The sequence below is a fragment of the Cypionkella aquatica genome (assembly GCF_030161095.1).
Taxonomy (GTDB): domain Bacteria; phylum Pseudomonadota; class Alphaproteobacteria; order Rhodobacterales; family Rhodobacteraceae; genus Cypionkella; species Cypionkella aquatica.
Genome location: NZ_BSPP01000015.1, coordinates 1 through 57376 on the forward strand (window position 1 = coordinate 1; position 57376 = coordinate 57376).

Here is a 57376-nt window from a genome sequence, read left to right on the forward strand (position 1 = left end):
GCCGCATTTGAAAGTCTTTCCAAACTCTCGGCGACAAGCCCCGCTGTGATCGCCTCAGGTTTCTGCACTGAGCATGAACGGCCGTTTCTAGGAGAGTAACTGAGCAACCCTAGCATACGTTGATTAGCAGTTTTTGGCCGGTAGAGCGTAGCGCGGCAATCTTTGGGACCCTGCGGTGCGCCCAGTTCGAGGCGACTTTCTGGCCAGATCACTAGCCCGCCCACCAACACAACCAAAGCGAGCTAGGATCTGTCAGAAATGCGGGCTCCTTGTTAGTCTCACATCGCTGCCGCCGTCATTCCCGCAAAACGACAATTTGTTCCCACATAACAACAATCGTTTTTCAGATAACGGCAATGACACGTCTCAGCCGATCAGTTGTCTACGCAGTGGTCGCCATGTCCAGGCGCACATTGGCAATCTTGGCCCGCGCTACCGCAATTACATCCGGATTTTGGCATCCCGATCCCAGATAAGCGCAATCGCTCGGCGGTTGCTATAGGCCTGCTTTGCCCCAGATCGCTCCATTCGGCAAGCGCGATCTGCCGATAACCTGCTGTAATCACGACACTTTGTCAAAACAAGAATTGGCGCGACCTCTTTCGAGACTGGCTCTATCGAAACTACATGCACCGCCACATATAAATCATCGATTTTGTTTGATATTATAGCGCACCTTTTCGCCCGGCCCTTCGGGAATTGTGGCAGGTGGACAGACCAGATTCTCCCCTTCTGAATCCGCCCATTTGGAGCGCCCGTTTCTGCCCCGCCCACTTGGCGGTATGGTTTCCGACCCGCGCGCATGGCCCCAGCGTTGACTTAATGTCGAAAGGAAGCTGACGTAAAAAACCGGGCGGCGCATATTTCAGGAGTACGCAGGCGCGCACGCTAGAAATCAAACGTCATGCGGTGGTTGGCGTGATCATGACCGAAACACCCATGATGACATCGGTTTGGCATCCCTCAGCAACCGGAAGTCCTTTCCTTGGGCACAACTCGGCGAGGCTGTCTGCGCCACGAACGCCAGACAGCACGATACGGATGCTCTCCTCGGAAGACTGCAGCTTGCGCAAGTCCCATGTCTTACGGACTCGCCCGGTGAGCCTGCCCGACCAACGGGAGATTGCCGAGATCAGGCCGCGCGACGTCGTGACAGCACGTTGGCCATAGTCTGGCCCATCGACGAGGGGTTGGGGGCGACGGTTATACCGGCTGCCGAAAGGATTTCGACCTTCTCTTGTGCGCTTTCCCCGAACGCGCTGACGATGGCCCCGGCGTGACCCATCTTGCGACCCTTGGGTGCCGACAGCCCGGCGATGTAGGCGACGACTGGCTTGCGCATATGGTCGCGCACAAAGGCTGCCGCATCGGCTTCTTGCGGGCCGCCGATTTCGCCGATCATCATCACGGCATCGGTTTCGGGGTCGGCCTCGAACAGTTCAAGAATATCGCGGAAGCTAGACCCGTTGATCGGATCGCCGCCGATCCCAACCGAAGTGGATACGCCGATGTCCAAGGACTTCATCTGCGCGGCCGCCTCATAGCCCAGCGTGCCTGATCGGCCCACGATGCCAATACGCCCCGGCATGTAAATATGCGGCGGCATGATCCCCATGAAGCCGCGGCCGGGTGAGATAATCCCAGCGCAATTCGGCCCGATCAACCGCATCTTGCGGCTTTCGGGATAGCGCCGCAGAAAGCGTTTGACCCGCATCATATCCTGGCTGGGGATGCCGTCGGTCACGCAGACGGCGGTTTTGATCCCGGCATCCGCCGCCTCCATGATGGCATCTGCCGCGAAGGGCGGTGGCACAAAGATAAGGGTGGCCTCGGCGCCCAACGCCTCAACAGCCTCACGCACGGTATTGAAAAGTGGGCGGTCCAGAATGGTTTCGCCGCCCTTACCCGGGGTGACGCCGCCCACGACGTTGGTTCCATGCCGGATCATGTCGGCGGCGTGAAAGCTGCCGATCCGGCCAGACATGCCCTGCACGATGACGCGGGTTTGTTCGGTGATAAGAATGGCCATAGTGTCCTCCTTCAGGCGGCTTTGTGCGTGGCAGGTTTGGGGCGGGACGCAACCGCAGCGGCGGCAGCCTCGGCAAGCGTATCGGCAGAGATCAGCGGCAGCCCGGAGCTGTCGATGATGGCCTTGCCTTCCTCGACATTGGTGCCCGCAAGTCGCACGACGACAGGAATGGTCAGTCCGACCTCTTTGTAGGCCTGCACCACACCTTGGGCCACCCAATCGCAGCGGTTGATGCCGGCAAAGATGTTCACAAGGATGACAGAAACATTGCCATCGGCCAGCACCGTCCTGAAAGCGCGCACCACACGCTCGGGCGAGGCACCGCCGCCAATGTCCAGAAAGTTTGCAGGCTCGCCCCCGGCCAGCTTGATCATATCCATCGTGGCCATCGCGAGGCCCGCTCCGTTGATGATGCAACCGATATCGCCGTCAAGTCCGACATAGGACAAGCCGTGGTCGCCTGCCGTGCTTTCGCGCGGGTCTTCTTGGCTGCGGTCTCGCAGTTCTGCAATCTGTGACTGACGAAACAGCGCGTTGGTGTCAAAGCTCATCTTGGCATCCAGCGCCACGAGGTCGCCAGAGTGGGTGATCACCAGCGGATTGATTTCGACCATGACCGCATCGAGATCGCGGTAGGCGCGGTAGCAGGCCCGCAAAGTCGTGACCATCTGCGCCACTTGTCCCCCTTGCAGACCCAGTTGAAACGCCAGCTCGCGGGCTTGAAATTCGGACAATCCCACGGCTGGATCGATGGTCATGCGGCGCAAGCTGTTGGGGTCGCTGTCGGCGAGATCCTCAATCTCCATCCCGCCGTGGGCCGAGGCCACGATCATGATGCGCTCAGATTTGCGGTCGAGCACGAAGCCAAGGTAAAGTTCCTGCGCGATGTCCGAAGCGCCCTCTACCCACACACGGTAGACGCCTTTGCCGTTGGCGTCGGTCTGCTTGGTCACCAGTTGCTTGCCGAACAGCGTGGCGGCAAAGGCATGGACCTCGTCCGGGGTCTTGCACAGTTTAACGCCACCTGCAGCACCGCGGCCGCCAGAGTGGATTTGCGCCTTGACCACCCAAGCGCTGCCGCCCAATTCCCGCGCGCGGTAGCCTGCCTGCTCGGGGCTGTAAGCCAGTCCGCCGCGGGGCACGGGCACGCCGAAACGGGCAAGGATTTCTTTGGCCTGATATTCGTGAATGTCCATCTTTTCCCCTCTGCGTCCTGAATTGGGTGTCAATTCAGACGCTTCAACTGTTGAGTTTTCGCAGAAGTTTTCCGGCTACCTGGCCGCGATTGCATCCGCCAAAACCAATACATTCATGGCCATCCGCTCGGATGCCGCGTCGATCATCCGGCCATCCAGCTGAGCTGCCCCTTTGCCCATGGCTTCGGCCTTGCGCAGTTCTTCGATGATGCGGCGCGCCCGGGTCACTTCGGGTTCGGGCGGCGAGAAGACCTCGTTCGCCAGCGTGATCTGCGACGGATGGATCGCCCATTTCCCCTCGCATCCCAAAGCCGCAGCCCGGCGGGCGCCTTCCTTGTAGCCTTCGGGGTCGCTGAAATCACCAAAGGGCCCGTCGATCGCCCGCAAGCCATAGGCCCGGCATGCGACTACCATCCGGCTGATCGAGGCATGCCATTGGTCACCCGGATAATGCGGATTAAGCCCGCCGATGTTCGTCGTCCGTGCCCGCATCGAGGCCGCGAAGTCTGCCACGCCAAAGTGCAACGCCTCTAGCCTGCCACCGAACTGCGCGATGGCCTCGACATTGGCCATGCCAAGCGCGGTTTCGATCAGGGCCTCCAGCCCGACGCGGGTGCTGTAACCTTTGGCCTGTTCGATCTGGTTGACCATGGCCTCGACCATGTAAAGGTCGCCGGTGACGCCGACTTTGGGCACAAGCAGGGTGTCGACCCGATCACCGGCCTGCTCCATAACGTCCACCACGTCGCGGTACATGTAATGGGTATCCAGCCCGTTGATGCGCACCGAAACCGTCTTGCCCTTGGCCCGCCAGTCGATGTCATTCAGCGCCTGAATGGCGTTCTTGCGCGCTTGCTCTTTTTCCGAAGGGGCAATGGCATCCTCCAGATCCAGAAACACATAATCTGCCAGACCGTCTGCTGCTTTGTCGATCATGGTGGGATTAGAGGCCGGAACCGCAAGTTCCGACCGTTGCAGACGCGGCTTGCGCATGGGGTGAAGAGTGTGGCTCATTTTAGGCTCCTGCTATTGCGGTCTATTCTGCGGCGATTTGTGCGGGTTCAGGTGCGGGGAGGGCGTAGACCTCTTGCGCCGCTGCGACCCCTGACCCAAACCGGATCGAGGCTCCCGCTGCCGCCAGTGACAATTCGGCCAAAGCGATTGCAGTCAGGCACATGCCTTCGTTGCTGTCGCCGATATGGCCGATGCGAAACACCTTGCCCGCCAGCGGGCCAAGGCCTGAGCCGAACGCGGCATTGTAGCGATCATAACCGATGCGGATCACGTCGCGCGCGTCGACGCCTGCTGGCGTGCGAATGGCAGTCACTGTGTCGGAGTAAAGCGTCGGGCTTTCTGCGCAGACCTCCAGTCCCCAAGCCTGAACCGCCGCACGCACGCCTGCGGCCAGACGGCGGTGGCGGGCGATGATGGTGTCAAAGCCCTCGTCCTGCATGCGATCAAGTGCGGCGCGCAGGCCGTGCAGCAGCTGGATCGGCGGGGTATATGGAAAATAGCCAGTCTCATTGCCGCTGACCTGATCGGCGAAGTCAAAGTAGGCCCGCCGCATGGTTGCGGCTTGGCTGGCCTTCATCGCTTTTGCACTGACCCCCAGAATACCCAGACCGGGCGGCATCATCAGCCCCTTCTGGCTGCCGGTCACCGCGAGATCTACGCCCCAATCGTCCATCTCGAACGGCAGACATCCGATGGACGAGACGCCGTCGACAAACAAAAGCGCGTCATGAAGCGACTCTTCCATCACCCGCCGCACCGCCGCAATGTCCGAAGTCACTCCGGTTGCCGTCTCATTATGGGTGACGAAAACCGCCTTGATCTCTCCATTGGTGTCCGCACCCAGCTTGCGGGCGAATTCGCTGATCGGCGCGCCCGCGCCCCATGGCAGATCGATCAGGTCCACATTCAGGCCAAGCCGCAGCGCCATCTGCGCCCACAGGACAGAAAAATGGCCATGTCGCGCCATCAGCACCCGGTCCCCCGGCGACAGTGCGTTGGTGATCGCGGCCTCCCACGCCCCGGTGCCAGAGCCGGGGAACAACAGCACTTGTCCTGTTGTGGTGCGAAACAGGCGCTTGAGATCGGCAAAAATCCCGAGGTTCAAGCCCCCGAAATCATGGGCCCGGTGATCCTGCATTGGCACGTTCATGGCCTGCCGCACGGTTTCTGGCACATTGGTCGGGCCGGGAATGAACAGGTGATTGATGCCGGTGCGCATGGTGTCCTCCTTGGGTCAGAGGCAGCCTTCGCACTGCATCAAACTTGTGCAAAATGAAAACACGTTTCGCTGTGAGTGCGAGAGTTTACAGAATTGAAACGATGTAATATTGTAAATTCAGCAAAATTACCTTGTGTGGGATGATATGAAAAAGACCTTCATCGGCCCCCACCTGCGTCGCCTTCGGTTGGAACGCAAAGAAACCCAAGGTGCGATGGCCAAGGCGCTTGGAATTAGCGCGTCTTATGTCAACCTTCTGGAAAACAACGAAAGATCTGTATCGGTGCAGGTTCTGCTGCGCCTGTTCGAGGCTTATGGAGTCGAGTGGCGCGACATTGCCAACGAGGATGGCACCGCCCAGCTCTCGGATTTGCGCGCGGTTATTCAGGATCCGCTGTTTACACAGACCCGCCCTGATTTGCCGCAATTGCGGGCAGCATTGGTCCATGCGCCGGGGCTGGTTTACAGTTTCATGACACTTTATCGCAGCTATCAGGTCGTGTCGGATCAGCTTTTGGCCCTGACCGAAAGCGGCGCGCCGCAAACCTCGGCTTCTCCCGAAGCGGCGGTGCATGATGTGTTTCGCCGCAACCGCAACCACTTTCGTGAGCTGGAAGAGGCCGCCGAAGCGTTTTGGCCCAGTCCTCTGATCGAAAGGGACGAGATTTATGTGATGCTCAAGCAAAGGCTGCGCGACAATCTTGGGGTCACGGTCAGGCTGTGCCGGGTCGAGGATCTGCCGGGCGCTCTGCGCCAATACGATGAGACCCGCCGCGAAATCCTGCTCTCTGAGGCGCTGGATCAACCCAACCGCACGTTTCAGCTGGTACATATGGTGGGGCTTTTGGAACAGCGCGACCTTTTGGACAGCCTGATTCAGCGCAGTGGCATCCATGAGGCGCGGGGAATCGCCCGTCTGAGGGTGGAACTGGCCAACTATTTCGCCGCAGCCGTCCTGATGCCCTATGCAGAGTTTCTGGCCGAGGCCCGCGCCTCGAAATATGACTTTGACCACATTGCCACCCGCTTTGACGTCAGCTTCGAGCAGGCCTGTCACCGCGCCACCACGTTGCAACGCGAGGGCGCACAGGGGGTGCGGTTTTTCTTCTTGCGCATAGACAAGGGCGGCAATGTCACCAAACGCTTCAACGCCACAGATTTTCATCTGGCCGAATATGGCGGTGCTTGCCCGCGGCTGGAAGTGCATACCTCGTTCCGCACCCCCAACCGCATCGTGCCGCAATTTGTCGAGATGCCTGATCGCAGTCAGTTCTTCGTATTTTCCCGCACCGTGGATCGCCCGACATGGGCGCGTCACGCCCAAGACAATCGTCTGGCTGTCGCGATGGGCTGCGCTGTCCAATATGCGCCGGAAATTGGCTATGCTGAAAGCTTCTCGATGTCTGAGGCCCGGATGACTCAGATCGGCATCAACTGCCGCATTTGTCCGCGTTCAAACTGCGACCAGCGGGCCCATCAAGCGGTAATCCTCACCCAACCAGTCGATGCCCTGCGCCGCGGGGTCACACGGTACGACGTCTGAGAGATGTGTTGTTTGCACAGTCCAACTCGGTCGACGCACGCTGGCCGCAATCTGTCCCCCACGCCTGCTAGGCCGTTGTCGTAACCCTAAAAGCATGCGATTCCATTGCGGCCAACCGGATCATTCCTGCGCAAAGAAACCGCGTCGCAGACCGGGTTACAACTGCGCTTCGGCCTGTGCGCAGTCATCCGAACGCGGCTGGAGCGAAGGCCCATCCAACGTCCCGTCGCCTTTGGCTGGCCGCCTTTAGCCAGCAACGCTAAGCACAACCTTGCCCACCTGACAGTGCCTGAACCTGCAGCGCAACATGGTCGCCAATCTCTCGAACAATCATCGCGCCGTGAGAACGTGCATCTGCCTCAACGGCAGCAGGCCCTGTCTGGCCGGACTGACTGCGGCGATTGGGGGCAGGGTGCTCGGTCATCAAAACTGCCCACTGCGCAAGCGCCCGACGAGAGTAGTGCGTCAAAAGGGGCAAGGCTTGGCATCGGCCGCGTCTTATCCGTCCGAAGTCTGAAAATGGCCGCGTGAACGTCGATGACACGGCGCGATTTTGAGGATGGTGAAGGGCTTTCAAGATATCAGGGGCAGGCGCGTCGCTTTCGCGCCTGAAAGCCAAAGCAGCTTGGTCACAGTGCGGTTGCTTCGCGCATGCTAAGCCCGCCATATCTTTCGCAGCGACGCCTGCAAACTTAAGAAGAAGGCACAGCCTTGGCGCGCAAGCGTTGGCGGAACTTTTTTGGGCGCTCGCCAAATCTGTCGGAAAACGCTTCATAAAAGCGCGAGATCGACCCGAAGCCGGATTCATACACAATTTCGGTGATGGATTTGTCTGTCGAGATCAACAGCGACTGCGCCGTATCCAACCTGTGCCGGGTGATGGCTTGCGTGATGCTGTGCCCAACCGACCGTTTGAACAGTGACATCGCATAGTTCGGATGCAGGCCGCTGCTGGCTGCCACCGCTTCAGCCCGCACGTCGCCCGGAGCATGTTCCGCCACATAGCGCAGCATACGCTCGACATGTTCAATCCGCTCTGCGCCATGTGGGGCAGGGCTGGCGATCGCCGAACCTGCCTCGCGCAGATCACGCCAGCCATCGCGTTCGATCCGCATCACTCGCGCCGTCAATTCATTGCGGACAATCTCAGACAGGCCGGCATCGCCCGACAGCAATTCGTCGCGCCACCGCAGAAAGATATCGCGGTCCCAAGCGGTCAGATGCATCGCCTCGATCAAAGCCCCACGAAACACCGCATCGCGAAACCGGATCAGCGAGCCAAACCCCAGAAACACGGACATCGGCACATATAGGCAGACAAACCACGTCGGATCGGCACGGGAAATCACCTGATGCGGCACCATCCCCCAAAACAGGCACAGCCGGCCGGCATCCACCGTCAACTCTCGCCCGTCAAACCAATAGGTCATCTCACCTTCCAGAACGAAATTCAGCTCGATCTGGCTGTGCATATGCGGCCCTGCCATGCACTGAACATCCTGCGTCGGGCTCGCGCAAAACCGATGATCGCCAAACACCACAAGCGGATGGAGCGGGTCATACTCGGGCTGCGCGGGCGTGGACTCAAAACGCGTATTCGCCGTCGTTTCGGATTTCATTTGCACAGACACCTTAGAATACCGGAAATATTAGGCCGCATGTCGGTAGAGTTTACTGCATTTCATGCCAAATTCAACCGCAACCAGATGCTCTTTAAGAGGAGAGACTTCTGGGGCAAAACCGATTTCCGGTTTCAGGGAGGAAACCATGACACTCACAAAAGCCCTCACCGGGCTGGCGCTTAGCGCTTTTCTAATGGGCTCAGCTGCATTTGCAGGCGAGATCACCATCAACTCGGATCACTCGGACCCGACGCCGAAAAAGGCGATGGAAGAGTTGATTGCAGATTTTCAGGTGAAACATCCTGACATTACCGTCAAATGGAACAACTTCGATCACGAAGGCTACAAGGCCGCGATCCGCAACTTTCTGACCGCCGATCCGCCGGATGTGGCCGCTTGGTATGCGGGCAACCGGATGGAGCCATTTGTCAAAGCCGGCCTGTTCGAGGACGTAAGCGACGTTTGGGCGGCCAATGGTCTGGATGATCAGTTGAAATCGGCCGCCTCGTCTATGACCATTGATGGTAAAAAGTGGGGTGTGCCTTACACTTACTATCAGTGGGGCATCTACTACCGCAAAGACCTGTTTGAACAGAACGGCATCACGCCGCCGAAAAACTGGGCCGAACTGCTGGCCGCCTGTGAAAAGCTGAATGCCGCAGGAATCGTGCCTTTCGCCATTGGAACCAAAGCCTTGTGGCCGACTGCTGGTTGGTTTGACTACCTCGATCTGCGAGTCAACGGCTATGAATTCCACATGGAGCTGACGTCTGGCAAAGTGCCCTACACCGATCCGCGGGTCAAAGCCGTGTTCGAGAAATGGGCAGAACTGGTCAAGCCGGGCTATTTCATCGCCAACCATGCGGCGATTGATTGGCAAGATGCCATCCCGCAAATCGTGCAGGGCAAGGCTGCGATGTATCTGATGGGCAACTTTGCGGTGGCCACGATGAAAGACGGCGGGCTGAGCGAAGACCAGATCGGCTTTATGCAGTTCCCGGAAATTACCGCAGGTATTCCGATGTCGGAAGATGCGCCGACCGACACGTTCCACATCCCTGCCGGGGCGAAGAACAAGGAAGACGCGAAGACGTTCCTTGCCTATCTCGCCTCGCCCGAAGCGCAAGCCAAGATGAACACGACGCTGGGCCAGTTGCCGGTCAACAATCAAGCGGCAAAACCCACCGACACCTTCCTTGAAGCAGGCTTCACCATGCTGTCGAACGCGCATGCTTTGGCGCAGTTCTATGACCGCGACGCGCCTGCCGAAATGGCCAAGGCCGGGATGGAGGGCTTTCAGGAATTCATGGTCAAGCCCGACGATCTGGACCGCATCCTTGAACGGCTCGAGAAAACCCGCGCCAAGGTCTACAAATAAGTCGGACTCCTCCCCCGACTACGGGGTCGCCTTCTGGCGGCCCCGACCCGCTTCATTAACGAGGTCGCTATGCAGCACGATCCCCAGCCTGCCGGGTTCTGGAAACGGAACCAGATGAAGATTGCACCCTACGTCTTTTTTGCTCCGGGTGCGCTGATGTTCTCGATTTATGTGTTGATCCCGATTGTGCAATCCATCTGGATCAGCTTTCAGGATTGGGATGGCCTCGGGCCAAAAACCTGGATCGGTCTGGCCAACTATGTCGAGCTTTTGGACGACGATACTTTCTATGTCGCGCTGAAAAACAACCTGCTGTGGCTGGGACTGTATCTGCTGGCGATCCCGATGGGGCTGGCAGCCGCGTTGTTTCTGAACCAGAACGTCTGGGGTATCCGGCTTTACAAGTCGATGTTCTTCTTTCCTTTCGTGATCAGCCAAGTCGTTGTCGGCCTGATGTTCACATGGTTCTACGCCCCCGATTTCGGCCTGTTCTCGCAGATGATCAAATGGTTGACCGGCAGCGAAGTGGCGATTCTCGCGGATGAACGCTATGTCACTTATGGCATCATCGTAGCAGGGCTATGGCCGCAGACCGCCTATTGCATGATCCTGTATCTGACCGGGTTGAACAACCTGAACTCGGAACAGATCGAGGCCGCGCGGATGGACAATGCCCGTGGCTGGCGTCTGCTGCGCCATGTGATCTTGCCGCAACTGGCGCCCGCGACCTTCATCGCCATGGTCGTGACCGTGATCGGGGCGTTGCGCAGTTTCGATCTGGTGTCGATCATGACGGCGGGCGGGCCTTATGGCTCCAGTCAGGTGCTGTCGTATTTCATGTATGAACAGGCCCTGTCCGAATACGGCTATCGCATGGGATACGGGGCGGCCATCGCGGTGGTGCTGTTCCTGATCATGATGGTGTTTATCACGCTGTTCATCGTGCGGATGATCGCACAGGAAAGGAACCGCTGATGTTTCCGACCCCGATTCAAAAAGCCTCGGGCCCCACCAGACTTGCCTATCAGATTGCCTTGCCCATCGCTTTGGTGATCTGGCTGTTTCCGCTGATCGGTGTGGCGGTAACGTCGCTGCGCCCGGCATCCGATCTGGCGGCTGGCAATTACTTTGGTGTGCCCTCGTCCATCGCGTTTGAAAACTATGCTTCGGTGTTCCGCGACAGCCCGATCGGCTGGTATATCCTGAACTCGTTCAAGGTGACGATCCCGACGGTGATCGGCGCGGTGGGCCTGTCTTGCCTGACCGGCTTTGCGCTGGCGGTCTACGGCTTTCGCGCCAATCTTTGGGTGTTCTTTGCCTTTGTTGCGGGCAACTTCATCCCGTTCCAGATCCTGATGGTGCCAGTGCGCGATCTGACGCTGAAGGCCGGGCTCTATGACAGCACACTCGGCCTCGTGCTGTTTCACGTCGCCTTCCAGACCGGGTTCTGCACTCTGTTCATGCGCAATTTCATCAAGGGTATGCCGTTTGCCTTGATCGAAAGCGCGCGGGTGGAAGGGGTCAGCGAATGGCAGATATTCCGCCATATCGTGCTGCCCCTGATGCGCCCCGCCATCGCAGCCCTGTCAGTGCTGGTATTCACCTTCGTGTGGAACGATTACTTCTGGGCCACGGTTCTGGTGCAGGGCCAACACGCCATGCCCGTCACCGCAGGGCTTTACGCACTTAACGGGCAATGGGTGGCCGCGTGGCACCTGGTCTCTGCCGGGTCCATCGTCGCAGCCCTGCCCCCCGTGTTGATGTTTTTCCTAATGCAGCGGCACTTCATTGCCGGACTGACCCTTGGCGCGACCAAGGGCTGATGAAAAGGAGCCTGTCATGGCCGAAGTAAGCCTAAGCAACGTCAAAAAAGACTTTGGTGCAATCAGCATCATCAAGGGCATCGACCTTGAGATCAAAGACGGCGAGTTCTGCGTGTTTGTCGGCCCCTCGGGCTGCGGCAAATCCACCTTGCTGCGGATGATCGCTGGGCTAGAGGACATCTCGCAGGGCGCGTTGCGCATCGGTGGCCGCGACATGACGAAAATCGGCCCGTCAGATCGCGGTGTGGCGATGGTGTTCCAAAGTTATGCCCTTTATCCGCACATGACGGTGGGCGAGAACATCGGCTTTGGGCTGCGCATGACCGGCCATGAAAAGGCCGAGATTGCAAAGCGCACCGCCGCCGCCGCCAAGATGCTGCAACTGGAACCCCTGCTGGAACGCAAACCCGGCCAGCTTTCGGGCGGGCAACGCCAGCGGGTGGCGATTGGCCGCGCGATCGTGCGTAACCCCGAAGTGTTCCTGTTCGACGAGCCGCTCTCGAACCTTGATGCATCGCTGCGGGTGCAGATGCGCGGCGAAATCTCGCGTCTGCATCAGGACTTGGGTGCCACGATGATCTATGTGACGCATGATCAGGTCGAAGCGATGACGATGGCCGACAAGATCGTCGTGCTATCGGCGGGGCGCATTGAACAGGTCGGCAGCCCGCTGGAACTGTATCACCGCCCGAAAAACCTGTTCGTCGCGGGCTTTATCGGCAGCCCCAAGATGAATTTCATCCCGGTTGACGCCCGCCCCCACAACGGCGGCATCGAAGTGACACTACCGGGCGGAGCCACCCTGCAACTGGCTGGAACGCTGGCGGCTGCGGGCAAGATGACCTTGGGCCTGCGCCCCGAACATGCCAGCGCTACGGGGGCAGGTGACGCGGTTCTGCCTGCAAAGGTGCAACTGGCAGAACATCTGGGGTCCGAAACCCTGTTCTTTGTCAGTCTGGCGGATGGCACCGAAATCGCCGTCAAGGCAGACGGTCTGGCAGCCGAGCGTCCCGGTGATACGATGCAGATCGGCTTTCCGGCGCGCGCCTGCCACTTGTTTGATGCAGACGGCAATGCCGTATTGAACGGGGACTTGACGCGCTGATGCTTGGAGTTTGCTACTACCCCGAACAATGGGACGAAGCCCGCTGGACCACCGATGCGCGCCGGATGCGCGAGCTTGGCATATCCTTCGTCCGCATCGGCGAATTTGCATGGTCTCGCATCGAACCTGCGCGCGATCAGTTCAACTTTGGCTGGCTCGACCGCGCCATGGATGTGCTGCACGCCGCAGGGCTGAAGATCGTGCTTGGCACGCCCACCGCCACGCCGCCGAAATGGCTGGTTGATGAATGTCCCGACATTCTGCCCTACGACGAACAAGGCCGCGTGCGCGGCTTTGGCTCGCGCCGGCATTACACCATGTCGTCGCAAGCTTGGTGGCGCGAAAGCGCCCGCATCGTCACCGCGATTGCGCAGCGTTACGGCGATCATCCCGGCTTGGTTGGCTGGCAAACCGACAACGAATACGGCTGCCACGACACAACACTGTCTTGGGGCCCGGAAGATTTGCGGGCGTTCCAAGACTGGCTGCGCCGCCGCTATCAATCCTGCGATCAGTTGAACGAGGCTTGGGGCGCGGTGTTCTGGTCGATGGAGGTCGCCGATTTCGCGGAAGTCACCCTGCCGAACCTGACCGTGACCGAGGCCAACCCGGCGCATCGGATGGATTTCTGGCGCTTCCATTCCGATCAGGTCGCGGCTTATGACTTGATGCAATGCGACATCATCCGCGCCCATTCACCGGGCCGCTGGATCACCCATAACTTCATGGGCTTTGTGTCAGATTTTGATCATTTCGCCGTGGCCGATCACCTTGATCTGGCATCATGGGATAGCTACCCGATTGGCTTTGTCGAAAAATTCCCGTTCTCGGAAGCCGAGCGCAACCGCTGGGCCGAAACCTCGCACCCCGACATCGCCCCGTGGCATCACGATCTTTACCGAGGTGTCGGACGTGGCCGGTTCTGGGTGATGGAGCAGCAGCCCGGCCCGGTGAACTGGGCGGCATGGAACCCGGTGCCCAAACCCGGCATGGTGCGGCTGTGGACATGGGAAGCCATGGCCCACGGGGCCGAAGTCGTCAGCTATTTCCGCTGGCGTCAGGCCCCCTTTGCGCAGGAACAATATCACGCCGGCTTGAACCTGCCGGGGGCGGACGCGCTGTCGCCCGGCGGCCTTGAAGCGGGCCGCGTTGCGCAAGAAATAGCACAACTCGGGCAACTTCCTGCTGTGCAGCAGGCTCCGGTGGCCATTGTGTTCGACTATGCCAGCTATTGGGCCACCATGGTGCAGCCACAGGGCTGCGACTTCCGCTACGAAGAACTTGCTTTCCGCTGGTATGAGGCCTTGCGCCGTCGCGGCCTTGATGTCGATGTGGTCCGCCCCGGTGCGCCCTTGGGCGGATACGCGGCGGTGATCGTGCCCACCATGATCCACGTCACCGATGCCGCACAGGCGGCACTGGAGTCCGCAAAGGGCGTGGTGCTGATTGGCCCGCGGGCAGGCTCGCGCACCCGCAGCTTTGCCATCCCGCACGATCTGCCCCCCGGCCCGCTGCACGACCTGACGCAAAACCGCGTGATCGAAGTCGCATCGCTACGCCCCGGTCTGACCCAAACCGTCAGCGGCGGGGTTGAAGGCCACGCCACCCGCTGGCGCGACCACGCGACAACAACAGCGCAGGTGCTGGCCCGCTTTGAAGACGGCGGCCCTGCGCTGACCCAACACGGCCAAGCCCTGCATCTGCTGTGCTGGCCGGATGAGGCACTACTCGGGTCGGTGATGGATCTGGTCTGCCACACCGCGGGCCTGCACACCATGCCGCTGCCCGAACACATCCGCCTGCGCCGCCGGGGCGATCTGTGGTTCTTCACCAACTATGGCCCCGAGGCATGGAGCCTGCCAGAAAGCTTTGAATGTGTGCTGGGCAACCATCAGATGCCCGCGCAAAGCGTCACCGTCGCTAAGTCCCTATCGGAAAAGGTTTAAGCCATGCCGCAGTGGCGTCTGGATACCCCGCAGCAAACGCTTGTTCTGGCGACCGAAGGCATCATGCCTCAGGTGGTCTATTGGGGTGCGCCACTGCCCGCATCCGAAGATCTGGAGGCGCTTGCGCTGTCTCAAGTGTCTGATTTGACAGGCGGGATGCTCGACCGTCTGCCCGATCTGTCGCTTTGCCCGCTGCCGGGGTCCGATTGGCAGGGCCAACCCGGCATGGCGCTTAGCGAGGCAGACGGCCACCAGATCACCCCACGCTTTCGGTTCGACCATGCCGAGATTGCCCCAGATGCTCTGACCCTGCACAGCACCGCAGACGGACTGCGCCTAAGCCACAGCTTCCGCGCCCACCCCACGGGCGTGATCGCAATGACCACCGCGCTGCAAGCAGATCGCCCGGTCCGCCTGCACTGGCTGGCAGCGCCTGTGCTGCCAATCCCAGCCTTGGGCACCGAAATGATCGACGTTGCGGGCAAATGGCTCGGCGAGTTTCAACTGCAGCGCCAGCCATGGTCTGTCGGCGCCCGCCTGCGCGAGGCCCGCACTGGGCGCTCGGGCCAAGAACATCCGCCCTATGCGCTGTTCCCAGAACCCGGCTGCACCAATACCGCAGGCAAGGTGCGGGCGCTGCATTATGCATGGTCAGGCGGGCACCGCATGGTCGCGGAAGAGATGCCCGACGGCCGGCGTCAGGTGCAGTTTGGCCAAGCATGGGGCGCAGAACTGGAAACCTCGACACAGTTTCAATCGGCTGAACTGCTGGCGGCGGTGTCAGACAGCGGCCTGAATGGCATCGGTCAGACCTTTCAGCGCGACATCCGCGACCGCGTGGTGACATGGCCCGACCCCGCCCGCCCGCGCCCGGTGCATTACAACTGCTGGGAGGCTGTGTATTTCGACCACGACCTTGCCACCCTATCCGACATCGCCACCCGTGCAGCCGCCTTGGGGGCCGAGCGTTTCGTGCTCGACGATGGCTGGTTCAAACTACGCGACAACGACACTTCCAGCCTTGGCGACTGGACGGTGGACCTGCGCAAATGGCCGCAGGGCCTGCATCCGCTGATCGCCCACATCCACGCGCTGAACATGACCTTCGGCCTTTGGGTCGAACCCGAGATGATCAACCCCAACAGCGACCTCTACCGCGCCCATCCCGATTGGGTGCTGGGGCATGCCGATCAAACCACCGGGCGCAACCAACTGGTGCTAAACCTTGGCTTACAAGCGGTGCAGGACCATCTGTTTGAAGTGCTTTCGGCATTGTTGCGGGCCTATCCAATCGATTATCTGAAATGGGATCACAACCGCCTGCTGCCAGTGGTGGACGCCGAGCAGACCCGTGGCATCTATGCCCTGATGGCCCGCCTGCGCGCTGCACATCCGCTGGTCGAGTTGGAAAGCTGCGCCTCGGGCGGCGGTCGGATCGACGCAGGCATACTCGCGCAGACCCAGCGCGTCTGGCTGTCCGATTGCCTTGATCCGATCGAACGGCTGCGCATCCAGCATGACGCCGCCCTGTTCTTGCCGTCCTGTGTTGTCGGCAGCCATGTCGGTGCGCGCAAATCCCACACCACCGGGCGCGCGCATCCCATGTCGCTGCGCGCTTGGGTCGCGGCCACCCGGCACTTTGGTTTTGAGATGGACCTTCGCGCGCTCGACACTGCCGAGGCGCAGACACTGGGCCACGTGACTGCGTGGTGGAAAGCCAACCGCGATTGGCTCATGCGGGCAGCAACGCTGCGGCTGGACAGCGCTGATCCTGCCGTGCTTGCCGAGATGCAAGTTTCCGAGGATGGCGGGCGATTTGTGCTGGCCTCAGCCCAGATCGAGATGAGCCGACAGATTCTGCCCAAAGCCCTGCGTCTGACCGGGCTTGACCCCGCAGCGCACTATGAAATCCGCCTGATGAACGCCGATGATGCGCCACCGCAATCGCGGGCCAAATGTGCTTTGGCCACCGGCCCGCTGCGCCTAAGCGGAGCCGCACTGATGGCACAGGGTATCTTGTTGCCAGTTGCATGGCCTGCCTCTATCTGGATGGTCGAGGGAATAAAAATATGAGCAAACAATGCTGAAGCTGGCGCGCTCCAATCAGATTTTGGTGCGGCAAAGCCCATAGTGTCGGTCGCCGCAATAATCCCAGCCGCGTGGTGCGGACGTTGATCCGGCACGCGATGGCAGGCAGCATATCCCACAGCAATATGTCTGTCAGCGACCCTTGGCTGAGCAAGCGTAAAACTATTTGCGCTCTGAAAAAATATATATCGCTGGTTAGGTATGCTAAGCAAAGTTTCCCAGCTAGGGACGCAACATGCCTTTGAAAATGTCAGGCAAATCGGTGAGAAAGCTTTGATTCAGAGCCCTTAATAATCACTGCACTAAAGATAGTCGTTGCTGGTCAGCTACGCGGCGGCCTTCCATTTTAACGGCGTCAAATAAACAATGTGATCTGCGACGCTGACCATCAATTCGCCATCCTGAATATTGACCTGCAACTGCATCGTGCGGTTCGCCAGCTTGGTCAGTTCGGTTGTATCCTTTTCGGAAAACCCTATAACTTGCAAATTTGCGAACCGAAGGCTTCCGTCTTTGATCTTGTCCCACCAAATCTCGGCAGTTTTACCACCGTATGGGTAGACAACGACTTTATCAGCCTTACTGCAGGATTGTCGCATAACTTTCTCGCTCGGCAAGCCGAGTGCGACCCAAACTTCCAACTCGCCACTCAGGCTCTTTTGCCAGATGTCGGGCTCGTCATTGGTTGAAATTCCTTTAGTCATTTCCAGATTTTTATGGGCGTTCAGCGCAAAAGCGACAATACGCAGCATCAACCGTTCATCCGTTTCCGAAGGATGCTTGGCTATGGTCAGTTTATGCGTTTCATAATAGTGGCGATCCATGTCTGAGACGGAAAGCTCAACTTTGTAAACGGTGGCATTTTGCGCCATGTTTTTTCCCAAATCTGCGAAGATTGTGATGCTTACCGGGTCTTGCGGCGATGTGAAAGCATATTCGATGCAAGAGGCTCGGCCGCCTACCCACGAAGATCCCAATGAGCGCCGCAAAAGCTTGCCGATGGCACCGCCGGGCCGGTCCGAATGGCCTAATTGGCCTTAAGTAAAGCTCGAACCGCACCTACATCCATTTTTTCACGGCCTTCGGTGCCCGGCGCGACCTCCAAATACCGAAGCCCCGCAAACTCGCACGACAAAGCAAGGCAGCGCTCCAATGCATGCGCCAAAGTTCCATCCAATTGACCTTGCTCTGGCGGAAAATCATCTGCATCTAGCGCCAGTTTGAACAGCGGTGCCAAAGCCGATGGTCGAGCCCAAAACATGCTTCCAGCTGGAAATTGCAACGGTAGATCGGCAATATTGCTGGCCATACCAATTCGCCGCAAAATCTCGCGCCCAATATTGTGATTGTTGCGCCAGTGTATGTTGTTGGCAATCTGTTGGAATGGACGGGGGCCGATCATACCCAGACCTTTAATATTCTTAAACATTGCAATGATGCTGTTAACCGTTCCCTCATCAGGTGCAAGGCATTCGGTGATATCATCAAACCAAGATTGTGCAAGTGGACGAATATGGTCAGATTTCTTTCCATGCAAATGAAGCACAAGCTCATGGTGCTGATGTTCGGGAATCCAACCAAAAAGCTTCGGATAAATATCTCTGCCCCGATTCTTGAAGACACGAATGTCAGTTTGAAAGTTTTCAAATTTTTCTTTGATCAATTCTCGCTTAATATCACAATCAGTTGAAATGTAGATATGCATAGGTGCATTGATGCGCAATAGAATATCTTTGATGGCGTCGATACCATCTAGGTAGAACAAATGAATGAAAACACCAACTGGATTGGTGGGTTTGGGGGCACTTAGTCTCGACTGGAAAGAAATCGCTTCTACTTTGGCCGAATTGCCTTGACCTTCTGAGTCCAACCTTCGCACGTTCATTTCCTTGAGCACGAAATTAGTGTTTATCTGTGATTGGTAAAAAATATTATTGGCAAGTTCTTCGTACTGACGTTCGGGCGTGTCACTTGATATGCGACTTAGCAACTTATCAAGAGGTTCGCTCGAAGCATCTGGGCTAAAACGTATGATGGCGTCGTTTATTTGCGGCAAAACTATTTCCGTAGCGACAGGTTTATTTTTGCTTAGCGAATCTTGCAAACTGGTGAGGGAGAACGTCATATTGTCTATCGGGGATTTATCCCAAGTCGAGTAAATGTCGCGTGCGATGCTACAAAGCGGATTGGCAGAGTCTTGGCTAGGGTCAATCTCGTCGATCTTGATAAATCTAAATCGTCCCAGTATCCCAACATCGGCGCACACCATTGCTAATGTGGATAAGCGCCGGATATGCACGGCAAGATCAATGCTCATCTTTTCGGCATCTAGTTTGTTATGCCGATTTACGGGCGCCAGCAGAAATGAAATTGATCGCTCGGGCATTGCGTCAGTAGCAACCATGAGATGCTTCGGGGCAACAAGCACAGTATCATTGGGAATAGGTGATCCGGGCGTCCATATTGTGTTTTTATCTACATTCTTAGACAGAAGGTCAAACAAGTCAGGGTCATCGCAGGTATTAATAGACCACTTTGTCGCAGGCATAGTCAGCGGATGGGCGCGCAATTTGTCAAACGGTGCTTGGAAAACGATACCATTCGTCGCAAGATCGGCTACCTTTCCGATGATTTTGCGTGCAGCTGCATCAAAGGAATATTCGTTCTGCAAGATACTCCTTAAAATCTCAAGCTCTTCGCCAACGATTGGCGGAGCCAAGCTCAGCGCCTCCAATGCATCTTTGTGTAATATGCCAGTGGACGAAGTTGTAACGTAGGGTTGCAGTTCAGCAGGGATTTCAACGTCATCACTTAGCACCCTGGCACCACAAGCCAGCGCATCAAAAATGCGGTTGTTTGCAAAGCCCAGCGCCCGCATTGATTGACGATGATGATTTACAACCACCCGAGAAGATTGATATTTTTTGACAAGCTCATCGGTTTTGATCCAAGGCTTGGTTGGTTGTGTCGGGTGGTTCAGAAGGCTCCAGCCGCGCCCAACAATTTCGATATCTACGCCCAGATACAGCAACATTTCAACATTGCTGCGCCGAAAGTCCTGCCGCATGTTGCCAGCAAAGAAAAATGATCTGTGTCGGTTCCCTGATACTTCAGGAGGCTTAAAAACACCAAGATCCGTGCACTGCGACAAAAAACTGACGTTGTTCAGGCCCAACCCTTCGAGGCAACGCACAAACCGTCTCGAACTGCTGAAGATATGTTGATAGCTGCGGGCCAATGGCAAAGTCAGCAGCTGCGGATTGGAAATAACCCAAAGTATATTTGGCACGCCGGGGATGGGAGGGCGATAATATTGTCCGCAAATGTGAAGGGCAATATCTCCATTCTGCAGGGCACTGACTGTTTCACCCAGCAAGATCGTTTGGCTTTTGATGCGGCACCGTGATAGCGCCCTTTGCAGCCCGAGAATGAACTGAAACTCACCCGTCTTCTTGAATTTCACCCGAGATACAGGGACGAATATATAAACAACCCCGGAAATTGTATCTATCTTGGTTTCCGCGTGATTACTCGACATATACTACTCAAAATTTGGCCACTATATTGCAGATGCTTTGGAAACAGCATCTATATTTTGGGCAGATCTTGCGTCCATTCTCCAAGCCAGCAGATCGGACTTTGCTGGCGGCTGCCCCGGTATAGTCAACAGTCGCGGGTTCAAGTTGTCAAGCGACAGGCTGCGATGCTGTCTGACGGCAAACGCCCGATTGAAGGCCCATCATATTTCAAAACATTGCCGCCAAGGCTCAGCAGCGCTTGATGCTTCTTGGTCAAGCCGCAGTGCCAAGGCCCCAAAATGGCACCAAAAGCCGTTCAGCGGCACTGCATTCCCCGATGTCAGAAATTGCGATAGGGTGGTTTCATGGCAAAGGGTCAAAGGTGCTGCTTAGTGGCTGTTTAACCCGGTTTACGGCGGCAGCAAGATGCGGTTCAGTGATGGCAGTGGTCGAACATTAGCCGGTGCGGGGGAATTTATGAATGGCTGAACCAGATCTCCGTCGGATCATCACGATTGGCGCGCCGATGTCGCCCGATCCTGTCCGCTTGGCCGAACTGATGGCAGAGGCCATCGCCGCGAACTGGTTCAGCAATGGCGGCGCGCTGCATATGCAACTCGAGCAAGCACTGACCCGCCGAGAGGCTGCGTCTGATGCGGCATCGCTGACCTCATCGGGCACGATGGCACTGATGCTGGCGCTTGGGCTGGGCAATCTGCCGCTTGGCTCCGAGGTGATCACGACGCCGCTTAGCTTTGCTGCGACGGCGCAAGCCATCGCGTGGAGCGGATTGCGCCCGGTCTTCGCCGATGTCGACGCCGAAATGCTGACGCTATGTCCGCGCGCTGTTCAGGCGGCGATCACGCCGCGCACCTCGGCGATTTTGCCGGTGCATTTTCTGGGTGTCCCCTGCGACGTTGCAGCCATGGCGGAAATTGCCAAGCAGCATGGGCTGTGGCTGGTGTATGATGCGGCGCATGCGTTTGATGTCAGCTTTGGGGGCCAGCCGCTTGGGCATTACGGCGATGCAGCGGCCTTTTCGCTGCACGCGACCAAGATTTTGCACACGGGCGAGGGCGGCTATGTGGTGACACGGCGCGGTCAGGCGCAAGCCTTTCGCCGGATGCGCAACTTTGGGCTTGAGGCGGGCAAGCCCGTTGGTATGGGCCTCAACGGCAAACTTTCAGAGCTGCAAGCGGCCTTGGGCCTGACGTTGCTGCCAGATCTTGCAAGCGAATTGCAGGCTCGGGCCGCATTGCGCCGCAGCTACGACGCGGCGCTTGGCGGGATACCGGGGCTGCGGCTGCATGCAACGCGCGCGGAGGCGAGCGACAGTCTTGGCTATTATGCGCTGCGCCTAGCACCGGATTTGCGCGCGCGGTTACATGTGGCACTGGCCGAAAGCCGGATCATCGCGCGCGATCACTTTCCCATTTTGTGCGGGCAGGGCACCCCTTGGCCCGATGCAAGCATCGTGACCGCAGAGGGCGGCCCGGCGTTAGCGCCCAGCCTTGGGGCGCAAGTGCTGTGCCTTCCCATGCATGGCCGGGTTACGGCATCGGACGTCAAACGCATCGCAGTTGTGGTCCGGTCTGTGATGCAATGAAAGAGGCAGGCATGATCCAAGCCACCACACAGTTCGATGAAATCACCGTCTTTGGCGCGCGTGGCCATAGTTTGGTGATCTTGCAAGCGATGGAAGAGCACTGGCAAGGCCGGGTGAAAATTCACGCTTTGATCGACGATATCGAACACGGGTTCCGTCACCCGGCCTTGGATATTCCTGTGATATCCTCTGGTGAGCGCCGTGCGATGTTTGGGGATGTTCCGGTGCTCGTGACGCCGGGAAGCGGCAATCTGCGCGCAAGAATGGCGGCCCAGCTTGCGTCCGAGGGGGCCATGTTGGCCACCGCCACTTGCTTTGGGATGGGCCATGTTGATCCGGGTGCTGAATATGGCGCGGGAAGTCTCTGTGTGCCGCATCTGCGCATCAGCCCCAATGTGCGGATCGGTGCGATGGCGCAAATCTTGGGTGCAGTGCTGGGTCATGATGTCGAGATTGGCGCAAATACCTCTGTCGGCTTTGGGGCGACGGTGTTGGGGCATGTCAAGATTGGCGCCAATGTGGTAATCGCACCGGGTGCCATCCTGATGAATGGCACCCGCGCGCGGCCTTTGTCTATTGGCGATGGCGCGGTGATCGGGATTGGTGCCGCCGTGATGCGCGATGTCGCCCCGGGCGCGCGGATGGTGGGCAATCCTGCCATACCGCTGCGAGACTGGGTCAGGTTGCAGCGGTTGTTAAAGACGCGGTGAGCAGCTTATCCAGCGTATCGACATAGCGCGCAAAGTCGGTTTTCTGCCGGATCAGACGGCGCAGCCTGCGGCGCGAAGCTGCGGTAACACCTGCAGCCATATCCAACGCCAAAGCTGCAAAGTTTGCCTGTTGCGCCACGGGCAGAAACTGCCCGATGCCTTCGGTCAAACCGATCAGCCCGATATCGGCGGCATAGCCGACAAAGGGCGTGCCGACGGCTGCCGCATGGATCACGGTCGTTGGCCCCGGATCTTGCCGAGAGGTCAACAGATAAACATCGGCTCCCCGATACCAGGCAAGGCTGTCATCGACAAAGCCCGGCAGGGTCAAGTTCAAGCCACGCACTTTTGCAGCATCGGCCAGACTTTGCGCCCAAGCATCAAGCGCACCAAGCCAGACAAATCTGGCCCTTGGCGATTGGCCTGCGATAGCTTCAGCGGCCTCGATGAACCGATCAAATCCCTTGCGCCGATCAGCATAGCCGGCTCCGATGAACACCGGCCCATGCCCCCGAGATTTGCGCCGCTGCACAAATGCCGCAAGCGGCGTCGGCGGCAACACGATGCCCGGCGTCACTACGTTCAACGCTCCGAACTCCGGCTCCAATGCTTTGGCCATCAAGGGCATCGAAGCCACCAGCCGCGCACCCGCATCTCGCGCAGCCCGCAGAGGCTGTAAAAAGCTCTGTTCGCGCAGATAATCAGGCATCTCATGGATCAAAAGCAGACACTCAAGCCCAAATTTGGCCAGTGGCACGGCCATGCCCGCAGCTGCGCCCGTATTGATCAAGGCGCGCGTGCCTTTCGGCAAGCCTTCGGCCAAGCCAGTGGTGTCCCACCCCTCGGATTGCACAAAGACCGGTCCCAACTCTTGGAACCGCGCAGTCAGCGGGCCGGCATTGCCCAGCAGAAATATCGGCGCATAGGACCGAGCGCGCAGGGCGCGCGCCAGATCAAGCGTCAAGATCGGCACTCCGGCAGCCTGCGCGTCATGGCAGACCAGCAAGATCGGCCGCATCCCGGTTGTCCGCAATGCAGTGATCGCTTGCCGCATCGCCAAGGCGGACTGAGCCCGATTGCGGGGCAGGGGGCGGGGCAAATGCCCTAAGGCCTTGCCCGCGGTCACATAGTGGCGCAGCGCGCCGTTTTGTCCCGGTCGCAGATAACACCGCTGATAAAAATCGGTATCAAATCCAGCAGAGGGCCTCCGCCCCTCGTCATCGCCAAGTGCTATGAAATGCAGGGCTGCGCGCCCGCCCAGATCCGCAAGATCAGGGTAGGTCGCGCGATAAAAGGCAGGGTCGATCAACGGATGTGGCTGGCGGTCTTCGCCCTTCTCGCTGCGGCGCAGGAAATCTTCGACCGCAGTTTGCGCCCCGCGACGGCTCCACTTCGGATAGCGGTTTTTATACCAAACCGTCGAAAAACAGGCGTTTGGATCTAGCCCAAGCGCGTCGCCCTGTGTCTGAAAATGTAGGACCGCTTGGGCATCATCAAAATCCAGCCCGCTCTGCAGGCGATAATAGCTGCTATCAAATATGCTGTCCAAATTCACCTGATGCCGCCCGCCACTCACCGTCGATGTCCAACGCGACCGATTTGCCACGATAAAGCTGCCCGACAGAAATGCCGCACTGACACGCGCTTTTATGTCGCTTTGTCAGATGCAGCATAGGGCAGATCGCAAAGCATCTCTAGCTTTGCCGCCGATACCTTTGCTCTTTTCTGTCATGAGCGCCTTCTGAAGCCATCATGTTGCGACGATATTGCGTGCGCTGATGCTGCATTGCGCAATTTAGGCAGAGGCGCCCGCATGAAGGTGAATCACAGCCAGTCTTGCCGCTGCGCAAGCGACGCCCGCCTAACTTGACTATATACGCGGCGCAGATAGGAAAAACGGTTTCAGCACACCTCTGATCGACCGATCCGGTCTGCGCCATTTCACCAAAAGATCAAAAACGTCGCATTATGAAGGGTTTGCGTCATCCACAAAAGGCACTATAGGGCGCTCTAGCACCGAATGGGTTTATCCCACATCCAAGTAAGGGAATGGCGAATTTGTCCGATGTTGTAAAGATGCGCGCCGAACTGGCCGCCAGCTATGACCTTGCCCCATCGCTTGCCGCCGCCGAAGCCACCAAGCACATCCATGCCAAGATGGACCGCGTGGTGCCATTGGCCGATTGGGCAACCTTCGCGCCCTATGTCATCGCCATCAACCGCCTGAAAGCCGAACGCAACGCGGTGATCTTAGGCCACAACTACATGACGCCCGAGATTTACCACGGCGTTGCCGATTTCGTCGGCGACAGCCTGCAACTGGCAATCAAGGCGACCGAGGTTGAGGCCGATGTGATCGTGCAATGCGGCGTGCATTTCATGGCGGAAACTTCAAAGATCATGAACCCGTCCAAAACCGTGCTGATGCCGGATATGGATGCGGGCTGCTCCCTGGCAGAATCGATCACGGCGCAGGGCGTGGCCGAGATGCGCGCGCTCTATCCCGGCGCGCCCGTGGTATCTTACGTCAACACCACTGCCGAGGTGAAAGCGGTGTCAGATGTGTGCTGCACCTCTGCCAATGCGCTGCAGATCGTCAACGCCATGCCCGGCGACACCGTGATCATGACGCCCGACCAATATCTGGCCCGCAACGTCGCCGCGCTGACCCATAAACGCGTGGTGTGGTGGGAAGGCTCGTGCATCGTGCATGAACTGTACACAGCTGCCGATTTGCGCGCCTACCGCGAACATGACCCCGACGTGAAAATCATCGCCCACCCCGAATGCACCCCCGAAGTGGTGGCCGAGGCTGATTTTACCGGCTCGACCAAGGGCATCATTGATTGGGTGCACAAACACAAACCCGCCAAGGCGATGCTGGTCACTGAATGTTCGATGGCCGCAAACATCGCCGATGAATTGCCCGAGGTCGAATTCGCCAAGCCCTGCAACATGTGCCCTTATATGAAGATGATCACGCTGGAGAAAATCCTCTATGCCCTGCACACGATGACCGGCCAAGTAGAGGTTGACCCCGAAGTATCCGCCCGCGCCCGTATCGCGGTGCAGCGGATGATCGACATCAGCCGGGCCGCGGCCTAAGCCATGACAGCGCAACCGCCGCACAGCGTTGATACCGAACGGGTGATCATTGTCGGCGCGGGTCTGGGCGCGCTTTATGCCGCACTGAACCTTGCGCCGCATCCGGTGCTGATGATCTCTCCCGACGCGCTGGGGCAGGGGGCGAGTTCGGCTTGGGCGCAGGGCGGTATCGCCGCCGCGATGGCCGAAGCCGACAGCCCCGAAGCTCATGCCGCCGATACCATCCGCGCTGGGGCAGGCACGGTTGACGCCGATGTGGCCGCCTTTGTCACCGCCGAGGCCCGCGCGCATATACTTGATCTGACCGCAATAGGCACGCCGTTCGACCGCGATGCGCAGGGTGGCTACGTGCTGTCGCGCGAGGCCGCGCATGGTCTGGCGCGCGTGGTCCGGGTGCAAGGCGATCAGGCGGGCCGCGAAATCATGGCCGCACTGATTGCCGAAGTGCGGCGCACCCCGTCTGTGCAGGTGATCGAGGGTGTTGTCGCCACGGATTTGTCGACCTCAGACGGAAAAATTACCGGGGTGGTGATCGAGGCCACCGATGGCTCGGGGCCGATCCGGCTGCGTGGCACCGCAGTGCTTTTGGCGGGTGGCGGCTCGGGCGGGCTATATGCGCTGACCACCAATCCACCGCGCATCCGGGGGCAGGCGATCGGCATGGCCGCGCGGGCAGGGGCGGTGATGTCTGATGCCGAGTTTGTGCAGTTCCACCCCACCGCCATCGACATGGGCGAAGACCCCGCCCCCTTGGCGACCGAGGCTTTGCGCGGCGAAGGCGCCACCCTGATCAACCGCGACGGCACCCGCTTTATGCTGAACATTCACCCCGATGCCGAACTTGCTCCGCGCGATGTGGTCGCCCGTGCGATCTTTGCCGAAACCCAAGCCGGACGCCGCCCGATGCTGGATACCCGCACCGCCATCGGTGCAGAGATCACGCACCGCTTTCCCGCCGTGGCCGAGGCCTGCCGACGCGGCGGTATTGATCCGGTCACCCAAGCCATCCCGGTTGCCGCCGCCGCGCATTACCACATGGGGGGCATCGCAGTTTCGGCACAGGGGCGCAGCAGTCTGTCCGGGCTTTGGGCCTGCGGCGAAGCCAGTGCCACCGGATTGCACGGCGCCAACCGCCTTGCCTCTAATGGCTTGCTCGAAGCACTGGTCTACGGTCGCCGCGCCGCCCGTGATATTGCGAAGGGTCTGGACCGCAGCGATGCGCCGCCCGTGACGCTGACGTTGCCAAACGGCGGCTTGCCGCCTGACCCTGCCTTGGTCGCTTCCTTGCGCCAGACCATGACCGAACATGTCGGCGTTGTGCGCGATGCGGCTGGATTGAAAACCGCGCTCTGCCACATTGCCGCGCTGGAAGCGCAGGCGAAAGGCAATCCGGGTTTCCTGAACATGACGGCAACAGCCACCCTGATCGCAGCTGCCGCCCTGCTGCGTCAGGAATCGCGCGGCGCGCAGTGCCGCCGTGATTTCCCCGATACCAACCCCGCGCTGGCGCATCGCAGCACCCTGACGCTGACCCAAGCCCTCGCCCTGCGCCAATCCGTAACGGAGACTTCCGCATGACCGCTGCCTTCGCACCGCTGCCCGATCTGCTGCTGGAACCCTTGGTGCGCGCGGCATTGATCGAAGATCTTGGCCCGAATGGCGATGTCACAACCCGCGCCGTGATCCCGGCAGGCACGCGCTACCACGCACGGCTGAACGCGCGCGAGGCGGGCGTGGTGTCTGGTATGCAACTGGCCGCCATCGCGTTTCGGCTGGTGGACCCGTCACTTGCCATCACCCTGCACCGCCCCGATGGCAGCCTTTGCGCCCCCGGCGATGTTCTGATGCAGATCGAAGGCGCTGCCGCCTCGATCCTATCCGCCGAGCGTATCGCTTTGAACTTCGCTGGGCGCTTGTCCGGCATTGCCACATTGACCGCCGCCTTTGTCGCGCAGACCAAGGGCACCGCCACCCGCATCACCTGCACCCGCAAGACCACGCCGGGTCTGCGTATGGTCGAAAAAGCCGCCGTATTGCATGGCGGTGGCTTCAACCACCGCTTCGGGCTGTCCGATGCCATCCTGATCAAAGACAACCATATCGCAGCGGCAGGCGGCATCAGCGCGGTCCTGCAAGCCGCCCGCGCCAACGTCTCGCATATGATGAAGGTCGAAATTGAGGTTGATACCTTGGCCCAACTCGCCGAAGTGCTGTCGGTTGGTGGTGCAGATGTCGTGCTGCTGGACAACATGGATACGCCCACCCTACACCAAGCCGTGACGCTGGTGGCAGGGCGCTTGGTAACCGAAGCCTCGGGCAACATGGCGCTGCCCCGCATCGCCGAAGTCGCAGCGACGGGGGTGGATTACATATCCTGCGGCGCGCTGACCCATTCGGCCCGGACATTGGACTTAGGCTTGGATTTCTGACCACCAAAGCGGCTGGCGCAATGTCGACCGCTTGCTGCCAGCACCGCGCCTTGTCGGGAGCCAAACGCTTGCCCCAAAACCTTCACAAGGCTGCTGTACCCAGACAAGCAGCCGCAGTTCCAAAGCGCCCTAATAGCCCTTCACCGCTTCGATCGTCGTCTGATGCACCAGCGCCAGTTGCCCCGCGACTGCAGAGGTGAACAACCGCGCATCGGTAAGCAGGGATGCAAAGTCATAGCCTTGTACAAAGGCGCGTCGGATCATTTCAGGCGATCCGGTGTGAATACCCGCCAACCGACCTGCCGCCTTGGTGCGATTTGCGATGGTGGCGATGGCGTCCAGCACTTCGGCGGCTGTCGGATCAAGCGTCGGCTCGTAGCCCAAGGACAGGCCAAGATCAGACGGGCCGACATAAACCCCATCAATGCCCGCCACAGACAGAATGGCGTCGAGATTGCCCAATGCCTCGCGGGTTTCAATCATCGCAAACACCATAACCTCAGTGTTCGCGGATTTTGCATAGCCCGGGCCAAAAACCATATTCGCCCGCGTTGGCCCAAAAGAGCGGCTGCCCATCGGCGCGTAGCGGGTCGCCTGCACCAGACGCTGCGCATCTTCGACCGTGTTGACCATCGGACAAATCAACCCCGCAAAGCCCGCATCCAAGACCTTTGCGATGATGCCGGGCTCGTTCCACGGCACGCGGGCCATGACGGGGGCGGCCAGGCCCTGCAACACCTGCAACATCGTCAGGGCGGTTTGATAGTCGATCAACCCATGCTGCAAATCGACGGTCATCAGATCAAAGCCCTGCCGACCCATGATCTCTGCGGTGACGGGCGAGGGTATGGCGCACCAGCCATTGACGGCCTTGGCGCCATTGGCAAAAACTTGGCGGATTTGGGGCATCGCAGAGATCCTATACAGGTTGATTTAGCCAGTTTACCAAAGCCAATTGGGTGGCGCCGGGATTTTCCAACGTCGGCAGATGGCCCGCGTTTGCAATGATCTCAAAGCGCGATTGCGGCATCAGGCTGTGCATTTGCTCATGGCGGTCGCGCGGGCAAAGCTGGTCATGCGCGCCCATCAGGACCAAAGCCGGGCCTTTGAACGCTGCGAGCGTTTCGGTCTGCTCAGGGCGGTCACGCAAGGCGCGCGACTGTCGGGCAAAGGTCTGGGGACCCAAATCCAGAGCCATGTCGAGGCACAGTGCGGCCAAGTCTGGGCGCGGCATGGCAAAATAGCGGGGGATTGTGTCCTGCGCCATCAGTGCCGCCAGATCGCCAGCCAGTGCGCGGGCGATCTGTGGTGCGCGCAGGGCCTGCACAGCGGGCAATTCTGCACGCGGGTTGGTGTCTAACAACGCAACACGGCGAACCCGCTCGGGGGCTTGCCGCAGCACCTCCATCGCCACGATGCCGCCCATCGACAGGCCCGCCAGATCAAATTTGTCGGGGGCCTGTTGCAGGATCGCGGCGGCCAAGGCTTGCACGCTGTCCGCCCCCGTCATGTCGGCGTGATGCACCGTGCAGGGCAACCCAGACAGGTCGCCCCACATCCGCGCATCGCACATCATGCCGGGGATCAGCAGCAGCATGGCTTACAACAAGCGCCCGGTCAGACCCGCCTGATCTTCGGTGCTGATCACCCGGTAAAGCGAGGCTTCACCCGTCATTGCAGGCGTCAGACTGTGTTCAAGGCCGGGGGGAATCGCTGCCGTATCGCCGGGGTTCAGCGCCGTGGTGCCACCCGCCCAAGTCAGCCGCCAATGCCCGCGCATCGGCATCAGAATCTCATGCTGGTCAAGGCTGTAGGGGGCATCAGTGATCGAGTTGCGCGACAGGAAGTCAACCTCAAACCCCGGACGGTCGCGCAGTTTGCCTTCCGCGCCGATCACCTTGGCGGGCTGACGATCAGACAAAGCCATCAGATCCCAATAGCGTGCCACGCAATTGGGGATCACCTCGGCGGTGGTGGGTTCGGGGAAAGCTTTCAGCTCTTCTTCAGTCAACAGCGGCATCGGCACCACGCCTTCGGGCAGGTTCTGGCCCTTTTTGGTGTCATAAAGCTTGCCATTCTTGCCGAGAGTCAAGCCGTAATCCTTGGCATCAGTGATCACCTGCGGCGCCCAGACCACGCCACCGCCCGCATCATCACCACCCAGCACGGCCATGATCATCCCGTAATCGGTGCCGACGTTTTCAAAGGCGCGGAAGATGCCGGTGGGGATGTTGAAGATATCGCCCTCTTCGGCGATGAACTCTCCAGCCGTGCCATAGCGGCCCCAGAAGAACCGCCAACGGCCTTTCAGCACGAAGAACACTTCGGCGGTGCGGTGGGTATGCAGGCTGTTGCGGCAACCGGGCGGCTGGCCCGCAGCCCCGATGTTAAAGCCGGGGGTGTCCACGATATGCACATGCTGGTCTGGGCTTTCCGACACGCCACCGCCGATGATGGTGAAGTTTTCCTTACGGTTGGAACCGGGGGTATGCGCGTCAATAAACGCGGTCTTGCAGGGGCGCAGATCGCCATAACGGACGATGCGGGCTTCCATTTCTTGCGGAGTCATAGGGCACCTTTGCGGTTAATCGGCGGTCCAGCCGCCATCGATAAGAAGAGAGGTTCCGGTGATCAGGCTTGCGGCATCCGAGGCCAGAAACGCCACGGCCCCCATGATGTCGGTGACTTCGCCGACGCGCCCCAGCTTGATCTTGCTGGCAATCCAAGCCGCGCGCTCGGGGTTGGCGAAAGTGGCAGCTGTCAGTGCCGTGCGGATAAAGGTCGGCGCGATGGTGTTGACGCGGATGCCGTGCTTGCCCCACTCAATCGCCATGCTTTTGGTCATGCCTTCCACCGCGTGCTTGGTGGCCGAATACACCGCGCGGTCGATACCGCCGACATGCGCCATCTGGCTGGTGATGTTGATCAGGCTGCCGGGTTTGCCTTCGGCAATCAGCCGGGCGGCGACAGCGCGGGTCAGGAAATAGGCCGCGCGCAGGTTCAGGTTGGTGGCGAAATCGAAATCCTCGGGCGTGGTCTCGATCGCGGGGCTGTGGCGCGCACCGCCAGCCGAGTTCACCAGAATATCGAACGCTGGCAAGGCTGCCAGCGCGACCTCGGTTGCTTTGGTGTCGGTGATATCCAAGGGCAGCGCCTGCGCGGCAAAGCCCTCGGCCCGCAGATCCTCAACCAAACCCGCCAGCTCGACAGCGCGGCGGGCGCACAGGGTCACATGCGCGCCCTGTTCTGCCAGCGCAACCGCAGCCGCCAGCCCGATGCCAGACGACGCCCCCGCAATCAGCGCGCGGCGACCGTCCAGCCGGAACGAAGGCGTGCGCGGCAGGCTCATTCGGCGGCCGCCCCGTAAGGCACGTTCTGCCCGCCATAGCGGCGCACGCGGATATTGCATTGCTCGGCATGGCCAACAAAGCCCTCCAGCATGCACAGGCGCGAGCCATAGGCCCCGATTTCGGCTGCGGCAGCGTCGGTGGTGATGCGCTGATAGCTGTGGGTTTTCAGGAACTTGCCAACCCAAAGCCCGCCCGTATAGCGGCCAGCTTTCTTGGTCGGCAGGGTGTGATTGGTGCCGATCACCTTGTCGCCATTGGCGACATTGGTGCGCGGGCCAAGGAACAGCGCACCATAAGAGTGCATGTTTTGCAGGAACCAGTCGTCGCGGTCGGTCATCACCTGCACATGCTCGGAGGCGATATCATTGGCGACCGCCAGCATCTCATCATAGCTGTCGCAGACGATCACCTCGCCGTAATCGGCCCAGCTGACCGATGCCGTCGCGGCGGTTGGCAGGATTTGCAGCAGGCGGTCCACCTCGGCCAGTGTCGCCTCGGCCAGTTTGCGGCTGTTGGTCAGTAATACGGCGGGCGAGTTATAGCCATGCTCGGCCTGACCCAGCAGGTCAGTGGCGCAAAGCTCGGCATCCACCGTATCGTCAGCGATCACCATAGTTTCAGTCGGGCCCGCAAACAGATCAATGCCAACGCGGCCATAAAGCTGGCGCTTGGCCTCGGCCACAAAGGCATTGCCGGGGCCGACGAGCATATCCACGGGCGTGATGGTTTCGGTGCCAATCGCCATCGCCCCCACGGCCTGCATCCCGCCCAGAACGTAAATCTCATGCGCGCCGCCCAAGGCCATCGCGGCCACAATCGCCGGATGCGGCGCACCATTCACCGGCGGGGCCGACGCCACAATGCGCGGCACACCAGCAACCGACGCCGTCAGCACCGACATATGCGCGCTGGCAACCATCGGAAACTTGCCGCCCGGAACATAGCAGCCGACCGACTGCACCGGGATATTGCGATGGCCAAGGAAGACGCCGGGCAGAGTTTCAACCTCTATATCCGTCATGCTGGCACGCTGCGCTTCTGCAAATCGGCGGATCTGGGTCTGCGCGAACCGGATATCCTCCATGTCGCGCGCAGAGACTTTTTGCATCGCGGCTTCGATCTCGGACGGGGTCAACCGAAAGCTGGGCGGGTCATAGCGGTCGAACTTCACCGACAGATCGCGCACCGCCGCATCGCCACGCGATTCGATATCGGCCAGCACAGATTCGACCATCGCGCGGGTTTTCGCATCATCGGCCGCGCGTTCCGTTTCGGGCTTGCCACGTTTGAGCCAGGTTACAGCCATTTCAATCCTCGGCAGTGAATACGTTTGCAATATGGATAGACCAAGCCCGGGCAAGATGGCAAGACTGTTGTGCAGATTTCTGTAAAATCTCAGCGAGAGATTGCCGCTCAATGGCTTCATGGCAAACAAAACCCCAAAGATTTAAGGGGGTTGCGGGCAAAATGCGCGCGAATGTGAAACAGGGCTTTGCAAACGTATGCAGATTGACTAGCCTAACCGCAAAACAAAGGCCCTTCTGGCCCGAAAGGAGCATGATGTCGAACCTGTCCGAAGCCTATCCGACCGCAAAAATTTCTTGGGTAAAAGCGCCCAGCCGCAATGCCGAAAGCGATAACAAACCTGTGGCCGAACTGGTCGCCAAGATCCTCGCTGACGTCAAATCGCGCGGCGATGCGGCGGTGCGGGAGTATTCGGCGCAATTCGACAAATCAGACCTGCAGGCGTTTGAAGTGACGCAAGCGCAGCGTGAGGCGGCTGTGGCGGCGCTTGATCCGCAGACGCGGAAGGACACTGAATTCGCCATCGCCAACGTCCGCCGCTTTGCCGAGGCGCAACTGGCGACGATTTTGCCGCTTGAGATTGAGCCGCTTCCCGGTGTGTTCATGGGGCATCGGGTTATCCCGATTGACCGGGTGGGCTGCTATGTGCCGGGTGGGCGGTTTCCGCTGTTGTCGGCGCCGATCATGACGATTGTTCCGGCAAAGGTTGCGGGTGTGCCTGAGGTGATCGCGTGTCTGCCGCCCAATGCGCATGAGGCGATGGTGGCGGGGTGCCATCTGTCTGGCGCGGATCGGATTTTCCGCATTGGAGGCGCGCAGGCGATTGCGGCGATGGCGTTTGGCACCGAGACTGTGCCGGGTGTGATGAAGATCATGGGGCCGGGCAATGCTTTTGTGAACGAAGCCAAGCGGCAGGTGTTTGGTCCGGTGGGGATTGATCAGTTGGCGGGGCCGTCCGAGATCTACATTCTGGCGGATGAGACTGGCGATGCCGAGATGATTGCGACCGACCTTTTGGCGCAGGCAGAGCATGACGTGCGCACCCGCGTCGGGCTGATCACCACGCACCGCCCACTGGCCGAGGCTGTGGTGGCCGAGGTCGAGCGCCAAATGAAAACGCTGTCGACCGCGCATGTGGCGGAACCGGCTTGGCGCGACTATGGCGAGATTGCTGTGTGCGAGGATGAAGAGGCGATGATCGCTTATTCGGATTTCATCGCGGCAGAGCACCTTCAGGTGCATACGGCGGACGCGCATGGCTTTGCGAAAAAGCTGCGCAACTATGGGTCTTTGTTCATCGGCGAATTGGCCTCGGTGGTCTATTCCGACAAATGTTCGGGCACCAATCACACCCTGCCGACGATGGCGGCGGGGCGTTATACCGGCGGGCTTTGGGTGGGGGCCTATGTGAAGATCGCCACGCATCAATGGCTGGAACCGCATGGTGTGGATCAAGTCGCACCGCCCGCCGCGCGGCAGGCGGCGAGTGAGGGGCTGGAGGGCCATCGTCGGGCCGCGCAACTGCGTCTGGACCGGATGCAGCGGGGCTAAAATCTGTCCCCGCTGGGACAGACTTGTGCTTTTATCAAGATCACGCGCCATAAACCACAATATGTTGTGGTTTATGGCGCTTTTTCATTTCAACCGTATGGAACGACGGCCCATGCCGGGGGGACATAACGTCCCCCCGGGCCCCCCTGCGGGATCGTCTGGAACTGCCGGAGTTAGAAGCTTGGGCGCTGACAGGAATGGTCGGTTGCCTGTTCAAACGCATGGGCTGCGGCGCAGATCAGGTCTTCGCAGCCGATCCGGCCCACCAGTTGCATCCCCAGCGGCAGGCCGTTTTCAAAGCCGATCGGCACCGAAATGGCAGGCTGCCCGGTCAGGTTGAAGGCGATGGTGCGCATGGGCGTCCAGACCGCCTTTTCACCGTCAAAGGCGGAAAACGGCAGCGCGGGGGTCAGGGTGGTGGCGGTCAGGATCAGATCAAAGCCGTCCATCGCGGCCAGCATCGCGGCGGTCAGGCTGGCTTGGGCAAGACGGGCTTGCGCCAGATCATCGGCGTCAATTGCGGCACCAAAGGCCAGACATTGCAGCACCGGGCGGCCATAAAGCGCGGCCTTGTCGCGGATCAGATCGCGGTGTTCGGCCAAAGCCTCGGCATGCAGGATTACGGACGCGGCGGCCTCATACGGCGCGTAATCGGGCAGGATGATCGGGGTGATACTTGCGCCCAGCATCGACAGATGTGCGGCGGCATCATCCATCGCGCGGATCAGGGCGGCGGCTGCTTGCGGATCAGCGGCGAACCAATCGCGGGCGTAGCCGATGCGCAGGCCGTGCGCGCCTTGCGAAAGCTTGCCACTGGCGGGCCGCCATGCGGAAGGGTCGGCAGTGATTGCATCCAGCATCAGCGCCGCATCGGCAACCGAGGCGGCAATCGGCCCGGTGTGATCCAGCGCGGGTGACAGCGGGAAGGCCCCGGCGCGGGCGACACGGTCATAACTCGGCTTCAGCCCGACACAGCCGCAATAGGCCGAGGGGCTGCGGATCGAGCCACCTGTATCGGTGCCAAGTGCCATCCGCACAAGGCCACCCGCCACAGCCGATGCCGAGCCAGAGGATGACCCCCCGGTGATATGGGCGCGGTTCCACGGGTTGCGGGCGGGCGGTTCGGGCAGGGTCAGATCAGGGCCGACCATGGCAAATTCATAGGTCGCGACCTTGCCCAGCACCACAGCACCTTGGGCGCGCAACATGGCGACGGCGGGGGCATCGGTAGCAGCGATCCGGCCCGCCAGCACAGCCGAGCCGCTGGTGGCAGGCAGGCCTGATGCGTCGATCAAGTCTTTGACCAGAAACGGAATACCGCAGAGCGGCCCGCCTTGACCTGCTGCAAGCAGGGCATCAGCGCGGTCGGCTTCGGCCAAGGCCCGCGGGTTCAGATGGGTGACGGCGTGCAGGTGCGGATTGCGGGCGGCGCAGCGGGTCAGCGCAGCCTCGGTCAAAGCGCGGGCGGTGAGGGTGCCTGCGCGCAGGGCGGCTGCGGCGTCGTGCAGGGGCAGGTCGATGGCTTCGGTCATGGCTGGGTTGTTAACCATTTCTCAACGCGGGCGATCTCGGCCCGCAGGTGCTGCGCGCCGGCCCATGCGGCGGCAAAGGCTTTGTCGTCCAGCGTCAGGCCCATGGCGGCCAATCGGGCGCGGAAGGCGGTTTCGGTCATCGCGCAATCCCGATGCGGCGGGTGGAGCTGCGGATCACCAATTCGCCCGGCAGCACCACGCGGGACACTTTCGGCTGGTCGGCAGCGATCCATGCCATCAGCATATCGACGGTTTCCTGCACCATCTGATCGACGCGCTGGCGATACGTGGTCAGGTTATAGGCGGGCCAAGCGGCGGGGGGCACATCGTCGAAGCCGACGACCGAGACATCTTCGGGCACGCGCAGGCCGAGTTCAAACCGCAGCACATCCATCACCGCGAAGGCCATGTGATCATTGGCGACGAACACCGCATCGGGGCGGCGCTGGGTGGCAAACAGGGTGCGCGCGGCCATTTGTGCGGTGCGGTAGTCGAAGTTGCCATCGGCGCGGGCGAACAGCTCTTGCCCCGCCTCGGCGAGACCTGCGCGAAAGCCTGCCTCACGATCCGCTTGGGTCGATGCTCCGGTAAAGCCCGCGATATAGGCGATGCGGCTGTGGCCGGTGGCGCAAAGGTAATCGGCCAAGGCCTTGCCGCCCGCGAAATTGTCAGAGGTGACAGAAGAGAGGTTCTTATCCTCATGCGCGCGGTTGAACAAAACCACCGGGATGCCGGTTTCCTGACAGCGCGCGGCCAGATCAGACGACATCGAGACAGAGGCCATTACGATGCCATCCACTTGATAATCCAGAATTTCGCGGATCACCTGATCGACATTGACGCTGGTTTGCGGGGCCAGAAAGATCAGCACATGATAGCCGACTTTTTGCAGTTCGGTGGAGAGACGCTCGACCATCTCGGGGTAGAAATAGTTTTCCAGATAGGCCACGACCAAGCCGATGATGCGGCTTTTGCCGGATTTGAGCGAGCGCGCCAGCACATTGGGGCGGTAGCCCAGTTGCAGGGCAGCCGCCCGCACCTTGTCGGCGGTTTTCTGGCTGACTGACGATCCGGGCGTGAACACCCGGCTGACCGCCGATTGGCTGACGCCCGCAAGGGCTGCCACTTCCAGCGATGTCACTTTTTCATTGGCCACCCGAACACTCCTGCTACGTTGCCGCAGATTGCTCTATAGCAGATTTGGCGGGCAAGCCTATCATAGTGCAATGCGCGCGCCGGTGCTGGCGTCAAACAGATGCACGACAGACAGTGGCACGCTGATCTGCAACGGCGCGCCGATGTCGATGCGGAAGTCTTTCGGCGCGCGCACCGCCACCAACGCACCCGCGATCCGCACAGAGACCAGCGTGGCATCGCCCAGCAGTTCCATCGCGTAGACCGGGGCCTGGATATTGCCGCCGTCGCTGACAACTTGGGCATCCTCGGCCCGGAAGCCCAGCGTCACCGGGCCATTGGCGGCCGCAAGGTTGGCAACCTGCATGCCATCCGCGCCGAACACTCCGCCCGCGATGTGGCCGGGGATCAGGTTCATTGCGGGCGAGCCGATAAAGCTGGCGACAAAGGTGTTGGCGGGGCGGTCGTAGATTTCGGTGGGGGTGCCGACTTGCTGCACCTGGCCCTTGTTCATCACCACAACACGGTCGGCCAGAGTCATCGCCTCGATCTGGTCATGGGTGACGTAGATCGTGGTGGTTTTCAGCGTGTGGTGCAGGTTTTTGATCTGCGCGCGGGTCGATACCCGCAGCTTGGCGTCAAGGTTGGACAAAGGTTCGTCCATCAGGAACGCATTGGGTTCGCGCACGATCGCGCGGGCAAGGGCCACACGTTGACGCTGGCCACCAGACAGCGCTGCGGGGCGGCGATCGAGCAGGGGGCCGAGTTCCACCATTTCCGCGGCGCGCATCACGCGGGCGTCATGCTCGGCTTTCGGCACATTGCGCACCCGCAGCGGGAAGCGGATGTTTTCATAGACCGTCAGGTTCGGATAAAGCCCATAGCTTTGGAACACCATCGAGATGTCACGGTCTTTCGGCTCCATCCCGTTGACCATGCGATCCCCGATCCAGATTTCGCCGGACGTCGATTCCTCCAGTCCCGCGATCATCCGCATGGTGGTGGTCTTGCCGCAGCCAGACGGCCCCAGCAGCACCAGAAATTCGGCATCAGCGATTTCGAGGCTGAAATTATCGACGCCGACATAAGAGCCCCAGCGTTTGCAGACATTCACAAGGCGAATTTGCGCCATGATTTACCCTTTCACAGCGCCTGCGGTCAGGCCCGAGACGATTTGACGTTGGAAGAACAGCACCAGCACGAACAAGGGCACGGTGGCAGAGACCACAGCGGCGACCGCATACATCACATTGCCTTCGTTCTGGATCGACCCGAGGAAGCTTGCGATCTTCGGGATCATGGTTTGGTTGTCTTGGCTCAGCAGCATCGAAGTCACCGCGAAGTCATTGTAAGCCAACAAGAAACTGAACAGCCCGGTTGTCACCACCCCCGGCCACATCACCGGCATGATCACCATGCGGAAGGCCTGAAAGCGGGTGCAGCCATCGACCAGCGCGCTTTCGTCCAGATCCTTGGGGATCGACAGGAAAAAGCTGTGCAGCATCCACAGGGTGAAGGGCTGGTTGATTGCCACCAGCACCACGATTGTGGTGGGAAGCACGCCCCAGATGTTCAGCTGAAAGAACGGCAGCAGATAGCCCGACACCAGCGTGATATGCGGCATGGCGCGGAACACCAAAGCGGCAATCAAGATCCAGAACGCATAGCGTTGACCGGAGCGTGCCAAGGCATAGCCGCCCAAAGTGCCGACAAACAGCGAAATGCAGGTGACGCAGATGGTGACGATCAGCGTGTTGATCACCGGCTTCCAGAATTCATTCTTGATCCAAGCGCCCTCATACCCCGCAAGGGTAAAGCTGCCGCCGGTCTGGGCTTGGGTGCGGGTGCCTTCGATGGCGAACCACCAGCTTTCGCGTGAGAAAAAGTCAGCTTCGACCTTGAAGCTGCCCCAGACCGTCCATGCAAACGGGAACAGGGCAGCGATCAGCCAGATTGCCAGAAATCCGGTCGTCAGGCCGCGCAGGGCCAAGGGGCGCGTGTTCGCCATGTTACACCACCTTCCGGTTAAAATCGCGCCATGTGCGCAGCAAGACCGGGGCCAACAGGATCAGCACGCCGATGATCGTGATCACCGAAGTCGCCCCGGCAGAGCCGAATTGCGCCGAATCCTGACTGACCAGATCATTGTAGACCAGCCATGACAGCGAGGTCGCATTGGCCTCGGCAGAAAAGCCGACGATGGGTTCAAACACCCGGAAATTGTCCATCAACTGCACCAGCGCCACAAAGGTCGCCAGCGGCATCAGATGCGGGATGATCACAAACCGCACGGATTGCCAGCGGGTTGCGCCATCCATCTTGGCGCTTTCCAGCGTATCCTGCGGCACGCTTTGCAATCCCGCATAGAACACCACAAAGGAAAACGGGCCATTGGTCCACACGCCATACAGCAGCAACACCGCCCATGTCAGCGCCGGAGATGCCCGCAGCGACAGCGTCGGATCGCCGGTCAGATGCTGCAAGCCTGCGCCCAAGATGCCCGCCGGGTTGAACATCCACGACAGGATCAGCGAGCCCACCAAGGGCGTGATGATCATGGGCAGCAACGACACAAAGATCGTCGGCCCGCGCAGCAGCTTGGGAATGGTGTTCACCGCCAAAGCCACCGCAAAGCCCAAGGCCATCGCAAGTGGGGTGACGAAAAAGCAATAGGCCAAAGTGAAGGCCAAGGCGCGGTAGAACGGCAGGTTCATCAGCCGCGCGCCAATGTCGCCAATGCCGTTGTTATCGCTGAATATTGCGCCAACTTCGGCCACAGCCAGATGGTTGCGGTTCAGATAGTTGGAAAAGCCTGCAAATTTGCCCAACGGCGCATCCGCGCGCAGCTTGGCCATCGCTTCGGTATCGACCTTGGTTTCACTGTCACAGCCAAACGGGCCGCAGCTTTCCACAGTGGTCAGGATTGCATCATGCTCGACGTAGAACGACTGCACCAGCACCGAGAAAATCGGCAATGTGATGAACAGCACCATCGCCAGCAGGGACGGAAAGATGAAAGCGAAGAAGGCACGATGCGGCATGGCAAGGCTCCGATCCAGAAATCAAAGGCTGCAAGGCGGGGGAGGCCACCTTGCAGCCCGTGGCGAAAGCTTACTTCAGAAAGCCGCCTTCTTTCGCCGCCGTATCATAGGCTGACTTCACATCCGCCAAAGCCTGATCGGCGTCTTCTTTACCGGCGATGAAATCGGCCAGTTCGGTTTGCAGGGCGGTGTGCAGCAGGCCCATGTAGGGCTGCATCGGGTAAGGCTTGGCGCCGCCCTTGGCATTGCCGATCACGCCCACGGCGGTCGGGCCGGGCTCGTACCCTGCCACCAGCCACGTTGCGACGCCGGGGTTTGCCGCGACAGTTTCCGGGCTGATGCCTTTGACCATCGCTTGGAAAGATGCCGCTGCATCTTCATCCGAGATATGCGACGCGATGGTAAAGCCATCCCACCACAAAGCCGCCGCCGGAATGGTGCCGCCGTTGATGGTGGGTGCTGCGGCAAAAGCGGTGCCTGCCGCCACTTCGGCGCTGGCCGTTGCCGGATCAATCGCCGCCGCCGCAAGCGAGCCCCACTGGTTCATCATCGCAACCTTGCCCGCATCCCAGACCTTGTTCAGCTCTGTCGCGTCATAGGTCAGATAGTCGGGGTTCATGAAGGTGGTCATCGCGCGCATGGTTTCCAGCACCTTGCGGCCACTGTCATTGTCAATCGCGAGTTCCGCCGAGCCATCGGCAAAGAGGTTGGTGCCGGTGCCCAGATACATGTTCACAAACTCGGCAGCGAGATCCCAGCCGGGTTTGTCAGCGGCGGCCAGCGGGTATTCCATCAGGCCCTTGTCCTTGATCACCTGCGCTGCGGCCAGCATGTCTTCATAGCTGGTCGGCACGGCAACACCGGCCTTTTCCAGAATGTCCTTGCGGTAGAACAGGTGCTGACCGTTGCCCATGAAGGCAATCGCCATCACCTTGCCGTCGATCTTGATCAACTGGTTCGGTTGCAGGCTGGCACCGTATTTGGCGACCAGATCATCCAGCGGGCGGATCAGCCCGTCGTTCAGCAGCGGCACGATGGAATTGTTCGCCACCACGGCCACGGTGTATTCGGCGGGATTGGCGGTCAGCGCCGGGCCCTGAATGTTCTTATGCTCGGCAGTGGCATTGGCCGTCACGGTGACGGTTGCGGTGGCGCAGGTTGCGGCCACATCATTGACGATGCGCAACGCTTCAAAGTCATTCGACAGGATCCGCACCGATCCCGCGCCCGTGATGCCGCAATCGGCCCATGCAGCCCCCCCCGAAAGCAGGGCCGCAACGCTTACCGCACCAGCCATCAACGCCTTGGTCATTCTGATTTTCATATCGCACCCTCTGTTGGTGATTTCATCTCTGCGGCTGAATCTGGCAGCCCGGAACCAATCTACCGCTAAAGCTAAACATTCTTTGCATACGATTGCAAATATAATATTGCGGCTGCACTCAAAAACATATGGCCGCCGAAACGCCAACGGCCCGCCGTTGCAGGCGAGCCGTTGAGTTGCTCGGGGGGGCTAGCTGCTACGCGATCAGCATCGCGGCCTTGCGGTCAGCCATCTGCGCCAGTTTCACCTGCACCAGCGCCGAGGCTTCGTCATAGACGCGCCATTCATCAACAATCTTGCCGTTTTTGTAGTGGAAATGCGTGATCCCCATCATTTGCACGCGCTTTCCGGTCGGAGCGCCCAGATGGTTCAGGATGCCATAGCCCAGATGGTGCCCCTCCATGATCCAGCGCACCGCGACCTTTTCGCCGCCTTCTTCGCAGGGGGTGGTGCAGATGTGCTGCGGGGTGAACGCCGCATCCGGCAGTGATCCGATCAGCCCCAAGGTTTGGTGAATGATCGAGGCCACACCATAAAGTTCCGCCATCAGCGGCCCATGATATTGCGCGGTCGGGGCGTAAAGATCGGCAATCTGGCCCAGCATCTTGCGGTTATAGACATCGTGCAGCCAGCGCAAAGTATGACGCTCAAGGTCGTTCGAGGCGATGGACAGATCAGCCTCGGCCTCTGGCGGATATTGCCCGATCATGTGGCGATTTTCGCCAATATCCAATGAAACCATGCCCTTATCAAACGCAGCGCTGGCGATTCTTTCGGCATAAGCCTGCACGTCCAGCCCCAATTGCTGCAAAATCGCGGTGGTGTCGGCGACAACCCATTCGCGGTAAATCTTGTTTTCATAGATCATGCAGTCGGCGATGGTGCGCGAGGTGAACATGCGGCCCGTCGGATAGCCCAAGTGGCCGTTCTGCGTGTGCCGCCCGGTGCCGGTGACCAGATGCGAGGTATAAAATCCTGCGTTTTCATCGCCCTTCCAGATCACCTGAGTCGCCATGCCGCGCCGCTCGGGGAAGGAAACCAGCCGCTGGATGGTGTCGCGCACAACCTCTTCCCGGGTGTAAAGCGTGCCCGTGGTGCCATAAAGCACGCAATTGTGGGTGTAGTGGCTGTAGATCAGCCCAATATCACGCTCGTCCCAGATCTTATGGGTGCAGCGCACGATGTAATCGACAATATCGGTGTAAATCGGATCAAAACCGCGCATGGCTTGCGTGCGCTTGCCATTGGCGGGGGCCAGATCGGGGTAATCGTGCCGCTCGACCTGCAACACCTTCTCGGCCCGCGCTGCCGCGACGTCGGTTTTCGACGCCGCGCTGTCCATCTTGTCTGCCATGTCCATTTTCGCCTTTTGCGCTGTTTCGCCCGCGCGTTCCCATGCGCCGCCGAGTGAGTTTACCTGATGGGCGCTAAAATGAACCTCAAAGCATACGTATGCAAGAAGAATCTGCTTTTACCCATGCCCGGTGATCAATCTATCGCCCGAGGGGGGAGGGGGCAGCGGCCGACACCCCGTCGCTGCTGTCAATTTCGGATGGCCATTTGGTCAGATGCTCTGCGTCAACAGGATGTCATCGCGTAACAAAGCGTCACTGTCAGCCGCAGCGCCCAAAGCGAAGGCAAAGGCGTGGTATGCGCCGGGGTGACTCTCAACTGGCACCACGTCAAAGAGTGCTGCAAGACGCGGCGTGCCTGCGTGGGAAAGGGGGCATGGTTCCGCGCACGACCGCCCACCATCCCATGCGCGTCTGGCTTGGCGAAAATCAGGCATTGGCGGCGGCCACCACTTCATCCTTTTCAGTCCCAATTTTTGTGCGAACTGCCAAGTAATCAGCTGAAACGTGCAATGTCGAAAATATTGTCGACAAAATTATTGACAAAATGATCCGCAATTCTGACAGTGCTTACAGGACGCTTGCTTCTGCCCCAGCGTTCACAACCTGCCCGCGAATCCCGGCATCAGACCGAGAGGAAGCGGGCCCTCAACAGGGAATGACCATGTTTTTCAAATCCACCCTGCTGGCCGGCGTCGCCATCGCCTGCTTTGCCACCGCCGGATCGGCGCAAACCCTGCGTTGGGGGGCTGCCCGAGATATCAATTCGCTCGACCCGTATTCCTATGGCTCGACCTTCACCATCAGCTTTCTGAACCATGTCTATGAAGGGCTGGTGCGTTACAACGGCGATCTTCAGATCGAACCGGCGCTTGCGACCGAATGGGAAGTGCTGCCGAACAACATCTGGCGCTTCAAGCTGCGCCAAGGTGTGAAGTTCCACGATGGCGCTGATTTCACCGCCGATGACGTGGTGTCATCGCTTGCCCGCGTCAGCCATCCCGACAGCCCGCTGAAGGGCAATCTGCCTGCCTTTAAGTCGGCCACCAAGGTCGATGACTACACCGTCGATATCGAACTTGTCGGCACCTATCCCTTGCTGCTGAACGATCTGACCAACATCCATATGTTTGATGCAGGCTGGCTGAAGGAACACAATGCCGAGCTGCCGACCGATGTGGCGAAAAAGGTCGAAGGCTATCCGACGTTCAACGCCAACGGCACTGGTCCGTTCATCGTCGAAAGCCGCGTGCCAGACAGCAAAACCGTGCTGATCGTCAATGATGGCTGGTGGGACACGCCCAAGCACAACCTGAAACGCATCGAATTCACCCCGATTGCGTCGGATGCGACCCGCGTGGCAGCCCTGCTGTCGGGTGAGATCGACTTTACCGAAAAAGCCCCGGTGCAGGATCTACCGCGCTTGGCCGCCACCCCGACCGTCAAGGTGATGGAAGCGAATGAGCTGCGCACCATCATGTTCGGCTTCAACTTCCAAGACAAACTGGCCAATGGCCAGCCGAACTTCTTCCAGCACAAGGAAATGCGCGAGGCTGTGGCGCTGGCCATCGACCTTAACCTGATCCGTGACAAGGTGATGCGCGGCAAATCCCGCGTCACCGGCACCGTGGTCGCACCCGCGATCCCCGGCTATGACGCGGCGCTGGACGTGCCTTCGGCCTATGACCCCGAAAAAGCCGCCGCGATGATCAAGGAACTTGGCGCCGAGGACTTTGCGTTTGAAATCGTCTGCGCCAACGATGTCTGGCTGAACGAGGAAGAAATCTGCAACGCCATGGTGTCGATGCTGACCCGCGTTGGCCTGAAGCCGACGCTGAGCATTGGTCCGAACGCCGTGCAGCAGATCAAGCAGACCAATGGCGAGGCCGATATGTTCAGCTTTGGCTGGGCGAACGAGCCGATGCTGGATGCCTATTCGATCCTGCTGCAAGTGTTCCAAACCAAAAGCGACAATGCCGGGGTATTCAACTGGGGTGGGTGGTCCTATCCTGAACTGGATAAGCTGATCATCGCGGCTTCGACCGAACTGGACCGCACCAAGCGGTTGGCCTTGGAATCGCAAGCGCTGAAGATCGTGAAGGACGAGTCGATCATGCTGCCCTTCCACCAGCAGCCGATGGCTTGGGCGACCTCGGACAAGGTGGAAAGCGTGGTGCAGCTTTCGGACAACAAGGGTCGCCATTGGCTGACCCGGATGACCGAATAAATCCGCATCAGGCCCGGCGCAACACGCGCCGGGCCCCACCCCTTACGGAGCCAGTCCCATGATTGTTTTCCTGATAAAACGGCTGGCGAACGCGGCATTTGTGATGCTCGTTGTGGCGCTGATGGCCTTCATGATTTTCCGCTTTGTCGGCGATCCGGTGCAGTTGATGGTCAACGAACAGACCACACAAGCCGAGCGGGATGAGCTGCGCGAACGCCTTGGCCTTAACCAATCCATGCCGATGCAATATCTGCACTTTGTCACCAATGCCGTGCAGGGCGATTTCGGGATATCCTACCGCAACCAGCAAGAGGTGATGAGCCTGATTGCCGAGCGTTTCCCCGCCACCATCGAACTGGTGCTGATGGCCACCATAATCTCGCTGGTGGTCGGCGTGCCTTTGGGGGTGATCACCGCCATTCATCGCGGCAAATGGTATTCCGAGGGGTTGCAATTCCTGTCGATCATCGGCGTCTCATTGCCCAGCTTCGTCATCGGCATCATGTTGATCCTGGTGTTCTCGGTGATGTTCAACATTCTGCCCGCCTTTGGCCGGGGCGATGTGGTCAGCATCGGCTGGTGGACCACGGGCCTGCTCACGCCATCGGGCCGCGCCGCGCTGATCTTGCCCTCTATCGCGCTGTCGTTCTACCAGATCACGCTGGTGATGCGGCTGGTGCGCGCTGAAATGCTGGAAGTGTTGCGGTCTGATTTCATCAAATTCGCCCGCGCCCGTGGTGTGCCAGCGTGGCGGGTGCATTACAGCCACGCCCTGCGCAACTGCCTGATGCCGGTGGTGACCATGACGGCGATGAACATCGGATCATTGATCGCCTTTGCGCTGATCACGGAAACCGTGTTCCAATGGCCGGGCATGGGGCTGTTGTTCATTCAAGCGGTCACCTTCGTCGATATCCCGGTGATGGCCGCCTATCTCTGCATCGTCTCTTTCATCTTCGTCGCGCTGAACACGCTGGTGGATATCACCTATGCGCTGATCGACCCGCGCCTGCGCAATGCAAAGGCCTGATCCATGACCGTCAATCTGACCTCGCCAAGCCTGTTCGCCCGCATCCGCCAAAGCGATCTGTGGTATTCGTTCACCCGGCAACGCAGCGCCGTCTTTGCGGCGATACTGTTGGCGGTGCTGATCATCAGCGCTTTCACCGCCCCGCTTTACGCGCCGCAAAACCCGTTTGATCCGGCGCAACTTGAGCTCTGGAACGCCGAAATCCCGCCGATCTGGCTAGAGGGCGGCCAATGGCCCTACCTGCTTGGCACCGACACCCAAGGCCGCGATATTCTGTCGGCGATCCTTTATGGTTCGCGCATCTCAATCCTGATCGGCATTGCCTCGGTGGTGTTTGCGCTGTTGATCGGGATCGGCACTGGCCTGGCTGCGGGCTACTACGGCGGCTTTGTCGAAAACGCTTTGATGCGGGTGGGTGATATTCTGCTGTCGATCCCCACCATCCTGATTGCCATTCTGGTCAGCGCCATCGTGCGCGAATTGCTGCCACCTGCCTTGCGCGATGTCGGCGCGGCGGGGGTGCTGGTCTTGGCCATCGTGCTCAGCGGCTGGGTGCAATATGCCCGCACCGTGCGCGCCCAAACCGCCGTAGAGCGTGGCAAGGAATATGTGCAAGCAGCCCAACTGCTGAAAGTGCCCGCCCGCCGCATCATGTTCAGCCATATCCTGCCCAACACGCTGACGCCGATCCTTGTCGCGGCCACGCTGAACTTTGGCATGGCGATCCTGACCGAGGCGACGCTGTCTTTCCTTGGCATCGGGATGCCGCCCAGCCAGCCCAGCCTTGGCACGCTGATCCGGCTTGGCAACCAATTCCTGTTCTCTGGCATGTGGTGGATCGTGCTGTTCCCCGTGCTGCAACTGTGCCTGCTCGTCGTGTCGGTCAACCTGCTGGGTGACTGGCTGCGCGATGCCCTGAACCCGAAACTGAGGTAAGTCATGACCGATCTTTTGCTGCGCAATATCCGTGTGATGGCGCACGCCGCCACTGATCTGCTGATCCGCGATGGCCGTATCGCAGCCATCGGCCCGAACCTTGCCGTTGATGGTGTCGCGGTCGAGGACGGGCAGGGCGCGATTGCCATTCCGGCGCTGGTCGATGCCCACACTCATCTGGATAAAACCACTTGGGGCATGGGCTGGTATACGGGGCGCAAGGGCGGCGATCTGCAAGACCTGATAGACAACGAACGTAATGAGCGTATCCCCTTGGGCCTTGACGTGCATCGCCAGTCGATGCGCCATGCGTTGCAGCTGATCGCCAATGGCACCGGCCATATCCGCAGCCATGTCGATGTAGACCACGACCACAAGCTGACGCTGCTGGAAGGCAAGCTGCGCACCCGCGAAGCCTTGCGCGGGGCCGTCGATCTGCAAATCGTCGCTTTCCCGCAATCGGGCCTGATGATCCGCCCCGGCGTTTATGAGCTGCTGGACGAAGCCTTGGCGATGGGGGCTGATATTGTTGGCGGGCTGGACCCGTCGTCGATGGACCGCGACCCGAAAGCCTCCCTCGATGCCATCTTCCGGCTGGCCGAAAAGCACGGCAAGCCCATCGACATTCACCTGCACGAATACGGCGAACTCGGTGCCTTCACGTTGGAAGAAATCATCACCCGCACCCGCGCGCATGGGATGCAGGGCAAGGTTGGCGTCTCGCATTGCTTCTGTCTGGGCACGCCCGACCCGCACCGCGTTGGGCCTTTGATGGAGGCTGTCGCCCGCGAAGACATCCGCATCTTCACCACCGGCCACCCGTCGGCCGAGGTGCCAAGCCTGCAAGACATGCGCGCGGCTGGCATCAAGGTTGGCATGGGCTGCGACGGTATCCGCGACACTTGGGGGCCGTGGGGCCAGCCCGACATGCTGCACCGCGCCCGCATTGTGGGCATGAAAAACCGCATGCGCCGCGATGACGAGTTGGAACTGCTGCTTGATACCGCCTCGCGCGGTGGGGCCGATGCGATGGGGGTGGAGGCTTTGGGGCTGGTGGTGGGCGCTGTCGCCGATCTGACGCTGGTCGCAGGCGAAACCCTTGCACATGCTGTGGTCGAAGAAGTCGCGCGCCCCTTGGTCGTCAAAGGCGGTCGCGTGGTTGCCCGCAACGGCGCGCTGGCCCTGCCGGGGATCACCATGCCATGACTACACTTGCTGAACTAACGCTTGGCGCGCAGCCGCCGGGCCGCACCGCGCTGACTGCCGATTGGGTGCTGGGCCACACCGAAAGCGGCCATTGCCTGATACCGGGCGGCGAGGTGGTGTTTGAAGCGGGTCGCATCCTGCACGTCGGCCAACGCTTTGAAGGCGAGGTCGCCCGCCGCATTTCCCTTGGCCGTGCCCTGATCTCGCCCGGCCTGATCGACCTTGATGCGCTGTCTGATCTCGACACCACCGTGCTTTCCATCGACCACAACCCCGGCTGGGCGAAAGGCCGGGTCTGGCCGCGCTCTTACGTCGAACGTGGCCCCTATGAGATGTATTCCCCAGAAGAACTGGCCTTCCAGAAACGCTACGCCTTCGCGCAACTGCTGCTGAATGGCATCACCACCGCCGCGCCGATCGCCTCCCTCTTTTACCGCGAATGGGCCGAAACCACCGCCGAATTCACCGCCGCCGCCGAGGCCGCAGCTGAAATGGGCCTGCGCGTCTACCTCTCGCCCGCCTACCGCGCGGGTGGCATGGTGCTGGACGCCCCCGGCCAGATGAGCCCGGTGTTTGACGAGCCGCGCGGCATGGCAGGCCTTGACGACGCCATCGCCTTCATCACCGCACAACAAGGCCGCCACAACGGCCTGATCAACGGCATGCTCGCCCCCGACCGGGTGGAAACCTGCACCGCGCCTTTGCTGAAACGCACGATGGACGCCGCCCGCGATCTGGATTGCCGCGTGCGTCTGCACATGGCACAGGGCGCGATGGAGGTGCAGACGGTGCAAGCCCTGCACGGCACCACCGCCCCCGATTGGCTGGCGCGCGAAGGCCTGCTGAGTGACCGCATCCTTGCCCCCCATGCCACCAACGCCACCGAAATTGATCTGACCCACTACGCCGAAAACGGTGTCAGCGTCATCCACTGCCCGCTGGTCTCGGCACGCGGCGGCTCGATCCTGCGCTCGTTCGGCAGCCTGCGCGCGCGTGGCATCAACATCGCCATGGGCACCGACACCGCCCCCGCCGATATGCTGCTGAACCTGCTGACAGGCCTGATGACCGCCCGCATCGCAGACCCCACCGCCCCCCATCAGCAATCCGCCGATTTCTGGGATGCCGCGACCTTGGGCGGCGCCCGCGCGCTGGGCCGCAGCGACATTGGTTGCCTGAAACCGGGTGCCTGCGCCGACATCGCCATCTTCCGGCTGGATGACGCCATCATGACCCCGGCGATTGACCCGATCACCACCCTGATCGCAGGCGGCTCCGGCAAAGTCACCCAAGCCACCTTTGTCGATGGCCGCCTGTCGATGTGCGAAGGCCGCGTCGCGGGCATCGACATCGCCACCGCGCAAAGCCGCGCGCAGGCGCAGTTCGACGGCCTGCGCGCAAAATACCCCGAGCGCAGTTGGCAGCACCCCCCGGTCGCTGAACTGTTCCCCCCCAGCTACCCGATCCGACAGGACACACAGCCATGACCCAGACACCGACGCTTGATGTCCGCGCCCTGCGGGTGGAATTTCCGGGCCGCCATGGCACGGTGACAGCTCTTGCCGATATCAGCCTGACCATCCAGCCCGGCGAAATCCTTGGTGTGGTGGGCGAATCCGGGGCGGGCAAATCCATGACCGGCCTTGCGGTGCAGGGCCTGCTGGAACCCCCCGGCCATGTTGCGGGCGGCGAGGTCTGGCTGAACGGTCGCCGCATCGACCAATTGTCAGACCGCGAGATGGAAAAGGTGCGCGGCCGCGAAATCGGTGCGATCTTTCAAGACCCGCTGACCTCGCTGAACCCGCTGTTTTCGGTTGGCAAACAACTGGTTGAGACCATCCGCCTGCACCTGCCGCTTAACCGCGCCGAGGCCCGCATCCGCGCGATAGAACTGCTGGCCGAGGTTGGCATCCCCGGCCCGGACATCCGCGTCGACCACTTTCCCCACCAATTTTCCGGCGGGATGCGGCAGCGGGTGGTGATCGCCCTGGCCCTCGCCGCGCGCCCGAAACTGATCATCGCGGACGAGCCGACCACGGCGCTGGATGTGTCGATCCAAGCCCAGATCACCTCGCTTCTGCGCCGCCTGTGCAAAGACAACGGCACAGCGGTGATGCTGGTCACGCATGACATGGGCGTCATTGCCGAAACCGCCGACCGCGTGGCGGTGATGTATGCCGGGCGCTTGGTGGAAATCGGCCCGGTCGCCGATGTGATCGCCCGCCCAAGCCACCCTTACACGCGCGGCCTGATGGGCTCGATCCCGACTTTGGGCGCACGGGTGCCGCGCCTGCAGCAGATCGACGGCGCGATGCCGCGTCTGGATGCCATCCCGCAAGGCTGCGCCTTTAACCCGCGCTGCCCGCAAGTGATGCCGCGCTGCCGGATCGAGCGCCCGCATCTGCTGCCCAGCGGGTCTGGCCACAGCGCCTGCTGGCTGAACCAACCCGCACAGGAGAGCGCCGCATGACCACGCCCAGCCCCATTCCCGCCCTCACCGTCACGCATCTGTCGCGGTTGTTCAACGTCTCGGCCCCTTGGCTGAACCGGGTGATCGAGCGCAAACCCAAAGCCTATTTGCGCGCCGTCGATGATATCAGCTTTGCGGTGCCCTCGGGGGGCTGCCTTAGTCTTGTCGGCGAAAGCGGCTGCGGCAAATCCACCGTCGCGCGACTGGTCACGGGGCTTTATGCGCCGACCGCGGGCCAAATGCAATTTGCCATGGGCAAGAATGGCAAGCCCTTGGCCGCACAGATGATTTTCCAAGACCCCTACGCCAGCCTCAACCCGCGCTGGCGGGTGTTCGACATCATCGCCGAACCCCTGCGCGAATTGAAACTGCGTGACACCGAGGCTGACATCACCGAACGAGTCGGTGAATTGCTGACCACCGTTGGCCTTGCCCCGCGCGATGGCCGCAAATTCCCGCACGAGTTTTCCGGCGGCCAGCGTCAGCGCATCTCCATCGCCCGCGCCTTGGCGACCGAGCCGGAATTTCTGGTCTGCGACGAGCCGACCTCGGCTTTGGACGTGTCAGTGCAGGCGCAAATCCTGAATCTGATGCGGCGTTTGCAGGACGAAATCGGCCTGACCTACCTGTTCATCAGCCATGATATGAGCGTGGTGCGCCATATGTCTGACCAGATTGCGGTGATGTATCTGGGCCGCATCGTTGAACAAGCCGCAACCGAAGTGCTATTCGCCAACCCCAAACACCCCTACACGCAGCTTCTGTTGGAAACCATTCCCAACGTCACCGCCCCCAAACGCGACCGCGAGGTGCAATCGGGTGAAGTGCCCAGCCCGATGAAACCGCCCTCAGGCTGCACCTTCCACCCCCGCTGCCCGCAAGCCGACGCCCGCTGCGCAGCAGAGCGCCCCGAGATGCAGGCCTACAGCGACGGCAGCCGCGTGGCGTGTCACCGCGTCGCCGAAAGCATAGCGGCGCTTGCGGTGCCGCAGGTGGACGAGCGGCGGCTTTCGGCATAATTTCAGCAATCTAGGACGGCCCCTGAAGGTGGATCATCACGGGGCGTCCTGCTGATATCTGAGCAGCGCCTTAACGCGCCAGATCTTCATGAACACTACATATTGTTAGTGTTTCTTCAAAAACCGCAGCCTATATAATTTCGTCCCAGCGGGGACAAAACCAAGCCGATTCTGCCGCGTTTGTCGGTGCCGCAAACCCACCCCATAAAAAAACCGCGCCGATAGTCTGGCGCGGTCAGGTGGCCCAGCACGGGCATCGGGAAGGGTTCAAGCAGTCTCGGCCAGCACTGGGCCGGATTTCACGCGCGGATAATCATAAGCGCCGATTTTTGAGGTCGCATAGCCGCCGCCCACCAGCCCCTCGGCCAGCTTCACCGCCGCACTCACCCCGTCAATCACCGGCACCCCGGTCCTGAATTGCAGCCGCTCGCACAGATCAGACATTCCCGCGCAGCCCAGCACGACCGCTTCGGCCCCGTCGATATCCCGCGCCGCTTCAATCTCGCGCACCAACCGCGCCTCGGCGGTGATTGGATCGGATTCCAGCGCCAACACCGGCATGTCCACCGCCCGCACATTGCGGCAGCGATGGCCGACCCCATAAGCCTCGACCAGATCTTCAATGATCGGAACCGATCGGGGCAGGGTGGTGACAATCGAAAACCGGGTGGCAATCGTGGTCGCAACCTGCACCGCCGCCTGACAAATCCCGATCACCGGACCGCGCGCGATTTCCCGCGCCGCAGCCAGCCCCGGATCGTCAAAGCAGGCGATCACATAGGCGTCGATCCCGCGCGCCTCGCCGTCGCGGATCAAATCAAGCATCGCAGGAACCGCCAGCGCCTCATCGGCGTGGCCTTCAATACTGGCGGGCGTGCCATATGGGTTCACCGCTTCGATCTGTGTCGTCGCAAACGCACAACGCCGCGCGCTTGCGTCGATCTGCGCCGTCATTGACGCGGTGGAGTTCGGATTGATCACCAATATCTTCATGTCTCAGACCCCGACCTTCAGGCGACCCTGCACCGCCTCAAGCCCCGGGGATGGCATCACAAATTGCCGGTCCGAGGTTATGTAATTGTCGCCATGCAGCCGGGCGATGGGTTGATAACGGTCGGGGTCAACATAGCGCCCCTCGGCATCCAGACAGTCGCGCCGCACATGCATATGCACGACCTCGCCCAACACGATCACCCGACGGTCATAGTCTATCAACCGCTCCACCCGACATTCCATCGCGCAGGGGCTTTCGGCCACCCGCCGCGCGGCCACCTGATCACAAGGCGCTGCGGTCAGCCCAGCCAGCGAAATTTCATCCACATCCGCCGCCACCGCCAGCCCGCACACCAGCATCGCATCGGCAATCGCCATATCGACCATGTTCACCACAAATTCCCCACTGCGCCGAATATTGCGCACCGTGTCTTTTTCCTGCCCATCAGCCTTGGTCTGGATGCCAAGGATCACAATCGCCGGATCATGCGAGAACACGTTGAAAAAGCTCATCGGCGCGGCATTGTCCTGCCCGGTTTCCGAAACCGTGGACACCAGCGCGATGGGCCGGGGGCCAACAAAATTGGTCAGCAGGCGATAGCGATCCTGTGCCGTGATCTGAGTGAAATCAAAATCCATCGCGCGTTCCCGTCCGCTGGTTGCAGGGTTGCGGACTCTTGCAGAATCCACCCGGAGTTTTCTGGTTGCTGTGATAGACAATATTGTCTACATTTTTGTAGTCAACATCAACATGCCGTACAGATTGACTTTTTGATGCAGGCAGCAAGTATGTCGACGGAACAAAGGAGCCTTCATGTATCACAGCAAAGAAACCGTGACGGGTCCGACAGCCGAGATCTGTGAACGCATCTGGCTGTCCATTGCGGAAAAGCGCCTCCGCCCCGGTGCGCGCCTGAAAGAAGAGCAGTTGGCCGAGATATTCGAGGTCAGCCGCGCCCGCGTCCGGCAAGCGCTGTCGGTTCTGGAAAGCGATGGTCTGGTCACGATCGTGCCCAACCGTGGGGCGTTTGTGGCCGAACCGGGGGTGGATGAGGCGCGCGATGTCTTTCACGTCCGCAAACAGATCGAGGCCCGCGTGGTCGAGCGGTTGATCGACCGTATCACCGATGCGCAAATCCCGTTGCTGCAAGCGCATCTGTTGAAAGAACGTGAGGCCGATCAACGTGGCGACACCTCGGCGACCATTCGCCTCTCGGGCGGCTTCCACCTCTTGCTGGCAGAGCTGGCGGGGTCGGATTTTTTGTTCGGGATCCTGCGCGATCTGATCTCACGCAGTTCGCTGATCACGGCGATGTATCGTTCGCGCCATCTGCACAACTGTGGCCCTGACGAACATGCAGCATTGATCGAGCACATCGCGGCCCGCGACACGCCGGGTGCGATGCAGATCATGCTCAACCACCTTCAGCACGTCGAGGACGAACTGGACCTGACCGCCGAAGCCCCCACCACCCGCGATTTACGCCAGGCGTTGGTGTGATCAAGGCATGACAGGGGATGGCTGTCCGCGATGCGCGGGGCCACCCCCAACCAGATCGCCCGGCATTTTACCCGCGATGGCACCACCGCCGTGCAACCTCTGCTGGAAAGCCTGGCTACTCTCGACTACGCCACCCGCGCCGAGGCTGGCAGATTCTTGTCCTGAACATCGCCGCATCGCTGTTCAAGCGTTTTTTCTAAGATGGGGTGATAGGTGGGTATCAATCCAAAGCACGCATAAAATCAAATGGTTTCAATGGTGATTGGCGGAGAGACAGGGATTCGAACCCTGGGTCGGCGCAAACCGACAACGGTTTTCGAGACCGCCGCATTCGACCACTCTGCCACCTCTCCGCGGTAGGGATCGTGGCGGGGATTTAGCGGGGTCCATCCGCGCTTGCAACCCCGATTTTGCGGCAACTTGCGAAAGACTTTCGGCAAGCCTCCGCCTGTGCTCACCAATCTGTGCGCGCCGGGTGCTTGGCAGCGACGCTGCAACGCCGTAGCAAGGGCTGCACTCTGCCGTGAAAGGCCACCCTATGCTGCGCCCCCTGCTGTTGTCGCTTTGCCTTGCTGCGCCCCTGACCGCCCTCTCTCTGCCTGCCATGCCGCTGCATGCGCAAACGCTGGGGCCGCAGCCTGAAACCTCAAGCCTCACGCAGACGCTGAAGATTGATGCGCTGATCGCGGTGATGCGCAGCGAAGGGCTGGCCAATGGCAAAGAGATGGAGGCCGATCTGTTTCCGGGGCAGGGTGGGGCGGCTTGGGGCGTGGTGCTCAGCCGGGTCTATGACACCCAACGCCTGCATCAGATCTTCGACGCGGCGCTGGCGAAATCGCTGCAGAATGATCCCGCGACGCAAACCGCGATGCGTGAGTTCTTTTCAGCGCCCTTGGGCCAACGTATTCTCGCGCTAGAGATCGACGCCCGCAAAACCCTGCTCGATGACAAGGCCACCGCCGCCGCCGCAGCGATCTGGGGCCGCGCGCTCAATGCCAAAACCCCCCGTGCCGCCCAGATCAACCGCTTTGCCGAGGTCAATGATCTTGTCGAATCCAACGTCATGGGCGCGATGAACGGCAATCTGGCCTTCTATCGTGGCATGAACGCCGCCGGAGCTTTCCCCCAGCCGATGCCCGAAGACGATATGCTTGCCGATGTCTGGGGGCAGGAAAACGATGTGCGCCGCGATACCGTCGAATGGCTCTATCCGTTTTTGATGCTGGCCTATCAGCCGCTCTCGGATGCCGAGCTTGAGCAGTATATCGCGTTTTCCACCACGCCCGAAGGCCAGAAAGCCAATGCGGCAGTGTTCACGGCCTTTGATGCGATGTTCGTGCAAGTCTCGAAAGAGCTCGGCCAATCCGCGGGCCGCCTGATGGCCGGGCAAGACATCTGACCCCCACCCATTGACCCTCTCCCATTGGCCGCAAACCGCCCCGGTCATCCTCTCTGCTTAAATATCCCCGCCGGAGGCTTCCTTGGCAAATGCCGGATGCCTCCGGCGGGAATATTTGAGCCAGTGTGAAACCCCGAACCCGCCCGCCCGAATCCGCCCACCCGAACCCGGGCCTTGACACCATCTACAACCCACAGCATAAGCCCTCATCCCGGCGAGGTGCGAATCTCGTCGGGTCTTTATTTCATGACGCCCATTGGGGCGCGCAGTCCGAGGCGGGGCAACCCACAAACTCAAACGGTCTCACCACCGCAAGGGCCACAAGACGCGGAGCAAGAGAAGGAAAGACCCATGTTCGCGGTCCTCAAGACAGGCGGCAAGCAGTATAAAGTGCAGGCGGGTGACGTTCTGCGCGTTGAAAAGCTTGATGCCGTTGCTGGTCAAAAGATCCAGTTCAACGAAATTCTGATGGTTGGCGGCGAAAGCCTGACCATCGGCGTGCCCTTCGTGGCAGGTGCTGCCGTGCAGGCAGAAGTGATCGACCAGATCAAAGGCGAAAAGGTCATCCACTTTGTCAAACGCCGTCGTAAGCACTCGTCGCAGCGCACCAAAGGCCACCGTCAGCACCTGACGCTGGTTCGCGTTCTGGACGTGCTGGCCACCGGCGCTGATGCCTCGGGCGTCGCTGCTGCAACCGGCACCGCCGATGCACGTCGCGCTGCTCATAACGCCGCTCCGGCAGCTGTTGTCGAAGCCCCTGCAAAACCGAAGCGCGCTGCCAAAGCCGCTGCTGCACAGGAGTAATCCCCCATGGCACACAAAAAAGCAGGCGGCTCATCCCGCAACGGCCGCGACTCGGCTGGCCGTCGCCTTGGCGTGAAACTGTTCGGTGGCCAAGTCGCCATTCCGGGCAATATCATTGTGCGTCAGCGCGGCACCACCTGGTTCCCCGGTGAAGGCGTTGGCATGGGCGTGGATCACACCCTGTTCGCCAAAGTCGAAGGCCATGTCACCTTCAAAAAAGGCTTCAAAGGCCGCACCTTTATTTCTGTGCTTCCGGCAGCGAAAGCCGCAGAATAAGCCGAACCTTTACAATTCGATTGTAGACAGGGGATCGGTCGAAAGGCCGGTCCCCTTCCTTATTTCCGCCTCAGGAATAAGGTTTATCAGAGCTTTCGCTCTGCATGGCTTTCAGGAGTAAGCCCGTGGTTTTGGATATGATTGCCGTTCCCACCGAAGGCCAGATTGCCGCTGGTCGCTTCGTGCTGCGCCCGGTGCAACGCTCGGATGCGGGCCTGTTCGCGCTTTACGCGGGCGACAAGCGCGTGGCCGAAGCCACCCATTCGATTCCCCATCCCCTGCCGCCGGGGGCCGCAGAGGCGTTTGTTGCCCGCGCGATGGGCGGTCGCTCGGGCGAACAGATCTGGGCGATGGATGGCTCGGCCACCGGTCTGGCCGAGGTGTTGGGCGTGATCAGCCTAAAGCCGATGGATGCCCACAAGCCGACGCATGGCCAATCTGAAATCCGCTATTGGGTGGCCCCGGCGTTCTGGAACACCGGCATCGCGTCCGAGGCCGTCAAGGCCCTTGTCGCCGCCAATCCGCAAAGCAACTGCACGATCTTCGCAGAGGTGTTTCAGGACAATCCCGGCTCCGCGCGTGTGCTGACCAATGC

The 57376-nt window shown here is 60.2% G+C and carries 49 protein-coding genes and 1 tRNA gene (1 of these 50 cut by a window edge); 26 read left to right on the plus strand and 24 right to left on the minus strand.

Annotation, left to right across the window (positions count from 1 at the left end; all coding sequences use genetic code 11):
- Positions 1–1132 precede the first annotated feature (1132 nt).
- The 4 genes from sucD to QQJ98_RS18065 all read right to left on the minus strand — a co-directional run bounded on the left by sucD (position 1133) and on the right by QQJ98_RS18065 (position 5458).
- Positions 1133–2029, minus strand: a complete 897-nt coding sequence (sucD, locus tag QQJ98_RS18050; protein WP_284326705.1) for a succinate--CoA ligase subunit alpha — start codon at positions 2027–2029, stop codon at positions 1133–1135.
- Positions 2030–2040: 11 nt separating this feature from the next.
- Entirely contained in the window at positions 2041–3225 is a 1185-nt protein-coding gene (locus QQJ98_RS18055) for a malate--CoA ligase subunit beta (RefSeq protein ID WP_284326706.1), read from the minus strand.
- Positions 3226–3300: 75 nt separating this feature from the next.
- Positions 3301–4239 carry an HpcH/HpaI aldolase/citrate lyase family protein gene (locus QQJ98_RS18060; RefSeq protein ID WP_284326707.1) on the minus strand — a complete coding sequence of 313 codons (939 nt, stop codon included), beginning with the start codon at positions 4237–4239 and terminating at the stop codon, positions 3301–3303.
- 22 nt (positions 4240–4261) lie between these two features.
- A complete protein-coding gene (locus tag QQJ98_RS18065) occupies positions 4262–5458 on the minus strand; it encodes a pyridoxal-phosphate-dependent aminotransferase family protein (RefSeq protein WP_284326708.1) in 1197 nt (398 codons plus the stop codon).
- Positions 5459–5603: 145 nt separating this feature from the next.
- Between QQJ98_RS18065 and QQJ98_RS18070 the strand changes: the two genes are divergently transcribed.
- A complete protein-coding gene (locus QQJ98_RS18070) occupies positions 5604–7001 on the plus strand; it encodes a helix-turn-helix domain-containing protein (RefSeq protein ID WP_284326709.1) in 1398 nt (465 codons plus the stop codon).
- A 692-nt stretch (positions 7002–7693) separates the two neighbouring features.
- On the opposite strand, the gene QQJ98_RS18075 is transcribed toward QQJ98_RS18070, so the two are convergent.
- Positions 7694–8620 carry a helix-turn-helix domain-containing protein gene (locus QQJ98_RS18075; RefSeq protein ID WP_284326710.1) on the minus strand — a complete coding sequence of 309 codons (927 nt, stop codon included), beginning with the start codon at positions 8618–8620 and terminating at the stop codon, positions 7694–7696.
- A gap of 148 nt (positions 8621–8768) precedes the next feature.
- Here QQJ98_RS18075 and QQJ98_RS18080 point away from each other — a divergent pair, with 148 nt between their 5' ends.
- The 6 genes from QQJ98_RS18080 to QQJ98_RS18105 all read left to right on the plus strand — a co-directional run bounded on the left by QQJ98_RS18080 (position 8769) and on the right by QQJ98_RS18105 (position 16948).
- On the plus strand, positions 8769–10001 hold the full coding sequence (locus QQJ98_RS18080; RefSeq protein WP_284326711.1) for an ABC transporter substrate-binding protein: 1233 nt from the start codon (positions 8769–8771) through the stop codon (positions 9999–10001).
- 69 nt (positions 10002–10070) lie between these two features.
- A complete protein-coding gene (locus QQJ98_RS18085) occupies positions 10071–10976 on the plus strand; it encodes a carbohydrate ABC transporter permease (protein WP_284326712.1) in 906 nt (301 codons plus the stop codon).
- Positions 10976–11824, plus strand: coding sequence for a carbohydrate ABC transporter permease (locus QQJ98_RS18090; RefSeq protein ID WP_284326713.1), 849 nt, complete (start codon positions 10976–10978; stop codon positions 11822–11824). Before QQJ98_RS18085 ends, QQJ98_RS18090 begins: the two co-directional genes overlap by 1 nt.
- A 16-nt stretch (positions 11825–11840) precedes the next feature.
- A complete protein-coding gene (locus QQJ98_RS18095; protein ID WP_284326714.1) occupies positions 11841–12929 on the plus strand; it encodes an ABC transporter ATP-binding protein in 1089 nt (362 codons plus the stop codon).
- Positions 12929–14875, plus strand: coding sequence for a beta-galactosidase (locus QQJ98_RS18100; RefSeq protein WP_284326715.1), 1947 nt, complete (start codon positions 12929–12931; stop codon positions 14873–14875). The genes QQJ98_RS18095 and QQJ98_RS18100 overlap by 1 nt, the downstream gene beginning before the upstream one ends.
- A gap of 3 nt (positions 14876–14878) precedes the next feature.
- Positions 14879–16948, plus strand: a complete 2070-nt coding sequence (locus QQJ98_RS18105; protein ID WP_284326716.1) for an alpha-galactosidase — start codon at positions 14879–14881, stop codon at positions 16946–16948.
- Positions 16949–17289: 341 nt separating this feature from the next.
- Here QQJ98_RS18105 and QQJ98_RS18110 read toward each other — a convergent pair whose 3' ends face one another.
- Together QQJ98_RS18110 and QQJ98_RS18115 are read right to left on the minus strand one after the other, a co-directional pair.
- Positions 17290–17835: a YaeQ family protein gene (locus QQJ98_RS18110; protein ID WP_284326717.1), complete on the minus strand. Its 546-nt coding sequence runs from the start codon at positions 17833–17835 to the stop codon at positions 17290–17292.
- Between the two features lie 155 nt (positions 17836–17990).
- On the minus strand, positions 17991–20501 hold the full coding sequence (locus QQJ98_RS18115; protein WP_284326718.1) for a rhamnan synthesis F family protein: 2511 nt from the start codon (positions 20499–20501) through the stop codon (positions 17991–17993).
- A gap of 461 nt (positions 20502–20962) precedes the next feature.
- Here QQJ98_RS18115 and QQJ98_RS18120 point away from each other — a divergent pair, with 461 nt between their 5' ends.
- Entirely contained in the window at positions 20963–22087 is a 1125-nt protein-coding gene (locus tag QQJ98_RS18120) for a DegT/DnrJ/EryC1/StrS family aminotransferase (RefSeq protein ID WP_284326719.1), read from the plus strand.
- A gap of 11 nt (positions 22088–22098) precedes the next feature.
- Entirely contained in the window at positions 22099–22797 is a 699-nt protein-coding gene (locus tag QQJ98_RS18125; protein WP_284326720.1) for an LbetaH domain-containing protein, read from the plus strand.
- Here the strand turns inward: QQJ98_RS18125 and QQJ98_RS18130 are convergent.
- The gene (locus QQJ98_RS18130) at positions 22766–24403 is read right to left on the minus strand and encodes a glycosyltransferase (RefSeq protein ID WP_284326721.1); all 1638 of its coding nucleotides are present in this window, start codon (positions 24401–24403) and stop codon (positions 22766–22768) included. The two genes, QQJ98_RS18125 and QQJ98_RS18130, sit on opposite strands and share 32 nt — an antisense overlap.
- Positions 24404–24873: 470 nt before the next feature.
- Between QQJ98_RS18130 and nadA the strand changes: the two genes are divergently transcribed.
- Genes nadA through nadC form a run of 3 tightly spaced genes read left to right on the plus strand, consistent with a single transcriptional unit; the run spans position 24874 to position 28331 of the window.
- Positions 24874–25902 carry a quinolinate synthase NadA gene (gene nadA, locus QQJ98_RS18135; protein WP_431307837.1) on the plus strand — a complete coding sequence of 343 codons (1029 nt, stop codon included), beginning with the start codon at positions 24874–24876 and terminating at the stop codon, positions 25900–25902.
- A gap of 3 nt (positions 25903–25905) precedes the next feature.
- Complete coding sequence (locus tag QQJ98_RS18140; protein ID WP_284326723.1) at positions 25906–27480, plus strand: L-aspartate oxidase; 1575 nt, start codon at positions 25906–25908, stop codon at positions 27478–27480.
- Positions 27477–28331, plus strand: a complete 855-nt coding sequence (nadC, locus tag QQJ98_RS18145; RefSeq protein ID WP_284326724.1) for a carboxylating nicotinate-nucleotide diphosphorylase — start codon at positions 27477–27479, stop codon at positions 28329–28331. The genes QQJ98_RS18140 and nadC overlap by 4 nt, the downstream gene beginning before the upstream one ends.
- Positions 28332–28460: 129 nt before the next feature.
- Here the strand turns inward: nadC and QQJ98_RS18150 are convergent, their stop codons facing one another.
- The 5 genes from QQJ98_RS18150 to hisD (QQJ98_RS18170) are packed head-to-tail and all read right to left on the minus strand — an operon-like array spanning position 28461 to position 32987.
- Positions 28461–29240, minus strand: a complete 780-nt coding sequence (locus QQJ98_RS18150) for an HpcH/HpaI aldolase family protein (RefSeq protein ID WP_284326725.1) — start codon at positions 29238–29240, stop codon at positions 28461–28463.
- A 10-nt stretch (positions 29241–29250) separates the two neighbouring features.
- Positions 29251–29928 (minus strand): alpha/beta fold hydrolase, encoded by a 678-nt coding sequence (locus QQJ98_RS18155; protein WP_284326726.1) that lies wholly within the window; start codon positions 29926–29928, stop codon positions 29251–29253.
- 3 nt (positions 29929–29931) lie between these two features.
- Complete coding sequence (locus QQJ98_RS18160) at positions 29932–30900, minus strand: cupin domain-containing protein (protein ID WP_284326727.1); 969 nt, start codon at positions 30898–30900, stop codon at positions 29932–29934.
- Positions 30901–30915: 15 nt separating this feature from the next.
- Positions 30916–31680, minus strand: a complete 765-nt coding sequence (locus QQJ98_RS18165; protein ID WP_284326728.1) for an SDR family NAD(P)-dependent oxidoreductase — start codon at positions 31678–31680, stop codon at positions 30916–30918.
- On the minus strand, positions 31677–32987 hold the full coding sequence (hisD, locus tag QQJ98_RS18170; protein ID WP_284326729.1) for a histidinol dehydrogenase: 1311 nt from the start codon (positions 32985–32987) through the stop codon (positions 31677–31679). Before hisD (QQJ98_RS18170) ends, QQJ98_RS18165 begins: the two co-directional genes overlap by 4 nt.
- A gap of 251 nt (positions 32988–33238) precedes the next feature.
- On the opposite strand from hisD (QQJ98_RS18170), the gene hisD (QQJ98_RS18175) reads away from it, so the two are divergent.
- On the plus strand, positions 33239–34537 hold the full coding sequence (gene hisD, locus QQJ98_RS18175) for a histidinol dehydrogenase (RefSeq protein WP_284326730.1): 1299 nt from the start codon (positions 33239–33241) through the stop codon (positions 34535–34537).
- Between the two features lie 173 nt (positions 34538–34710).
- On the opposite strand, the gene QQJ98_RS18180 is transcribed toward hisD (QQJ98_RS18175), so the two are convergent.
- The 8 genes from QQJ98_RS18180 to QQJ98_RS18215 form a co-directional block, all read right to left on the minus strand.
- Entirely contained in the window at positions 34711–36069 is a 1359-nt protein-coding gene (locus QQJ98_RS18180) for an amidase (RefSeq protein ID WP_284326731.1), read from the minus strand.
- Positions 36066–36209: a hypothetical protein gene (locus tag QQJ98_RS18185; RefSeq protein ID WP_284326732.1), complete on the minus strand. Its 144-nt coding sequence runs from the start codon at positions 36207–36209 to the stop codon at positions 36066–36068. The genes QQJ98_RS18180 and QQJ98_RS18185 overlap by 4 nt, the downstream gene beginning before the upstream one ends.
- Entirely contained in the window at positions 36206–37225 is a 1020-nt protein-coding gene (locus QQJ98_RS18190; RefSeq protein WP_284326733.1) for a LacI family DNA-binding transcriptional regulator, read from the minus strand. The genes QQJ98_RS18185 and QQJ98_RS18190 overlap by 4 nt, the downstream gene beginning before the upstream one ends.
- Positions 37226–37285: 60 nt before the next feature.
- On the minus strand, positions 37286–38335 hold the full coding sequence (locus QQJ98_RS18195) for an ABC transporter ATP-binding protein (RefSeq protein WP_284326734.1): 1050 nt from the start codon (positions 38333–38335) through the stop codon (positions 37286–37288).
- Between the two features lie 3 nt (positions 38336–38338).
- Positions 38339–39211 (minus strand): carbohydrate ABC transporter permease, encoded by an 873-nt coding sequence (locus tag QQJ98_RS18200; protein ID WP_284326735.1) that lies wholly within the window; start codon positions 39209–39211, stop codon positions 38339–38341.
- 1 nt (position 39212) lies between these two features.
- Positions 39213–40244: a carbohydrate ABC transporter permease gene (locus QQJ98_RS18205; protein ID WP_284326736.1), complete on the minus strand. Its 1032-nt coding sequence runs from the start codon at positions 40242–40244 to the stop codon at positions 39213–39215.
- Positions 40245–40314: 70 nt separating this feature from the next.
- Entirely contained in the window at positions 40315–41568 is a 1254-nt protein-coding gene (locus tag QQJ98_RS18210) for an ABC transporter substrate-binding protein (protein WP_284326737.1), read from the minus strand.
- Positions 41569–41764: 196 nt separating this feature from the next.
- A complete protein-coding gene (locus QQJ98_RS18215; protein WP_284326738.1) occupies positions 41765–42922 on the minus strand; it encodes a nuclear transport factor 2 family protein in 1158 nt (385 codons plus the stop codon).
- A gap of 662 nt (positions 42923–43584) precedes the next feature.
- On the opposite strand from QQJ98_RS18215, the gene QQJ98_RS18220 reads away from it, so the two are divergent.
- From QQJ98_RS18220 to QQJ98_RS18250, 7 genes are read left to right on the plus strand one after another with little or no spacing between them, the layout of a single operon-like run.
- Positions 43585–45147 carry an ABC transporter substrate-binding protein gene (locus tag QQJ98_RS18220; RefSeq protein ID WP_284326739.1) on the plus strand — a complete coding sequence of 521 codons (1563 nt, stop codon included), beginning with the start codon at positions 43585–43587 and terminating at the stop codon, positions 45145–45147.
- Positions 45148–45205: 58 nt separating this feature from the next.
- Complete coding sequence (locus QQJ98_RS18225; RefSeq protein ID WP_284326740.1) at positions 45206–46177, plus strand: ABC transporter permease; 972 nt, start codon at positions 45206–45208, stop codon at positions 46175–46177.
- A gap of 3 nt (positions 46178–46180) precedes the next feature.
- The gene (locus QQJ98_RS18230; protein ID WP_284326741.1) at positions 46181–47113 is read left to right on the plus strand and encodes an ABC transporter permease; all 933 of its coding nucleotides are present in this window, start codon (positions 46181–46183) and stop codon (positions 47111–47113) included.
- Positions 47114–47116: 3 nt separating this feature from the next.
- Positions 47117–48319: an amidohydrolase family protein gene (locus tag QQJ98_RS18235; RefSeq protein ID WP_284326742.1), complete on the plus strand. Its 1203-nt coding sequence runs from the start codon at positions 47117–47119 to the stop codon at positions 48317–48319.
- Positions 48316–49806 (plus strand): amidohydrolase family protein, encoded by a 1491-nt coding sequence (locus tag QQJ98_RS18240; RefSeq protein WP_284326743.1) that lies wholly within the window; start codon positions 48316–48318, stop codon positions 49804–49806. Before QQJ98_RS18235 ends, QQJ98_RS18240 begins: the two co-directional genes overlap by 4 nt.
- Complete coding sequence (locus QQJ98_RS18245) at positions 49803–50789, plus strand: ABC transporter ATP-binding protein (RefSeq protein ID WP_284326744.1); 987 nt, start codon at positions 49803–49805, stop codon at positions 50787–50789. The genes QQJ98_RS18240 and QQJ98_RS18245 overlap by 4 nt, the downstream gene beginning before the upstream one ends.
- Positions 50786–51808 (plus strand): ABC transporter ATP-binding protein, encoded by a 1023-nt coding sequence (locus QQJ98_RS18250; protein ID WP_284326745.1) that lies wholly within the window; start codon positions 50786–50788, stop codon positions 51806–51808. The genes QQJ98_RS18245 and QQJ98_RS18250 overlap by 4 nt, the downstream gene beginning before the upstream one ends.
- 267 nt (positions 51809–52075) lie before the next feature.
- Here the strand turns inward: QQJ98_RS18250 and QQJ98_RS18255 are convergent, their stop codons facing one another.
- Together QQJ98_RS18255 and QQJ98_RS18260 are read right to left on the minus strand one after the other, a co-directional pair.
- Positions 52076–52801 carry an aspartate/glutamate racemase family protein gene (locus QQJ98_RS18255; protein ID WP_284326746.1) on the minus strand — a complete coding sequence of 242 codons (726 nt, stop codon included), beginning with the start codon at positions 52799–52801 and terminating at the stop codon, positions 52076–52078.
- A 3-nt stretch (positions 52802–52804) separates the two neighbouring features.
- Entirely contained in the window at positions 52805–53440 is a 636-nt protein-coding gene (locus tag QQJ98_RS18260) for a flavin reductase family protein (RefSeq protein ID WP_284326747.1), read from the minus strand.
- A gap of 175 nt (positions 53441–53615) precedes the next feature.
- Here QQJ98_RS18260 and QQJ98_RS18265 point away from each other — a divergent pair, with 175 nt between their 5' ends.
- Together QQJ98_RS18265 and QQJ98_RS18270 are read left to right on the plus strand one after the other, a co-directional pair.
- Positions 53616–54302 carry a GntR family transcriptional regulator gene (locus QQJ98_RS18265; protein WP_284326748.1) on the plus strand — a complete coding sequence of 229 codons (687 nt, stop codon included), beginning with the start codon at positions 53616–53618 and terminating at the stop codon, positions 54300–54302.
- Between the two features lie 30 nt (positions 54303–54332).
- On the plus strand, positions 54333–54467 hold the full coding sequence (locus QQJ98_RS18270) for a hypothetical protein (RefSeq protein ID WP_284326749.1): 135 nt from the start codon (positions 54333–54335) through the stop codon (positions 54465–54467).
- A gap of 98 nt (positions 54468–54565) precedes the next feature.
- Here the strand turns inward: QQJ98_RS18270 and QQJ98_RS18275 are convergent.
- A tRNA-Ser gene (locus QQJ98_RS18275) sits at positions 54566–54655 on the minus strand.
- A 185-nt stretch (positions 54656–54840) separates the two neighbouring features.
- Here QQJ98_RS18275 and QQJ98_RS18280 point away from each other — a divergent pair.
- The 4 genes from QQJ98_RS18280 to QQJ98_RS18295 all read left to right on the plus strand — a co-directional run.
- A complete protein-coding gene (locus tag QQJ98_RS18280; protein ID WP_284326750.1) occupies positions 54841–55701 on the plus strand; it encodes a hypothetical protein in 861 nt (286 codons plus the stop codon).
- A 351-nt stretch (positions 55702–56052) separates the two neighbouring features.
- Positions 56053–56505 (plus strand): 50S ribosomal protein L21, encoded by a 453-nt coding sequence (gene rplU / locus QQJ98_RS18285; protein WP_284326751.1) that lies wholly within the window; start codon positions 56053–56055, stop codon positions 56503–56505.
- A 6-nt stretch (positions 56506–56511) separates the two neighbouring features.
- Complete coding sequence (gene rpmA / locus QQJ98_RS18290) at positions 56512–56781, plus strand: 50S ribosomal protein L27 (protein ID WP_054009148.1); 270 nt, start codon at positions 56512–56514, stop codon at positions 56779–56781.
- A 125-nt stretch (positions 56782–56906) separates the two neighbouring features.
- On the plus strand, positions 56907–57376 hold the 5' portion of the coding sequence (locus QQJ98_RS18295) for a GNAT family N-acetyltransferase (RefSeq protein ID WP_431307836.1). It continues 91 nt past the right edge of the window; only the first 470 of its 561 coding nucleotides appear in the window; its start codon is at positions 56907–56909; its stop codon lies beyond the right edge, outside the window.

Bases quoted from the DNA above. Each gene is read 5' to 3' on its own strand.
- hisD (WP_284326729.1), bottom strand. From the start codon at position 32,987: ATGGCTGTAACCTGGCTCAAACGTGGCAAGCCCGAAACGGAACGCGCG.
- QQJ98_RS18280 (WP_284326750.1), top strand. From the start codon at position 54,841: ATGCTGCGCCCCCTGCTGTTGTCGCTTTGCCTTGCTGCGCCCCTGACC.
- QQJ98_RS18085 (WP_284326712.1), top strand. From the start codon at position 10,071: ATGCAGCACGATCCCCAGCCTGCCGGGTTCTGGAAACGGAACCAGATG.
- hisD (WP_284326730.1), top strand. From the start codon at position 33,239: ATGATGTCGAACCTGTCCGAAGCCTATCCGACCGCAAAAATTTCTTGG.
- QQJ98_RS18185 (WP_284326732.1), bottom strand. From the start codon at position 36,209: ATGACCGAAACCGCCTTCCGCGCCCGATTGGCCGCCATGGGCCTGACG.
- nadA (WP_431307837.1), top strand. From the start codon at position 24,874: ATGCGCGCCGAACTGGCCGCCAGCTATGACCTTGCCCCATCGCTTGCC.
- QQJ98_RS18240 (WP_284326743.1), top strand. From the start codon at position 48,316: ATGACTACACTTGCTGAACTAACGCTTGGCGCGCAGCCGCCGGGCCGC.
- QQJ98_RS18150 (WP_284326725.1), bottom strand. From the start codon at position 29,240: ATGCCCCAAATCCGCCAAGTTTTTGCCAATGGCGCCAAGGCCGTCAAT.
- QQJ98_RS18080 (WP_284326711.1), top strand. From the start codon at position 8,769: ATGACACTCACAAAAGCCCTCACCGGGCTGGCGCTTAGCGCTTTTCTA.
- QQJ98_RS18200 (WP_284326735.1), bottom strand. From the start codon at position 39,211: ATGGCGAACACGCGCCCCTTGGCCCTGCGCGGCCTGACGACCGGATTT.
- QQJ98_RS18225 (WP_284326740.1), top strand. From the start codon at position 45,206: ATGATTGTTTTCCTGATAAAACGGCTGGCGAACGCGGCATTTGTGATG.
- QQJ98_RS18125 (WP_284326720.1), top strand. From the start codon at position 22,099: ATGATCCAAGCCACCACACAGTTCGATGAAATCACCGTCTTTGGCGCG.
- nadC (WP_284326724.1), top strand. From the start codon at position 27,477: ATGACCGCTGCCTTCGCACCGCTGCCCGATCTGCTGCTGGAACCCTTG.
- QQJ98_RS18140 (WP_284326723.1), top strand. From the start codon at position 25,906: ATGACAGCGCAACCGCCGCACAGCGTTGATACCGAACGGGTGATCATT.
- QQJ98_RS18245 (WP_284326744.1), top strand. From the start codon at position 49,803: ATGACCCAGACACCGACGCTTGATGTCCGCGCCCTGCGGGTGGAATTT.
- QQJ98_RS18205 (WP_284326736.1), bottom strand. From the start codon at position 40,244: ATGCCGCATCGTGCCTTCTTCGCTTTCATCTTTCCGTCCCTGCTGGCG.
- QQJ98_RS18070 (WP_284326709.1), top strand. From the start codon at position 5,604: ATGAAAAAGACCTTCATCGGCCCCCACCTGCGTCGCCTTCGGTTGGAA.
- QQJ98_RS18065 (WP_284326708.1), bottom strand. From the start codon at position 5,458: ATGCGCACCGGCATCAATCACCTGTTCATTCCCGGCCCGACCAATGTG.
- QQJ98_RS18270 (WP_284326749.1), top strand. From the start codon at position 54,333: ATGCGCGGGGCCACCCCCAACCAGATCGCCCGGCATTTTACCCGCGAT.
- QQJ98_RS18095 (WP_284326714.1), top strand. From the start codon at position 11,841: ATGGCCGAAGTAAGCCTAAGCAACGTCAAAAAAGACTTTGGTGCAATC.
- QQJ98_RS18055 (WP_284326706.1), bottom strand. From the start codon at position 3,225: ATGGACATTCACGAATATCAGGCCAAAGAAATCCTTGCCCGTTTCGGC.
- rplU (WP_284326751.1), top strand. From the start codon at position 56,053: ATGTTCGCGGTCCTCAAGACAGGCGGCAAGCAGTATAAAGTGCAGGCG.
- QQJ98_RS18265 (WP_284326748.1), top strand. From the start codon at position 53,616: ATGTATCACAGCAAAGAAACCGTGACGGGTCCGACAGCCGAGATCTGT.
- QQJ98_RS18195 (WP_284326734.1), bottom strand. From the start codon at position 38,335: ATGGCGCAAATTCGCCTTGTGAATGTCTGCAAACGCTGGGGCTCTTAT.
- QQJ98_RS18110 (WP_284326717.1), bottom strand. From the start codon at position 17,835: ATGGCGCAAAATGCCACCGTTTACAAAGTTGAGCTTTCCGTCTCAGAC.
- QQJ98_RS18260 (WP_284326747.1), bottom strand. From the start codon at position 53,440: ATGGATTTTGATTTCACTCAGATCACGGCACAGGATCGCTATCGCCTG.
- QQJ98_RS18090 (WP_284326713.1), top strand. From the start codon at position 10,976: ATGTTTCCGACCCCGATTCAAAAAGCCTCGGGCCCCACCAGACTTGCC.
- QQJ98_RS18060 (WP_284326707.1), bottom strand. From the start codon at position 4,239: ATGAGCCACACTCTTCACCCCATGCGCAAGCCGCGTCTGCAACGGTCG.
- QQJ98_RS18100 (WP_284326715.1), top strand. From the start codon at position 12,929: ATGCTTGGAGTTTGCTACTACCCCGAACAATGGGACGAAGCCCGCTGG.
- QQJ98_RS18230 (WP_284326741.1), top strand. From the start codon at position 46,181: ATGACCGTCAATCTGACCTCGCCAAGCCTGTTCGCCCGCATCCGCCAA.
- QQJ98_RS18220 (WP_284326739.1), top strand. From the start codon at position 43,585: ATGTTTTTCAAATCCACCCTGCTGGCCGGCGTCGCCATCGCCTGCTTT.
- QQJ98_RS18160 (WP_284326727.1), bottom strand. From the start codon at position 30,900: ATGACTCCGCAAGAAATGGAAGCCCGCATCGTCCGTTATGGCGATCTG.
- QQJ98_RS18210 (WP_284326737.1), bottom strand. From the start codon at position 41,568: ATGAAAATCAGAATGACCAAGGCGTTGATGGCTGGTGCGGTAAGCGTT.
- QQJ98_RS18250 (WP_284326745.1), top strand. From the start codon at position 50,786: ATGACCACGCCCAGCCCCATTCCCGCCCTCACCGTCACGCATCTGTCG.
- QQJ98_RS18180 (WP_284326731.1), bottom strand. From the start codon at position 36,069: ATGACCGAAGCCATCGACCTGCCCCTGCACGACGCCGCAGCCGCCCTG.
- QQJ98_RS18075 (WP_284326710.1), bottom strand. From the start codon at position 8,620: ATGAAATCCGAAACGACGGCGAATACGCGTTTTGAGTCCACGCCCGCG.
- QQJ98_RS18165 (WP_284326728.1), bottom strand. From the start codon at position 31,680: ATGAGCCTGCCGCGCACGCCTTCGTTCCGGCTGGACGGTCGCCGCGCG.
- QQJ98_RS18235 (WP_284326742.1), top strand. From the start codon at position 47,117: ATGACCGATCTTTTGCTGCGCAATATCCGTGTGATGGCGCACGCCGCC.
- QQJ98_RS18105 (WP_284326716.1), top strand. From the start codon at position 14,879: ATGCCGCAGTGGCGTCTGGATACCCCGCAGCAAACGCTTGTTCTGGCG.
- sucD (WP_284326705.1), bottom strand. From the start codon at position 2,029: ATGGCCATTCTTATCACCGAACAAACCCGCGTCATCGTGCAGGGCATG.
- QQJ98_RS18155 (WP_284326726.1), bottom strand. From the start codon at position 29,928: ATGCTGCTGCTGATCCCCGGCATGATGTGCGATGCGCGGATGTGGGGC.
- QQJ98_RS18255 (WP_284326746.1), bottom strand. From the start codon at position 52,801: ATGAAGATATTGGTGATCAATCCGAACTCCACCGCGTCAATGACGGCG.
- QQJ98_RS18120 (WP_284326719.1), top strand. From the start codon at position 20,963: ATGGCTGAACCAGATCTCCGTCGGATCATCACGATTGGCGCGCCGATG.
- QQJ98_RS18115 (WP_284326718.1), bottom strand. From the start codon at position 20,501: ATGTCGAGTAATCACGCGGAAACCAAGATAGATACAATTTCCGGGGTT.
- QQJ98_RS18215 (WP_284326738.1), bottom strand. From the start codon at position 42,922: ATGGCAGACAAGATGGACAGCGCGGCGTCGAAAACCGACGTCGCGGCA.
- rpmA (WP_054009148.1), top strand. From the start codon at position 56,512: ATGGCACACAAAAAAGCAGGCGGCTCATCCCGCAACGGCCGCGACTCG.